This is a genomic window from Mesorhizobium sp. P160219, assembly GCF_057786095.1.
This window is the reverse complement of the sequence record NZ_JBYNWG010000001.1, coordinates 2719887-2773708: the sequence shown is the minus strand read 5'-3', so window position 1 is coordinate 2773708 and position 53822 is coordinate 2719887. Positions and strand designations below refer to the sequence as shown.

At 63.6% G+C, this 53822-nt stretch carries 62 protein-coding genes (2 of these 62 cut by a window edge); 20 read left to right on the top strand and 42 right to left on the bottom strand.

The window, feature by feature from the left end; all coding sequences use genetic code 11:
- From AC3EMP_RS13330 to AC3EMP_RS13315, 4 genes are all read right to left on the bottom strand, one after another.
- Positions 1-372 carry the 5' portion of a VOC family protein gene (locus tag AC3EMP_RS13330; RefSeq protein ID WP_023668397.1) on the bottom strand. 21 nt of this gene lie to the left of the window's left edge, so only the first 372 of its 393 coding nucleotides appear in the window; its start codon is at positions 370-372; the stop codon falls past the left edge of the window.
- A 57-nt stretch (positions 373-429) separates the two neighbouring features.
- On the bottom strand, positions 430-855 hold the full coding sequence (locus AC3EMP_RS13325) for an SRPBCC family protein (RefSeq protein ID WP_352597352.1): 426 nt from the start codon (positions 853-855) through the stop codon (positions 430-432).
- The gene (locus AC3EMP_RS13320; RefSeq protein WP_023668399.1) at positions 852-1175 is read right to left on the bottom strand and encodes an ArsR/SmtB family transcription factor; all 324 of its coding nucleotides are present in this window, start codon (positions 1173-1175) and stop codon (positions 852-854) included. Before AC3EMP_RS13320 ends, AC3EMP_RS13325 begins: the two co-directional genes overlap by 4 nt.
- Before the next feature lie 199 nt (positions 1176-1374).
- Positions 1375-2106 carry a hypothetical protein gene (locus tag AC3EMP_RS13315; protein ID WP_023692064.1) on the bottom strand — a complete coding sequence of 244 codons (732 nt, stop codon included), beginning with the start codon at positions 2104-2106 and terminating at the stop codon, positions 1375-1377.
- Positions 2107-2234: 128 nt separating this feature from the next.
- Between AC3EMP_RS13315 and thrC the strand changes: the two genes are divergently transcribed.
- Genes thrC through AC3EMP_RS13295 form a run of 4 tightly spaced genes read left to right on the top strand, consistent with a single transcriptional unit; the run spans position 2235 to position 8442 of the window.
- Entirely contained in the window at positions 2235-3632 is a 1398-nt protein-coding gene (thrC, locus tag AC3EMP_RS13310) for a threonine synthase (RefSeq protein ID WP_023754850.1), read from the top strand.
- A 14-nt stretch (positions 3633-3646) separates the two neighbouring features.
- The gene (locus AC3EMP_RS13305) at positions 3647-4939 is read left to right on the top strand and encodes a M16 family metallopeptidase (RefSeq protein WP_023668402.1); all 1293 of its coding nucleotides are present in this window, start codon (positions 3647-3649) and stop codon (positions 4937-4939) included.
- 14 nt (positions 4940-4953) lie between these two features.
- Positions 4954-5550, top strand: a complete 597-nt coding sequence (locus tag AC3EMP_RS13300) for a GNAT family N-acetyltransferase (protein WP_352711133.1) — start codon at positions 4954-4956, stop codon at positions 5548-5550.
- A gap of 3 nt (positions 5551-5553) precedes the next feature.
- A complete protein-coding gene (locus AC3EMP_RS13295) occupies positions 5554-8442 on the top strand; it encodes an EAL domain-containing protein (RefSeq protein ID WP_031203549.1) in 2889 nt (962 codons plus the stop codon).
- Between the two features lie 196 nt (positions 8443-8638).
- Here AC3EMP_RS13295 and AC3EMP_RS13290 read toward each other — a convergent pair whose 3' ends face one another.
- Entirely contained in the window at positions 8639-9247 is a 609-nt protein-coding gene (locus AC3EMP_RS13290; RefSeq protein WP_023668405.1) for a YqgE/AlgH family protein, read from the bottom strand.
- Between the two features lie 215 nt (positions 9248-9462).
- Between AC3EMP_RS13290 and AC3EMP_RS13285 the strand changes: the two genes are divergently transcribed.
- The 3 genes from AC3EMP_RS13285 to AC3EMP_RS13275 all read left to right on the top strand — a co-directional run bounded on the left by AC3EMP_RS13285 (position 9463) and on the right by AC3EMP_RS13275 (position 11427).
- A complete protein-coding gene (locus AC3EMP_RS13285) occupies positions 9463-10269 on the top strand; it encodes a protein-disulfide reductase DsbD domain-containing protein (RefSeq protein ID WP_352711131.1) in 807 nt (268 codons plus the stop codon).
- A gap of 111 nt (positions 10270-10380) precedes the next feature.
- On the top strand, positions 10381-10863 hold the full coding sequence (locus AC3EMP_RS13280; RefSeq protein ID WP_023668407.1) for a peroxiredoxin: 483 nt from the start codon (positions 10381-10383) through the stop codon (positions 10861-10863).
- Between the two features lie 84 nt (positions 10864-10947).
- Positions 10948-11427, top strand: coding sequence for a DUF2938 domain-containing protein (locus AC3EMP_RS13275; RefSeq protein WP_352545015.1), 480 nt, complete (start codon positions 10948-10950; stop codon positions 11425-11427).
- A gap of 63 nt (positions 11428-11490) precedes the next feature.
- Here AC3EMP_RS13275 and AC3EMP_RS13270 read toward each other — a convergent pair whose 3' ends face one another.
- From AC3EMP_RS13270 to coxB, 13 genes are all read right to left on the bottom strand, one after another.
- Positions 11491-12075 (bottom strand): histidine phosphatase family protein, encoded by a 585-nt coding sequence (locus AC3EMP_RS13270; protein WP_023727480.1) that lies wholly within the window; start codon positions 12073-12075, stop codon positions 11491-11493.
- A 29-nt stretch (positions 12076-12104) separates the two neighbouring features.
- Positions 12105-12644 carry a ribonuclease HI gene (rnhA, locus tag AC3EMP_RS13265; RefSeq protein ID WP_023727481.1) on the bottom strand — a complete coding sequence of 180 codons (540 nt, stop codon included), beginning with the start codon at positions 12642-12644 and terminating at the stop codon, positions 12105-12107.
- Positions 12641-13603 (bottom strand): homoserine kinase, encoded by a 963-nt coding sequence (locus AC3EMP_RS13260; RefSeq protein WP_023727482.1) that lies wholly within the window; start codon positions 13601-13603, stop codon positions 12641-12643. Before AC3EMP_RS13260 ends, rnhA begins: the two co-directional genes overlap by 4 nt.
- A 7-nt stretch (positions 13604-13610) precedes the next feature.
- Complete coding sequence (gene ispH / locus AC3EMP_RS13255) at positions 13611-14621, bottom strand: 4-hydroxy-3-methylbut-2-enyl diphosphate reductase (RefSeq protein ID WP_023692071.1); 1011 nt, start codon at positions 14619-14621, stop codon at positions 13611-13613.
- 163 nt (positions 14622-14784) lie between these two features.
- On the bottom strand, positions 14785-15540 hold the full coding sequence (locus tag AC3EMP_RS13250; protein ID WP_352711127.1) for an SURF1 family protein: 756 nt from the start codon (positions 15538-15540) through the stop codon (positions 14785-14787).
- Positions 15537-15923 (bottom strand): DUF983 domain-containing protein, encoded by a 387-nt coding sequence (locus tag AC3EMP_RS13245; RefSeq protein WP_023727484.1) that lies wholly within the window; start codon positions 15921-15923, stop codon positions 15537-15539. Before AC3EMP_RS13245 ends, AC3EMP_RS13250 begins: the two co-directional genes overlap by 4 nt.
- Positions 15924-15936: 13 nt before the next feature.
- On the bottom strand, positions 15937-16077 hold the full coding sequence (locus AC3EMP_RS13240) for a hypothetical protein (RefSeq protein ID WP_023727485.1): 141 nt from the start codon (positions 16075-16077) through the stop codon (positions 15937-15939).
- 76 nt (positions 16078-16153) lie between these two features.
- Positions 16154-17035: a cytochrome c oxidase subunit 3 gene (locus tag AC3EMP_RS13235; protein ID WP_023668416.1), complete on the bottom strand. Its 882-nt coding sequence runs from the start codon at positions 17033-17035 to the stop codon at positions 16154-16156.
- Between the two features lies 1 nt (position 17036).
- A complete protein-coding gene (locus tag AC3EMP_RS13230; RefSeq protein WP_023727487.1) occupies positions 17037-17663 on the bottom strand; it encodes a cytochrome c oxidase assembly protein in 627 nt (208 codons plus the stop codon).
- Positions 17664-17671: 8 nt separating this feature from the next.
- Entirely contained in the window at positions 17672-17827 is a 156-nt protein-coding gene (locus tag AC3EMP_RS13225) for a hypothetical protein (protein ID WP_023668418.1), read from the bottom strand.
- Entirely contained in the window at positions 17824-18768 is a 945-nt protein-coding gene (locus AC3EMP_RS13220) for a heme o synthase (protein ID WP_023827469.1), read from the bottom strand. The genes AC3EMP_RS13225 and AC3EMP_RS13220 overlap by 4 nt, the downstream gene beginning before the upstream one ends.
- A 71-nt stretch (positions 18769-18839) precedes the next feature.
- Positions 18840-20492, bottom strand: a complete 1653-nt coding sequence (gene ctaD, locus AC3EMP_RS13215) for a cytochrome c oxidase subunit I (RefSeq protein WP_023668420.1) — start codon at positions 20490-20492, stop codon at positions 18840-18842.
- Between the two features lie 38 nt (positions 20493-20530).
- Positions 20531-21427: a cytochrome c oxidase subunit II gene (gene coxB, locus AC3EMP_RS13210; RefSeq protein WP_050485823.1), complete on the bottom strand. Its 897-nt coding sequence runs from the start codon at positions 21425-21427 to the stop codon at positions 20531-20533.
- 363 nt (positions 21428-21790) lie between these two features.
- Here coxB and AC3EMP_RS13205 point away from each other — a divergent pair, with 363 nt between their 5' ends.
- The 5 genes from AC3EMP_RS13205 to AC3EMP_RS13185 all read left to right on the top strand — a co-directional run bounded on the left by AC3EMP_RS13205 (position 21791) and on the right by AC3EMP_RS13185 (position 25072).
- On the top strand, positions 21791-22375 hold the full coding sequence (locus AC3EMP_RS13205) for an invasion associated locus B family protein (RefSeq protein WP_023749721.1): 585 nt from the start codon (positions 21791-21793) through the stop codon (positions 22373-22375).
- 71 nt (positions 22376-22446) lie between these two features.
- Complete coding sequence (locus AC3EMP_RS13200; protein WP_023749722.1) at positions 22447-22644, top strand: hypothetical protein; 198 nt, start codon at positions 22447-22449, stop codon at positions 22642-22644.
- Positions 22641-24344 carry a metalloprotease TldD gene (gene tldD, locus AC3EMP_RS13195; RefSeq protein WP_352711122.1) on the top strand — a complete coding sequence of 568 codons (1704 nt, stop codon included), beginning with the start codon at positions 22641-22643 and terminating at the stop codon, positions 24342-24344. The genes AC3EMP_RS13200 and tldD overlap by 4 nt, the downstream gene beginning before the upstream one ends.
- Positions 24345-24420: 76 nt before the next feature.
- The gene (locus tag AC3EMP_RS13190; RefSeq protein WP_081732289.1) at positions 24421-24696 is read left to right on the top strand and encodes an AbrB/MazE/SpoVT family DNA-binding domain-containing protein; all 276 of its coding nucleotides are present in this window, start codon (positions 24421-24423) and stop codon (positions 24694-24696) included.
- Complete coding sequence (locus tag AC3EMP_RS13185) at positions 24683-25072, top strand: type II toxin-antitoxin system VapC family toxin (protein ID WP_023692077.1); 390 nt, start codon at positions 24683-24685, stop codon at positions 25070-25072. The genes AC3EMP_RS13190 and AC3EMP_RS13185 overlap by 14 nt, the downstream gene beginning before the upstream one ends.
- 66 nt (positions 25073-25138) lie before the next feature.
- Here the strand turns inward: AC3EMP_RS13185 and AC3EMP_RS13180 are convergent, their stop codons facing one another.
- The gene (locus tag AC3EMP_RS13180) at positions 25139-26374 is read right to left on the bottom strand and encodes a class I SAM-dependent RNA methyltransferase (RefSeq protein WP_352711119.1); all 1236 of its coding nucleotides are present in this window, start codon (positions 26372-26374) and stop codon (positions 25139-25141) included.
- Positions 26371-27150: a TlyA family RNA methyltransferase gene (locus AC3EMP_RS13175; RefSeq protein ID WP_352711116.1), complete on the bottom strand. Its 780-nt coding sequence runs from the start codon at positions 27148-27150 to the stop codon at positions 26371-26373. The genes AC3EMP_RS13180 and AC3EMP_RS13175 overlap by 4 nt, the downstream gene beginning before the upstream one ends.
- Before the next feature lie 146 nt (positions 27151-27296).
- On the opposite strand from AC3EMP_RS13175, the gene AC3EMP_RS13170 reads away from it, so the two are divergent.
- Positions 27297-27698, top strand: a complete 402-nt coding sequence (locus AC3EMP_RS13170; RefSeq protein WP_023692079.1) for a GFA family protein — start codon at positions 27297-27299, stop codon at positions 27696-27698.
- Here AC3EMP_RS13170 and AC3EMP_RS13165 read toward each other — a convergent pair.
- The 8 genes from AC3EMP_RS13165 to AC3EMP_RS13130 all read right to left on the bottom strand — a co-directional run bounded on the left by AC3EMP_RS13165 (position 27695) and on the right by AC3EMP_RS13130 (position 34315).
- Positions 27695-27979 carry a hypothetical protein gene (locus AC3EMP_RS13165; RefSeq protein WP_023668429.1) on the bottom strand — a complete coding sequence of 95 codons (285 nt, stop codon included), beginning with the start codon at positions 27977-27979 and terminating at the stop codon, positions 27695-27697. The genes AC3EMP_RS13170 and AC3EMP_RS13165 overlap by 4 nt on opposite strands.
- A 145-nt stretch (positions 27980-28124) precedes the next feature.
- Positions 28125-30038: a 1-deoxy-D-xylulose-5-phosphate synthase gene (dxs, locus tag AC3EMP_RS13160; RefSeq protein ID WP_352711113.1), complete on the bottom strand. Its 1914-nt coding sequence runs from the start codon at positions 30036-30038 to the stop codon at positions 28125-28127.
- A gap of 101 nt (positions 30039-30139) precedes the next feature.
- Entirely contained in the window at positions 30140-31060 is a 921-nt protein-coding gene (locus AC3EMP_RS13155; protein ID WP_460221949.1) for a pirin family protein, read from the bottom strand.
- 10 nt (positions 31061-31070) lie between these two features.
- On the bottom strand, positions 31071-31337 hold the full coding sequence (locus AC3EMP_RS13150) for a DUF2277 domain-containing protein (RefSeq protein ID WP_023668432.1): 267 nt from the start codon (positions 31335-31337) through the stop codon (positions 31071-31073).
- Between the two features lie 38 nt (positions 31338-31375).
- Positions 31376-31627 (bottom strand): exodeoxyribonuclease VII small subunit, encoded by a 252-nt coding sequence (locus AC3EMP_RS13145; protein ID WP_023668433.1) that lies wholly within the window; start codon positions 31625-31627, stop codon positions 31376-31378.
- A 3-nt stretch (positions 31628-31630) separates the two neighbouring features.
- Positions 31631-32557, bottom strand: coding sequence for a histone deacetylase family protein (locus AC3EMP_RS13140; RefSeq protein ID WP_023685412.1), 927 nt, complete (start codon positions 32555-32557; stop codon positions 31631-31633).
- A 71-nt stretch (positions 32558-32628) separates the two neighbouring features.
- Positions 32629-33612: a hypothetical protein gene (locus tag AC3EMP_RS13135; RefSeq protein ID WP_352711111.1), complete on the bottom strand. Its 984-nt coding sequence runs from the start codon at positions 33610-33612 to the stop codon at positions 32629-32631.
- 94 nt (positions 33613-33706) lie between these two features.
- A complete protein-coding gene (locus AC3EMP_RS13130; protein ID WP_352711108.1) occupies positions 33707-34315 on the bottom strand; it encodes a TetR/AcrR family transcriptional regulator in 609 nt (202 codons plus the stop codon).
- A gap of 118 nt (positions 34316-34433) precedes the next feature.
- Here AC3EMP_RS13130 and AC3EMP_RS13125 point away from each other — a divergent pair, with 118 nt between their 5' ends.
- Complete coding sequence (locus AC3EMP_RS13125; RefSeq protein ID WP_352711107.1) at positions 34434-35657, top strand: MFS transporter; 1224 nt, start codon at positions 34434-34436, stop codon at positions 35655-35657.
- Between the two features lie 62 nt (positions 35658-35719).
- Here the strand turns inward: AC3EMP_RS13125 and AC3EMP_RS13120 are convergent, their stop codons facing one another.
- From AC3EMP_RS13120 to aroC, 3 genes are all read right to left on the bottom strand, one after another.
- Positions 35720-36142, bottom strand: a complete 423-nt coding sequence (locus AC3EMP_RS13120) for a hypothetical protein (RefSeq protein WP_023685408.1) — start codon at positions 36140-36142, stop codon at positions 35720-35722.
- 18 nt (positions 36143-36160) lie between these two features.
- Positions 36161-37261, bottom strand: a complete 1101-nt coding sequence (gene ribB, locus AC3EMP_RS13115; RefSeq protein ID WP_023685407.1) for a 3,4-dihydroxy-2-butanone-4-phosphate synthase — start codon at positions 37259-37261, stop codon at positions 36161-36163.
- Between the two features lie 74 nt (positions 37262-37335).
- Positions 37336-38451 (bottom strand): chorismate synthase, encoded by a 1116-nt coding sequence (gene aroC / locus AC3EMP_RS13110; protein WP_352711105.1) that lies wholly within the window; start codon positions 38449-38451, stop codon positions 37336-37338.
- Positions 38452-38635: 184 nt separating this feature from the next.
- Here aroC and AC3EMP_RS13105 point away from each other — a divergent pair, with 184 nt between their 5' ends.
- Positions 38636-38890 carry a DUF1344 domain-containing protein gene (locus tag AC3EMP_RS13105; RefSeq protein ID WP_023685405.1) on the top strand — a complete coding sequence of 85 codons (255 nt, stop codon included), beginning with the start codon at positions 38636-38638 and terminating at the stop codon, positions 38888-38890.
- Between the two features lie 84 nt (positions 38891-38974).
- On the opposite strand, the gene AC3EMP_RS13100 is transcribed toward AC3EMP_RS13105, so the two are convergent.
- From AC3EMP_RS13100 to mddA, 3 genes are all read right to left on the bottom strand, one after another.
- Positions 38975-39562 carry a histidine phosphatase family protein gene (locus tag AC3EMP_RS13100; protein WP_023685404.1) on the bottom strand — a complete coding sequence of 196 codons (588 nt, stop codon included), beginning with the start codon at positions 39560-39562 and terminating at the stop codon, positions 38975-38977.
- A gap of 46 nt (positions 39563-39608) precedes the next feature.
- The gene (gene fabI, locus AC3EMP_RS13095) at positions 39609-40430 is read right to left on the bottom strand and encodes an enoyl-ACP reductase FabI (protein ID WP_023727494.1); all 822 of its coding nucleotides are present in this window, start codon (positions 40428-40430) and stop codon (positions 39609-39611) included.
- A 219-nt stretch (positions 40431-40649) separates the two neighbouring features.
- Positions 40650-41384: a methanethiol S-methyltransferase gene (gene mddA, locus AC3EMP_RS13090; RefSeq protein WP_023740700.1), complete on the bottom strand. Its 735-nt coding sequence runs from the start codon at positions 41382-41384 to the stop codon at positions 40650-40652.
- A 187-nt stretch (positions 41385-41571) separates the two neighbouring features.
- Here mddA and AC3EMP_RS13085 point away from each other — a divergent pair, with 187 nt between their 5' ends.
- On the top strand, positions 41572-42207 hold the full coding sequence (locus AC3EMP_RS13085; protein ID WP_023740699.1) for a TetR/AcrR family transcriptional regulator: 636 nt from the start codon (positions 41572-41574) through the stop codon (positions 42205-42207).
- Positions 42208-42226: 19 nt separating this feature from the next.
- Here the strand turns inward: AC3EMP_RS13085 and AC3EMP_RS13080 are convergent, their stop codons facing one another.
- Together AC3EMP_RS13080 and AC3EMP_RS13075 are read right to left on the bottom strand one after the other, a co-directional pair.
- Positions 42227-43156, bottom strand: coding sequence for a DnaJ C-terminal domain-containing protein (locus AC3EMP_RS13080; protein ID WP_023692090.1), 930 nt, complete (start codon positions 43154-43156; stop codon positions 42227-42229).
- Between the two features lie 124 nt (positions 43157-43280).
- Complete coding sequence (locus tag AC3EMP_RS13075) at positions 43281-43742, bottom strand: RT0821/Lpp0805 family surface protein (protein WP_023818973.1); 462 nt, start codon at positions 43740-43742, stop codon at positions 43281-43283.
- A gap of 28 nt (positions 43743-43770) precedes the next feature.
- Between AC3EMP_RS13075 and pdxH the strand changes: the two genes are divergently transcribed.
- Positions 43771-44400, top strand: a complete 630-nt coding sequence (pdxH, locus tag AC3EMP_RS13070) for a pyridoxamine 5'-phosphate oxidase (RefSeq protein WP_081725434.1) — start codon at positions 43771-43773, stop codon at positions 44398-44400.
- A gap of 8 nt (positions 44401-44408) precedes the next feature.
- Here the strand turns inward: pdxH and AC3EMP_RS13065 are convergent, their stop codons facing one another.
- Both AC3EMP_RS13065 and AC3EMP_RS13060 read right to left on the bottom strand, forming a co-directional pair.
- Entirely contained in the window at positions 44409-45161 is a 753-nt protein-coding gene (locus AC3EMP_RS13065; RefSeq protein ID WP_031193421.1) for a crotonase/enoyl-CoA hydratase family protein, read from the bottom strand.
- A 31-nt stretch (positions 45162-45192) separates the two neighbouring features.
- The gene (locus tag AC3EMP_RS13060; protein WP_352711103.1) at positions 45193-46962 is read right to left on the bottom strand and encodes an acyl-CoA dehydrogenase family protein; all 1770 of its coding nucleotides are present in this window, start codon (positions 46960-46962) and stop codon (positions 45193-45195) included.
- A gap of 448 nt (positions 46963-47410) precedes the next feature.
- Between AC3EMP_RS13060 and AC3EMP_RS13055 the strand changes: the two genes are divergently transcribed.
- The gene (locus AC3EMP_RS13055; protein ID WP_352711169.1) at positions 47411-48523 is read left to right on the top strand and encodes a glycoside hydrolase family 25 protein; all 1113 of its coding nucleotides are present in this window, start codon (positions 47411-47413) and stop codon (positions 48521-48523) included.
- A gap of 1 nt (position 48524) precedes the next feature.
- On the opposite strand, the gene purD is transcribed toward AC3EMP_RS13055, so the two are convergent.
- Positions 48525-49811 (bottom strand): phosphoribosylamine--glycine ligase, encoded by a 1287-nt coding sequence (gene purD, locus AC3EMP_RS13050; protein WP_352711100.1) that lies wholly within the window; start codon positions 49809-49811, stop codon positions 48525-48527.
- Positions 49812-49921: 110 nt separating this feature from the next.
- Positions 49922-50716 (bottom strand): phytanoyl-CoA dioxygenase family protein, encoded by a 795-nt coding sequence (locus AC3EMP_RS13045; protein ID WP_352711098.1) that lies wholly within the window; start codon positions 50714-50716, stop codon positions 49922-49924.
- A 92-nt stretch (positions 50717-50808) separates the two neighbouring features.
- Between AC3EMP_RS13045 and AC3EMP_RS13040 the strand changes: the two genes are divergently transcribed.
- Both AC3EMP_RS13040 and ubiA read left to right on the top strand, forming a co-directional pair.
- Complete coding sequence (locus AC3EMP_RS13040; RefSeq protein WP_352711096.1) at positions 50809-51720, top strand: LysR family transcriptional regulator; 912 nt, start codon at positions 50809-50811, stop codon at positions 51718-51720.
- 51 nt (positions 51721-51771) lie between these two features.
- Positions 51772-52755 carry a 4-hydroxybenzoate octaprenyltransferase gene (gene ubiA, locus AC3EMP_RS13035; protein WP_031209624.1) on the top strand — a complete coding sequence of 328 codons (984 nt, stop codon included), beginning with the start codon at positions 51772-51774 and terminating at the stop codon, positions 52753-52755.
- A gap of 173 nt (positions 52756-52928) precedes the next feature.
- Here ubiA and AC3EMP_RS13030 read toward each other — a convergent pair whose 3' ends face one another.
- Complete coding sequence (locus tag AC3EMP_RS13030) at positions 52929-53495, bottom strand: DUF6101 family protein (RefSeq protein WP_023668457.1); 567 nt, start codon at positions 53493-53495, stop codon at positions 52929-52931.
- A 184-nt stretch (positions 53496-53679) separates the two neighbouring features.
- On the bottom strand, positions 53680-53822 hold the end of the coding sequence (locus AC3EMP_RS13025) for an FAD-binding oxidoreductase (RefSeq protein WP_023702043.1). It continues 1288 nt past the right edge of the window; only the last 143 of its 1431 coding nucleotides appear in the window; its start codon lies off the right edge, out of view; its stop codon occupies positions 53680-53682.

Sequence of the window (53822 nt, the reverse complement as noted above, 5' to 3'; positions counted from 1 at the left end):
GATCTGGATGAGATTGCCGCAGCTGTCGTTGAGCTGGGCGATAGTCGAGCCGGTCACTTCTGTCGGCGCCATGGCGAACGCACCGCCGCGTCCCTTGATGCGCTCGTAATCACCCTTGACGTCGTCGGTGAACAGCATGAGCGCGGGCTGCCCCTGCTTGAAGATGGCCTGCTGGTAGGCCTTGGCGGCCGGGTTGTCGTTGAGCGCCAGCTGTAGCTCGGCTCCCTCGGGCTCATCGGGTGAGATGACGGTCAGCCAACGAAAAGGCCCATTGCTGAAGTCGGCCTTCACGGCAAAGCCCAGCACGTCGGTGTAGAAGCGCAGTGCGTTGTCCTGGTTGTCCACATAGACGCTGGTCAGCTTGATCTTCATCGATTTACTCCTTTTTGCATTCGGTGCCCCGCGATCAGGGCATGGTACCGGCAGGCTTCAATCCGGCTTCGCCAGGACCTGCTCCAGCTTGGTGAGGAATTGCTGCCACCCGGCCCTGGCGCCGCCATAGGCCTGCTTCTGGCTCGGATGGAAGCCCGACTGCTCGACGCGCAGATGGGTTCCCGAGCTCGTGGGCGTGAGCGTGAACGTCACCACGCTCGTCAGATTGTAGGCGGCATCCTCATGCGCAAAATCCCAGCTGTAGGACAGCGTCCTGTTTTGCTCGACGGCGAGAACCTCGCAGTCGAGCACGCCGCCCCAGTCGCCGCGAAGATTGAAGCTGTGGCCGACGACAGGCTTGAAATCGTTCTTCATGAGCCATTCCTCAATCAGATGCGGCTGCGTCAACGCGCGCCAGATCTTCTCCGCCGGCCAGGATATTTCACGTTCGACGACGACGGTGCGCAGCTCGGGATTGCTCACTGGTCCATCCTTTTCAGCAGGCTCTCGAGATCATCGAAGCGGCTCTCCCAGAATCCAGTCATTTGAACTGTCCAGTCGGTCAGCGGGCCAAGTGCCGCGGGCTGGGCGCTGTAGTGGGTCTGGCGTCCGGCGTGGCGGTCACGCACCAGGCCGGCCAGCTTCAGGACGCCGAGATGCTTCGACACCGCCGGTTGCGAGACCCCGGACTGCGCCGTCAGCGCCCCCACGGTCTGCTCACCTTGGCGGCACAAGCGCTCGAAGATGGCCCGCCGGGTCGGGTCGGCAAGCGTTCTGAACAAAGTATCGTGGGCGTCCGGCATCGGGATCAATAACCTGCGAGCTATTGATTGACGTATAACCGCCGGGATATGGATGAGTCAAGTGCGCTGGCGGAATGGATCGAGATTAAAGCGCAGACGCGACCTGCCGCAGGCGCACGCCTGCAGGATTACGATCGGATCGTTTGGATCTTTCAAAGAGTTGACCGGCACCGTCGCAGCAGCGACGGTGCCCAGGCGCTTAGTTCGTCGCGGGAGCGCGCTTCTTTTTCTTGCCGGACTTCTTGTCCGCCGCCGCCGGCGCGGTGTCGTCATAGCCGGCATAGACAGTGTAATCCCGGGCGGAGGGTTCGGGCACGACGACGTTGGGATCGGTGAACACGAATTGGGTGGCGGTCGAGGGATCGCTGACCTGGATCTGATAGGGGTGAATTTGCGAATAAAGCACGTCGGGGCCGTGCATGACGGCAATGCGGATCGGCATGGTGATGGTGCCGGGGGCGAACAGCGGTCCCGGCACGATCTTGCCGGCAACGCCAACCTTCATCGTCAACTGGCCGTTGGCACGGCTGCAATCGCGGCTCACATCGCTGATCGAGGCCTGGTAGATGATCTTGGCCGGATCCTTGTTCGGATCGACGATGGAGCCGTCAGGCGCCGTCTGCGCGGCGGCAGCGGCCTCGGCATCCTGTGTTGCATCAGCCTTTTTCTTTTTCGGCTGCGGCGCGCCCTTGGCGTAGGTATTGAAGTATGCGGTGCCGTCACGCACCGTCACTTTCGGGCAGTAGGCCTGCAACTGGCTGGCGAGAACCTTGGGATCCTGAGGCGGTATTGGCGCATTCGGGTCGGTCTTCTTGCCGAAACCGAGATTGAGGATGCCATTGTCGCTCGATTGGCAACCGGCGGCGGCAAGCATAAAGCCGGTGAGCGCCAGACCCGCGACAAAGCGACGGTTGAACTTATGAAACGCCATGAAACTGCACTTCCCTCTCGCAAAGTTGGTGACGTATAGCAACGCCACGGCAAAAATGCGACTGAGGCGGCTCGGAAAATTAACCAATTGCCGTGGATGAACCCGGCGGCAGCAATGGACCTTTGACGATGCGCTATGTGAGTACCCGCGGGGATGCGCCCGTGCTTGGATTTGCCGACGCGGTGCTGGCGGGGCTGGCCCGCGACGGCGGGCTTTATGTGCCGCAGACATGGCCGCAGTTTTCGGCAGCCGAGATCCGCGCCATGCGCGGCCTGCCCTATGCGGACCTCGCCATCCGCGTGCTGACGCCCTTCCTCGGCGGCGAGATCGCCGCACCCGTCTTCGAGCGCCTGGTGCGAGAAGCCTATGCCACCTTCCGCCACCGGGCCGTCTGCCCGCTGGTGCAGACCGGCGCCAACACGTTCATCCTCGAGCTCTTCCACGGTCCGACGCTGGCCTTCAAGGACGTTGCCATGCAGCTGCTTGCCCGGCTGATGGACCATGTACTGACTGAGCGTGGCCAGCGCGCCACCATCGTCGGCGCGACCTCGGGTGACACTGGCGGCGCCGCCATCGATGCCTTCGCCGGCCGCGACCGAACTGACATTTTCGTGATGTTCCCGCATGGCCGCGTCTCGCCGGTGCAGCAGCGGCAGATGACGACATCGACTGCCGCCAACGTCCAGGCGCTGGCGATCGAAGGCAATTTCGACGATTGCCAGGGCCTGCTGAAGGATATGTTCAACGATCATCGTTTTCGTGATCGCGTGTCGCTGTCGGGCGTCAATTCGATCAACTGGGCCCGCATCATGGCCCAGATCGTCTATTATTTTTCCTCGGCGCTTTCGCTCGGCGCGCCGGACAGGCCGGTCTCCTTTACCGTGCCGACCGGCAATTTCGGCGATATTTTCGCCGGTTACGCCGCCAAGAAGATGGGCCTGCCGATCGAGCGGCTGATCGTCGCCACCAACGACAACGACATATTGGCGCGCACTTTCGCGACCGGTGAATACCGCACCAAGGGTGTGTTTGCGACGACGTCGCCATCGATGGACATCCAGGTATCGTCGAACTTCGAGCGACTGCTGTTCGAGGCCTGCGACCGTAACGCAGAGACGGTGCGGCGTTACATGGCCGGCCTCAAGCAATCCGGCGCCTTCACCATCGAGACCGCAGAAATCGACCGGATGCGGTCCGAATTCGACGCCGGACGCGCTGATATGGACGAGGTTGCCGCCACCATCCGTTCAACGCTCGAATCCAGCAATTATCTGCTCGATCCGCACACGGCCGCGGCCGTGCATGTCGCCGCCGGCAAGGCTGACGGTGCAGTGCCGATGGTGGTGCTGGGCACGGCGCACCCGGCCAAGTTCCCGGCCGCGGTCGAAGCCGCCTGCGGCGTGTCGCCGGCCCTGCCCGCATGGCTGGGGTCCTTGATGTCAGCCGACGAAAAGTACACGGTACTTCCATCCGACCTGAAAATGGTGGAAGATTACGTGAGCCGCCACTCAAGGGCAGCGCGTTAGGGAGTACTTGCCATATGGGTGTTGAGGTAAGCCGTCTGTCGAACGGCCTGACAGTCGCCACCGAAACCCTTCCAAGCCTCGAATCCGTTGCCCTTGGCGCCTGGGTCAAGTCCGGCGCCCGCAATGAGCGTGACGACGAGCACGGAATGGCCCATCTGCTCGAGCATATGGCCTTCAAGGGTACGAAAAGGCGGACGGCCTTCGAGATCGCCTCGGAAATCGAGGATGTCGGCGGCGAGATCAATGCCGCCACATCAGTCGAGACGACGTCCTATTACGCCAGGGTGCTGTCCGACGATGTGCCGCTGGCGGTGGATATCCTTGCCGATATCCTGCAGGAGTCCGAATTCGACCCGGAGGAACTGGAGCGCGAGCAGCATGTGATCCTGCAGGAGATCGGCGCCGCGCACGACACGCCCGACGACATCGTCTTCGACCGTTTCACCGAGACCGCCTTCCGCCACCAGACGATCGGCCGCTCGATCCTCGGCACGCCGGAAACCGTCAAATCCTTCACCTCCAAACAGCTGCATGATTTCATCGAGCGCCAATATGGCGCCGAGAAGATGGTGATCGTGGCGGCAGGCGACATCAAGCACGACAATTTCGTGCGCGAGGTCGAAAAGCAGCTCGGCGGTTTCCGCAGCAAGTCCGACAGCACGATGCCGCAATATGCGCAGTATGTCGGCGGCGATTTCCGCGAGGATCGCGACCTGATGGACGCGCAGATCGTGCTCGGCTTCGAAGGCCGAGCCTATCATGTGCGCGATTTCTACGCTTCGCAGGTGCTGTCGATGATCCTCGGCGGCGGCATGTCGTCCCGGCTGTTCCAGGAGGTCCGCGAAAAGCGTGGCCTGTGCTATTCGGTCTATGCCTTCCACTGGGGTTTTTCCGATACCGGCATCTTCGGCGTTCATGCCGCGACCGGGCAGAGCGACATTGCCGAACTGGTTCCGGTCATTATCGACGAGCTGCAGAAGGCCGGCGAGAATATCCTTCAGGAAGAGCTCGACCGCGCCCGCGCGCAATACCGCGCCGGCCTGATCATGTCGGCTGAAAGCCCGGCCAGCCGCGCCTCGCAGATCGCCAGGCAGCTGCTTCTGTTCGGCCGGCCGATCGCCAAGGAGGAGTTGATGGAACGGCTGTCGGCGCTGACCGTCGAGCGGCTGACCGACCTTTCGTCCCGGCTGTTTTCGACCAAGCCGACGCTGACCGCGGTTGGACCGGTGGGTACGCTCGCGCCCTATGAGGCGATTCTCGATTCGCTTGCGGGCACGCACACCACGGCCCGCAAGCTCGCCGTCTAAGCCTTCAAGCGCCGGTGTTCGCGCTCCCTTTCTTTCGCCGTGACCTGCCGGCACTGAAAGGCGACCGGGTCATGCTGCGCGTGCCCTACACCAACGACTATCGCGAATGGTCAGCGGTGCGCGGCGAAAGCCGTGCCTTCCTCGAACCGTGGGAGCCGCGCTGGACGCCCGATGAACTCGACCGCACCGCCTGGCGGCTGCGCATCGGCCGCTACCGCGAAGACTATGCGCAGGGGACAGCCATCGCCTTCTTCATCTTCGAGAAGGCGAGCGGCAAGCTTGCCGGCGGCATTACGCTCGGCAATATCCGCCACGGCGTCTCGCAAAGCGGCCATGTCGGGTACTGGATCGGGGAGCGGTTTGGCGGCCGCGGCCTGATGACCGACGCGGTCAAGGTGGTCTGCCGCTTCGCCTTCGATACGCTGAGGTTGCACCGGATCGAAGCTGCCTGTATTCCCGACAATATCCGGTCGATCCGCGTGCTTGAAAAAGCCGGATTCCGGCGCGAAGGACTTCTGCGATCCTACCTCAGGATCAACGGCATCTGGCAGGACCACTACCTCTACGCCCAGATCGCGGACGATCCGCCGGGCGCTGGAACGAAGGACTGATTTTTGACGAATTTCCTGCGAAACGGGTCGCTGTTGGCCTTTGTTCTGGCGGCTGTCGTCACGCTTTGCGCGGCGCTCCCGGCCTTCGCCGTCGAACCGATCAAGATTGCCCGCGACGACGTAGCGCTCGACCTGTCGCGCGCCGTCGAGATCTACCGCAACCAGGGCGAAAACTTCCAGGTGTCGACCGCGCCCGGCCCCGACGGCATCGTGCGGCGCATCGAGGTCGAGGCCAATGACGCGCGATCGAGCGGTGACTGGGCGGTGTTTGCGCTCGCCAACACCACCGACCAGCAGCTCGACCGGCTGATCGTGGCGCCGCATTTCCGGTTGGTGAACTCCGGCATCTTCTGGCCCGATCTTGGCGCCACCCGCATCGCCGCGATCACACCCAGCGAGGGCTTTGCGCTCGACCGCCAGTCAAGCTCCGACGCCGACGTGTTCCGGGTGACGCTGAACCCGGGAACGGTGATCACCTTCATCGCCGAACTCGCCTCGCCGAAGCTGCCGCAGGTCTATCTATGGGAGCCGGAAGCCTACAAGGACTCGGTCAATTCCTATACGCTGTTCCGCGGCATCGTCATCGGTATCGCCGGGCTGCTGGCGCTCTTCCTGACCATCCTTTTCGTCGTCAAGGGAACCTCGATGTTTCCGGCGACAGCCGCACTTGCGTGGGCGGTACTTGCCTATATCTGCGTCGATTTCGGCTTTCTAAACAAGATCATAGAGATATCGCCCGGCAACGAGCAGATGTGGCGGGCGGGAACGGAGGTGGCGCTTGCGGCGACCTTCGTGGTGTTCCTGTTCGCCTATCTCAACCTCAACCGGTGGCACGGCCATTTCAGCTATGGCGCGCTGGTCTGGATCCTCGGCCTGGTGCTGATTGCGGGTGTGGCCATCATCGATCCGGCCGTCGCCGCCGGTATTGCCCGGCTGTCCTTCGCCGCCACCGCGCTGACCGGGCTCGGCCTGATCATCCTGCTGGGTCTTCGTGGTTACGACCGTGCGATCATGCTGGTGCCCAGTTGGGTGATGGTGCTGCTATGGCTGTGCGGGTCGTGGATGGCGATCACCGGCATGCTCGACAACGACATCGCCCAGCCGGCATTGGGCGGCGGGCTGATCCTGATCATCCTTTTGATCGGCTTCACCGTCATGCAGCATGCCTTTGCCGGCGGCGCGCTGCATCAGGGCCTGTTCTCCGATCTCGAGCGCCAGGCGCTGGCCGTGGCCGGCTCCGGCGACACGGTGTGGGACTGGGACGTGCTGCGCGACCGCGTCGTCACCAAGCCCGACGTCAGCATCCAGCTTGGCCTGGCGCCCAACAGCCTGGGGGGTGCGGCCCGCAACTGGCTGCCGGTGCTGCATGCCGACGACCGCGACACGTTCCGCACCACCCTCGACGTGGTGCTCGAACATCGGCGCGGCCGGGTCTCGCAGAATTTCCGCCTGCGCGGCGCCGACGGGCACTACCACTGGTTTTTGCTTCGGGCGCGGCCGGTGATCGGCTCGGACGGCGAAGTGATTCGCTGCGTCGGCACCATGGTCGACGTCACCGAGCAGAAAAAGTCCGAGGAAAGGCTGCTGCACGATGCCGTTCACGACAATCTGACCGGCCTGCCCAACCGCGAACTTCTGATGAACCGGCTGGAAGCCATCATCTCGATCGCGCGCACCGAAGAGAAGGTGCGCCCGACCGTCTTCGTCATCGACATCGACCGTTTCAAGCAGGTCAATGACGGGCTTGGCATCTCGGCCGGCGACACCATCCTGCTCACCATTGCGCGCCGTTTGCACCGGCTGTTGAAACCGAAGGATTCGCTGTCGCGCTTTGCCGGTGACCAGTTCGCCCTGATGCTGCTCTCCGAACAGGAACCCTCCCGCATCGCGGCGGTGGCAGACGCCATCAAGCACGCCATCAACAACCCGATCACCTTCGCCAAGCGCGAGATCGTGCTGACTGCCTCGATCGGCCTGATCACCTGGACCTCGGCGCAGACTTCGGCAGAAGACATGGTCAAGGACGCCGAGCTTGCCATGCACCAGGCCAAGCGCTTCGGCGGTGACAGGATCGAGCCGTTCCGGCCGGCCTTCCGCACCGTCGGCACCGACCGGCTGCAATTCGAATCCGATCTGCGCCGCGCCATCGAGCGGCGTGAGTTCACCCTTGCCTACCAGCCGATCGTACGGCTGGAGGACGGCAGCATTGCCGGCTTCGAGGCGCTGCTGAGGTGGGACCATCCGCGCCGCGGCATGATCCCGCCGGGCGATTTCATCCCGGTCGCCGAAAGCTGTGGCCTGATCGTGCAGCTTGGGCTGTTTGCCATGCAGCAGGCGGCCGAAGACCTCGCCGGTTGGCAAAAGCAGATCGGCGACACGCCGCTGTCGGTGTCGGTCAATCTGTCCAGCCGCCAGCTGATCCGCCGCGACCTGGTCAGCGATGTCCGCTCGGTCATCGCCCGCGCCAATCTGAAGCCGCGCTGCTTCCGGCTCGAACTTACCGAATCGCTGGTCATGGACAATCCAGAGCAAACCTCGCATGTGCTGACCAAGCTCAAGCAGCTCGGCATCGGCCTGTCGCTGGACGATTTCGGCACCGGCTATTCCTCGCTCGCCTATCTGACCCGCTTCCCCTTCGACACCATCAAGATCGACAAGAGCTTCGTCGACGACGCGACGCCGAAGCGGGCGGTGCTGCTCAAATCCATGGTCAACATGGCGCATGAACTCGGCCTGTCGGTGGTGGCCGAGGGCATTTCCGACGAAAGCGATGCGCTGGAATTGCGCCAGATGGGCTGCGAATATGTGCAAAGCTTCATGTTCGGCGCGCCGATGCCAGGCGACCAGGTGCTGAAGGCGTTGAAAGAGCAGTACCCGATGACGCAGGCGTGATGGGTGAGGCATGCGTCGTGCAGGCGCGTGGTTACATTGGAATGAACCCCGAAAATTAGCTGAAGCGACCGCGCCTTCGTCATCCTAGGGCGAAGCAAGGAGCGCAGCGACGCGGCGCAGACCCTAGGATGACGAAAGTGGCGGGCGGCTTCGGCTAGTCGCGAAGGTTCGGCGGAACGTCGGCGAAGGCGAGGCTTCAGGCGTGCCCCGCGGCCAGGCTCAAATGCGCCAGATCAATCCCGATCGATGCCAGGATGCGGTCGTACTTCCGCTCGATGTCGGCGTCGAACAGCAGCTCCGGCGTGGCCGGACAGGTCAGCCAGCCATTCTCGGCGATCTCGGTTTCCAGCTGGCCGGCGCCCCAGCCGGAATAGCCGAGCGCCATCAATGCGCGCCGCGGGCCGCGGCCGGACGAGATGGCGCGCAATATGTCGACCGTCGCGGTCAGGCAGATATCGTCGGAGACGGTGAGCGAGGATTCCACCCGGTAGTCGCCCGAGTGCAGGACGAAGCCGCGGCTACGGTCGACGGGGCCGCCATTGCGCACGACGAAGTCGCGAGCCTGCGCCGGCAGCCTGATCGCCTCCTGCTCGTTCATGATGCCGAGCTGCACCAGAAGATCGGGAAACAGCATCTGTTGCGTCTGGTTGATGATCAGGCCCATGGCGCCTTCATCGCTGTGCGCACAGATGTAGATGACCGAGCGCGTGAAGCGATCGTCCTTCATGCCGGGCATGGCAATCAGAAACTGGTCGTCAAGAAAGCCGCGTCCACCGGCCGTCTTTTTGTGGCGCAACAAGTCCATGGACGGGAGCGTAACGCGTTTCCGGTACGCCGAAAAGATGCGCCGCGTGGGATTCGGCCAAAGCCCAATGGTTGGAACAACTGGATCTTGAGTGCGAACTTCGCTCGGCCGATTGCTTGAACCCAACTGTTCCTTGCCCGAAGGTCACGCAAATATGATACGCAGAGCGCCATGAAAACATTGCGCGGCCATGAACTGACGATCAAATCAACGCCATGCAAAGCTTGAAAATCCTGCTGCTCGGCGCCGCCATCGGATGCGGAGCAGCCCTTCCCGCCGCCGCCTCGTCTTCCGACTGGTACAACAGCGAAGGCGGCAAGGTGCGGCTGGTGACAACAGGCAAGGCCGACGAGGCCGGTCGCATACAGGGCGTGCTCGACATCGCGCTCAAGCCCGGCTGGAAGACTTATTGGCGCGATCCGGGCGACGCCGGCGTGCCGCCGCAGATCGACGTTTCGGCCAGCACCAACATCACCGATGCGGCGTTTTCCTTCCCGCCGCCGCAGCGCCATGACGACGGCTACGGCAAATGGGCCGGCTACAGCCATCCGGTCTCGCTGCCGGTGACATTCACTTTGTCGTCGCCTGGGGATGCGGCCGTCATCGATGCCGACATCTTTCTTGGCATCTGCGAGACGATCTGTATTCCGGTGCAGACGCGGCTGAGCGTCGATCCCGCCGCCGATCCCGACAATGCCGAGGATGCGGCGCTGGTGAAGGCTGCACTCGCCACCTTGCCCGCGCCTGCCAAGCCCGATTTCGGGATCAAGGTGCTGCCGGGCGACCATGAGACGCTGATCGTCGAGGCGACTTTTCCCGGAGATCCGGAGGCGGCGGATTTATTCGTCGCCGGGGGACGCGATTATATGTTCGGGGCGCCTGCACGCAGCGAAAAGGACGGCCGGCTGGTATTTACCATTCCGATCCTCGACCGGCCGTCGACGACACCGACCGATGGCGGGTTGTATTACACCCTGACAAGTGCCGAAGGCGCGGTCGAGGGCGTTCTGCCGTTCCCCTGATACCGAACCCGATCAGGGCTTTCCCTTGATCCAGGCCTTGTCGGCGGTTGCGGGAGATGCCCGATTTCGCTATCGCAAGAAACCTTCCCTGCTTTTCACACGAGGACCATCATGACGATTGCCGTTGGCGACAAACTGCCCGATGCGACCTTCAAGGAAATGACCGCCGACGGCGCCAAGGTGATCACCTCGGCCGAGATTTTCGCGGGCAAGAAGGTCGTGCTGTTCGGCGTTCCAGGCGCCTTCACGCCGACCTGCAGCAACAATCATCTGCCGGGCTATCTCGAGAACCACGATGCCATCCTGGCCCGCGGCGTCGACACCATCGCCGTCGTGTCCGTCAACGATGTCCATGTCATGGGCGCCTGGGCGAATTTCACCGGCGGTCAAGGCAAGATCCTCTATCTCGCCGACGGCAATGGCGACTTCGCCAAGTCGATCGGCCTCGACTCCGACTATTCCAGCGGCGGCATGGGATTGCGCTCGAAGCGCTTCTCGATGATCGTCGACAACGGCAAGGTCACGGCGCTCAATGTCGAGACCAAGCCAGGAGTCGACACGTCGGGTGCCGCTCACATTCTGAGCCAGCTCTAAACCGCGGCCGCCTCGGCTCATGAGCGCCATGGCCTGACGACCACGCGCTTCCGGCCGGATTGCCTGCTTTGGGGGACATCGACGATGTTTGACATCATCTGGCGCAGCATTGCGATCGGCATCGGCGCCACCGTGCTGATGGATCTTTGGGCGCTGTTCCTGCATCTGGCGCTCAGTCAGCCGCGACCGAACTGGGGGCCGCCCGGCCGCTGGGTCTGGCACCTTAGGGAAGGCAAGGTTTTCCACGACGATATCGCCCAAGCAGCACCCTATGCGCATGAGCAGGCGCTGGGCTGGGCTTTCCACTATGTCACCGGCATCGTCTACGGCTTCATCCTGGTGGCGCTGGTGGGCACGGCATGGCTGGACGCACCGACCTTTCTGCCGGCCTTCATCCTCGGCATGGTCACCATCAGCGCCGGCTGGTTCCTGCTAGCGCCGGGCATGGGCGCCGGCTGGGCTGCCTCAAAGCGCCCCAACGCGATGCAGATCCGCGCCTTCAACGTGATCTCGCACACGGTGTTCGCGCTCGGCCTCTACGGCACGGCCCTGCTGATCCGCTGAGGACAGGTTCTATTCGCGCGGCTTCATCGCGGCAACGGTATCGATGATCTCCTGACATCCGCTTTAGCGCGGCGCCAGACTAGCTATCGGCCGCCAGCCGTGGACGACGCGGCGCGTGCCGACATCATAGGCGAAGTAATTACCACCGCCGGCCGGCTGATCCGCCTCGCGGCTGATTGCGCGGCCGCTGAGCGAGAGCAGCAAGAGCGTTCCTACGCCGCCATGGCCGACGAAGGCAATGTCGCCGCCATCCGCAGCACCCAGCACCGTTTCGACCTCGCTGACAATGCGTTGTTGGGCATCGATGGCCCGCTCCCAGCCGCGGATGCTTTTGTGCGGGTTGGCGAAGAACTGGTCGGCGACCGCCTCGAACTCCGGCGGCGGCAGGAAGCCGGTTGCCGACCGATCGTTCTCGTGCATGCGCTCCCGCACCTCGACCGCGAGGCCGAGGTGTTTGCCAAGGATCTCGGCGGTTTCGATCGCCTTGCGTTCGGCCGACGAGACGACCCGCCGGATCGACCCGACCCATGGCTGCTCGAGCATGGCTGATGCTCGAGCCCGTCCGATCTCGGACAGCCCCCAGTGCGGCACGGGAACGTTGGCATCGATCTGAACCTGGGGATGGGCGATGTAGTATACGATCGGCATGAGTGAGGTCTCCTGCCGGTAGCTTGAGCTCAATAGCTCTGGGTCGAGCGCCGTGCCCGTGGCGCCGCAGGCTGCTTCTCGGATGCCGCCGGCTTCAGCGCCGCTTTCGGCGCCGCAGGTTTGGCTGAGCCCCTCTTGAACGGCGCCATGCCTTCCCTTGCGAGTTCGTCGGCGCGTTCGTTCTCGGTGTGGCCGGCATGGCCCTTGACCCAGTTCCAGGTCACCTTGTGGCGCCGATTGGCCTCATCCAGCGCCTGCCACAGTTCACCGTTCTTGACCGGCTTCTTGTCAGCGGTCTTCCAGCCGTTTTTCTTCCAGCCGTGGATCCATTTGGAGATACCGTCCATGACATATTTGCTGTCGGTGTGAAGCTCGACGGCGCACGGCTCCTTCAGCGCATTCAGCGCCGAGATGGCGGCCAGCAGCTCCATGCGGTTATTGGTCGTCTCGGCCTCGCCGCCCGACAATTCCCTGGTCTTGCCGTTGAAGCGCAGGATGGCGCCCCAGCCGCCGGGACCGGGATTGCCCGAGCAGGCACCGTCGGTGAAGATTTCAACCTGCTTGGTCATGTCAGTCCGTATTCCGAAGGCGACTTGATCGCGCGGTGGAAGCGCATGCGGCGGATATATTCGGTCGGATCGCGCTTCATGACCAGCCCGCCCTCGGGAACGGTCAGCCAGTCATAGAGCCGAGTCAGCATAAAGCGCAGCGCCGAGCCGCGCGAAAGCATCGGCAGCGCTGCTTTCTCGCCATCGCTCAAAGGCCGCACGCTCTGATAGCCGGCCAGCAGCGCCGTGCCTTTGGTCAGGTTGAAGGAGAAATCCTTCTCGAAACACCAGGCGTTGAGACAGGTGGCGACGTCATAGGCGTAGAGGTCGTGGCAGGCGAAATAGAAGTCGATGAGGCCGGACAGTTTCTCGCCGAGGAAGAAGACATTGTCGGGAAACAGATCGGCATGGATGATGCCTGCCGGCAGGCCCTGCGGCCAATGGCGTTCGAAATCCGCGAAATCCGCGTCGACCTCGGCCGCCAGTCCCGGCTCGACCTCGTCGGCTCGGTCGCGCGAGGCATTCCAGAGTTTGCGCCAGCCCTCGATGGCCAGTGCGTTGTCACGCGTCATCGCAAAATCCTGCCCGGCCAAATGCAGTGCGGCGAGGGACTTGCCGACCTCCGCGCAATGCGCCGCTGTCGGCCGCCGCAGCGACAGGCCTTCGAGGAAGGTGATGATGACCGCGGGCCGGCCGGCCAGCGTGCCGATGACGGTGCCGTCATGCGCGGTCACCGGCAGCGGACAGGAAATGCCTTTGCGGGCGAGATGGCCCATCAGGCCGAGGAAGAACGGCAGGTCGGCCTTGTCGACGCGCTTCTCGTAGAGCGTCAGTATGTAAGAGCCGCTTGAGGTGTGCAGCAGGAAATTCGAATTCTCCGTGCCTTCGGCGATACCCTTGTAGGACAAGAGTTCGCCGACTGGATATGCCCTCAGGAACGCGCCGAGTTCGCCCTCATTGACGTCGGTGTAGACCGCCATGGCCTGTTCACGCGGCTCCGTTGACGAAGGCCATGTCGGCCCGCGTCAGTTCTACATCGCGCAGAACCCGCATGACTGGAAAATCCTCCGTTTCGGTGGCCGTGATCGCCAGGTCGATGTTCACCTCGAAGCGCTGGCGGAAGGCGTCGATGATCTCGTCGACGATGATCTCCGGCGCCGACGCGCCGGCAGACAGGCCGAGCGTCGAGATATTTGTGATGTCATTCCACGGAATTTCGGCGGCGCGCTGTACGAGAAGCGACATGGTGGCGCCGGCGCGCTCCGCCACTTCGACAAGACGGCGCGAATTGGAGGAATTGGGCGCACCGACGATCAGATAGAGATCGGCGCCGGCGGCGGTTTCCTTGACCGCTTCCTGGCGGTTGGTGGTGGCGTAGCAGATCGATTCGGCGGCCGGTGCATGCAGTTGCGGGAAGCGCTCCTGCAGCACCCGCAATATGCCGGCAGTGTCTTCGACCGACAACGTTGTCTGGCTTACGAAGCCGAGCGCTTCCGGGTCGGCGGGGGCAAAGGTCCCAGCGTCGGCTTCGGTCTCGATCAGCGTGACGGCGCCTTCAGCCAGTTGGCCCATGGTGCCGATCACTTCGGGATGGCCGGCATGGCCGATCAGAAGCACATGGCGGCCGAGCCGCTGATGGCGCATCGCCTGCTTGTGCACCTTGGACACCAGCGGGCAGGTGGCGTCGAGATAGAAGAGCTCGCGTGCCTTGGCGTCGGCCGGCACCGATTTCGGCACGCCGTGGGCCGAGAAGACAACCGGCGACTTGCGGTGCTCGGCCGGGATTTCCGAGAGTTCCTCGATGAAAACCGCGCCAAGGCTTTGCAGGCCCTCGACGACATAGCGGTTGTGCACGATCTCGTGGCGGACATAGACCGGCGCGCCGTATTTCTTCAACGCCAGCACGACGATCTGGATCGCGCGGTCGACACCGGCGCAAAAGCCGCGCGGCTGGCAGAGCCGGATCGTCAGCGGTGGTTTTGTGGCGGTCTGCAGCATGATTCCAGATCGGTTGATCGTATCGTGACGCGAAATGAGGTGTGCACCCCTGCCCTGTCAAGGGCAGTTGAGATCAGGTTGAATGGTCAACCTGATCTAACTCTTTGTTGGAGCATGATCTTGTCCGAAAACCGGTTCCCACTTTTCGGGATGATGCTCTGGATCATTCAGTCTTTGCCGGGCGGCGCAGCCTGATGATCAGAACCGCGGCAAGAGCCGCCGCCAGGCCATACCAGATGAAGGCATATTGCAGATGAGAGTTCGGCAGGTCGATGATGGTGACGCCGCCGACCGGCAGCCCGCCCGGGTTCGGCGTCTTGTCGGCGTCGATGAAGATCGGCACCAGCACGGCGCCGGCCGGCAGGCCGGCACTCGCCGCCATGACATCACGTTCCTTCCAGTAGAAGATGTTCTTGGCCACGTCATTGTCGGGCAGCATCATCGACGGCTTGCCCGGCAGCGGGTTGCGCGCCAGGCCGGTGACCGTGACCTTGCCGGTCACCTGCCCTTGCGGCCGCTTGGCGGCATCCTTGAGATCATAGGGAACGAAGCCGCGGTTGATCAGGATATAGCGGCCATCGTCGAGGGCCAGCGGGGTGTAGACGTTGAAGCCGGCGTCGCCGTCCCAGGTGGCGTAGAAATGCCGCTCGCCGGAGTGCAGGAACGTCCCGCTGACGGTGACCGGCGTGTAGTCGACATCACCGGTTGCGGCGAATTCCTTCTCGACGTCCGCCAGCGGCTGCGGCGCTGAATGGGTGCGCTGGTCGATGGTCTGCAGAAGGGCTTCCTTCCAGTACAGGCGCTGCACCTGCCATGTGCCAAGCCCGAGCAGGATGACGAACACCACCAGGCCGAGGCCGAGCAGCAATGCCGTCTTCGGCCGCGAGCGGCCGGCGGGCTTGGTCAGTGCCTCGTTCATTGCCCCTGGTCCAGGCGGCCTTCGGCCGCCTTGTTGGCGTATTGAAGCGTCAGCAGCACCCCCTTGATCAGCCTCAGCGCCGTCAGGCACAGCGCCACGGCCAGCGGTATCCAGATGATGAAATGCAGCCACAGCGGCGGGCTCAGCTTCACCTCCACCCACAGCGCCAGCCCAACGACGATGAAGCCGATGATCAGGATGACGAACACCGCCGGGCCGTCGCCGGCATCGGCGTAGGAATAGTCGAGGCCGCAATTGTTGCAGCGCTTGCCGACGGCGAGGAAGCCGGAAAACAGCCGTCCTTCGCCGCAGCGCGGGCAGCGTCCGTGCAGGCCGGCCGAGATCGGCTCGATGGGTGGCCAGATCGCCCTGTCTTCACTCATGGATAGTCATGCTTTATGGCTCGATTTCGATCAGCGTTCCATCCGGCACCATAGTCCAGATTTCGTCCATGTCGCAGTCGGTAACCCCAATGCAGCCATCGGCCCAGTCGACCAATTGAAGCAGCCAGCCCGACCAGCCGAATCCGTTGGCCATTGATGGGCGCCGAAAAGAAGAAAGGCGACCGCGTTGCCGCGACCGCCCTTCTGATTTGTCGGTTCGGTGAAAGCCGTCAGTGGCCTTCGATCACCGCGCCGACCGATCCCCAGACGTAGATCGATGCGAACAGGAACAGCCAGACCACGTCGACGAAGTGCCAGTACCAGGCAGCCGCCTCGAAGCCGAAATGCTGCTTGGGCGTGAAGTCGCCTTTCCAGGCGCGGATCAGGCAGACCAGCAGGAAGATGGTGCCGATGATGACGTGGAAGCCATGGAAGCCGGTCGCCATGAAGAAGGTGGCGCCGTAGATGGAATCCTTGAAGCCGAACGGAGCGTGCATGTACTCGTAGGCCTGCACCATGGTGAACAGCATGCCGAGGCCGACGGTCAGCACCAGGCCGTTGATCAGGCCCTTGCGGTCGCCATGGATGAGCGAATGGTGCGCCCATGTCACCGTGGTGCCCGACAGAAGCAGGATGATGGTGTTGTAGAGCGGCAGATGGAACGGATCGAGGACTTCGAGACCCTTCGGCGGCCAGACGCCGCCAGTGAAAGCGGTGCGGGCGTAATTCTGCACTTCGCTCGGAAACAGGCTGGCATCGAAATAGGCCCAGAACCAGGCAACGAAGAACATCACTTCCGAAGCGATGAACATGATCATGCCGTAGCGCAGATGCAGCGACACGACGCGCGTATGGTGGCCCTCATGCGCTTCCTTGATGGTGTCCGACCACCAGGCAAACATCGTGTAGAGGACGATGACCAGGCCGATGAAGAACAGCCACGGATTGGCGATGTTGTGGCCGAAAATTGGAAAATCGCCGTTCTTGAGATACTGCATCAGGGCGACGCCGCCGACTGCAGTCACCAGCGCGCCGATCGACCCCAGGAAGGGCCACGGGCTCGGGTTGACGAGATGGTAGTCGTGTTGTGGTTTTGCGTGCGCGTCTGCCATATCAACCCCCGAGATTTGCTTCGGTATCTGAAACTTTGCTGCTGCTGTTCGGCGTCGATGACGCCACCGGCTTGTTCTTTTGGACCGGGAACATGGTGTAGGACAGGGTGATCGTCTTCAAGTCCTTCAGTTCCGGCACGTTGACGATATCGGGATCCACATAGAACACGACCGGCATGTCCAGCGTCTCGCCGGGCTTCAGCGTCGTGTCGGTGAAGCAGAAACACTCGACCTTGTTGAAGTAGGGGCCCGCCAGTTCCGGCTGCACGTTGAAGGTGGCGCGGCCGGTAACGGCGCGGTCGAACTTGTTGGTGGCGCTGTAATGCGCCTGCGTGGTCTCGCCGATCTTGATGGTGACCGAGCGGGCGACCGGCTGGAACTGCCAGGGAATGCCGTTGGTGTTGGCGTCGAAGCGCACGGTGATGTCGCGGTCGAGGATGCGGCCGGCATATTGCTTTTCGGCGCGCTGCGTCGTGCCGCCATAGCCGGTGGCCTGGCAGAACATCTTGTAGAGCGGCACCGCGGCGTAGGCCATCCCGATCATGCCGCCGAAAAAGGCGACGCAGACGGCGGCGACGACGCGGTTGGTGTTCTTCTTCCTGGGATCGGTCACGGTCTGGCGGGTCATCATCGGCCTCATCCGGTATGGCCGAATTTCACGATGGTCGCGACGTAGAAGATGACGACCAGAATCGCCAGCGCGACGCCGATCGCCGCCGAACGGTTGCGCCGCGCCTTCTTCTGGCTTTCGGTCAGCGTGACCAGTTCAAGCTTCTTGTCGATCATGGTCATGCTCCACCGATGGCCAAAGCGCGACCGACGACACAGTCGGCAAGATAGATGGCGAAGATGGCGAAGAGGTAGAGCAGCGAATAGGCGAACAGAGCCTTGGCCGGCTTCATGACGCGGTCGCTATCGGTCATGCACAGCACTTTCCAGGCATACCAGACGAAGCCGGCGCCGAGAGCCACTGATGCGACGCCATAGAAGGCGGTGGCGAAACCGAGCACCCAGGGCAGCACGCCGATCGGCGCCAGGATCAGGGCGTAGGCAAAGATCTGCCGGCGGGTCGAGGCCTGGCCGGCAACGTTCGGCATCATCGGGATGCCGGCCTTGGCGTAGTCGTCGGACTTGAACAGCGCCAGCGCCCAGAAGTGCGGCGGCGTCCACAGGAAGATGATCAGGAACAGGACGAGGCTTTCCAGGCTCACCGTTCCGGTCACCGCGGCCCAGCCGATGACCGGCGGGATGGCGCCGGCGGCGCCGCCGATGACGATATTCTGCGGCGTCGAGCGCTTCAGCCACATCGTGTAGACGACGGCGTAGAAGAAGATGGTGAAGGCAAGCAGCGCCGCCGACAGCCAGTTGACCAGCACGCCCAGCGTCATCACCGACAGCACCGAAAGCACAAGGCCGAAGCTCAGGGCTTCGCCGGGCAGGATACGGCCGGACGGTACCGGGCGGCCGGCGGTCCGGCTCATCACCGCGTCGATGTCGGCGTCGTACCACATGTTGAGCGCACCCGAGGCGCCGGCGCCGATGGCAATGGCCAGGATGGCGATCACCGCCAGCAGCGGGTTGATGGTCACGGGCGCAGCGACCATGCCGACAAAGGCCGTGAACACCACCAGCGACATGACGCGCGGCTTCAGCAGGGCGAAGAAATCGCCCGACGTGGCTTCCGACATGCGAAAGCCCGCTTCGTCAATCATTGGGTCGTCGACAAGGGCCATGCGTACATAAGTCCAATCATTCCGTTGGCCGAAAACCGCCGGCGGGCCGGCGGTTTCGTATTCGGGCTGCCTTACTTGATCTTCGGCAGCTGTTCCCACTGGTGGAAAGGCGGCGGCGAAGGCAGCTGCCATTCGAGCGTCGTTGCACCCTCGCCCCACGGGTTGGCGCCGGCGACGCGCTTCTTCTGGAAGGCCTCGAACACGCCATAGAGGAAGATCACCACGCCGACGGCCGATATATAGGAGCCGTAGGACGACACCATGTTCCAGCCGGCGAACGCGTCGGGATAGTCGATGGTGCGGCGCGGCATGCCGGCCAGGCCGAGGAAATGCTGCGGGAAGAAGATCAAATTGACGCCGACGAAGGTGACCCAAAAGTGGGTGTTGGCGATCACCGGCGAGTACATGTAGCCGGTCATCTTGGGGAACCAGTAGTACCAGCCGGCGAAGATGGCGAAGACCGCACCCAGCGACAGCACATAGTGGAAGTGGGCAATGACGAAATAGGTGTCATGCAGCGAGCGGTCGAGGCCGGCGTTGGCGAGCTGGACGCCGGTGACGCCGCCGACCGTGAACAGGAAGATGAAGCCCAGCGCCCACAGCATCGGCGTCTTGAACGAGATCGAGCCGCCCCACATCGTCGCGATCCAGGAGAAGATCTTCACGCCTGTCGGCACGGCGATGACCATGGTGGCGAAGACGAAGTAGCGCTGCGTGTCGAGCGACAGGCCGGTCGTGTACATGTGGTGCGCCCAGACGATGAAGCCGACGGCGCCGATCGCGACCATGGCGTAGGCCATGCCGAGATAGCCGAACACCGGCTTCTTCGAGAAGGTCGAGACGATGTGGCTGATGATGCCGAAGCCCGGCAGGATCAGGATGTACACTTCGGGGTGACCAAAGAACCAGAACAGATGCTGGAACAGGATCGGATCGCCGCCGCCATCCGGGGCGAAGAAGGTGGTGCCGAAATTGCGGTCGGTAAGCAGCATGGTGATGCCACCGGCCAGAACCGGAAGCGACAAGAGCAGCAGGAAGGCGGTGATCAGAACCGACCAGGCAAATAGCGGCATTTTGTGCAGCGTCATGCCCGGCGCGCGCATGTTGAAAATGGTGGTGATGAAGTTGATGGCGCCGAGGATCGAGGACGCGCCGGCAATGTGGATCGACAGGATCGCCAGATCCATGGCCGGCCCGGGCTGGCCGGAGGTCGACAGCGGCGGATAGAGCGTCCAGCCGCCGCCAACGCCATAGGCGCCGGGCGCGCTCGGCATGAAAGCCGAAGCGATGAGCAGCAGGAAGGCCGGCGGCAGCAGCCAGAACGAGATGTTGTTCATGCGCGGGAAGGCCATGTCAGGCGCGCCGATCATGATCGGCACCATCCAGTTGGCGAAGCCGCCGATCAGCGCCGGCATGACCATGAAGAAGATCATGATCAGCGCGTGCGCGGTGCCGAAGGCGTTGTACATGCTCTTGCCGCCGTCGATGGCGGCATCGCCGTTCATGCCATAGACCATCTGCGCCAGACCGGTGAAGATCTGGATGCCCGGCTCCTGCAGCTCCATGCGGATGACGACCGAAAGCGCGCCGCCGACGATGCCCGCGAAGATCGCGAAGATCAGGTAGAGCGTGCCGATGTCCTTGTGGTTGGTGGAGTACACCCACCGGACCCAGCCATGATAGGGCTTGTGGTCGTGGTCGTCGTGAGCTGCAGCTTCTGCCATGGTCGGCTCCGTTCCCTAATTCTTGCTAACCCGCGGCATCAATTGCCGGCGGCCGCTACCTTGTTGGTACCGTCGACCTCGGCCATCAGCGCCTTGTTGGCGCCGGGGAGGTCGGTCTTGGCTGCTGCCAGCCAGGTCTTGTACTGCGCATCGGATACGACGCGGACGGCGATCGGCATGAAGGCATGGTCCTTGCCGCAGAGCTGCGAGCACTGGCCGTAATAGATGCCTTCCTTTTCCGCCTTGAACCACGTCTCGTTGGTGCGGCCGGGAACCGCGTCCATCTTGATGCCGAAGGCCGGAACGGCAAAGGAATGGATCACGTCGGCTGCGGTAACCAGGACGCGCGTCATGGTGTTGACCGGCACGACCAGCTCGTTGTCGACCGCCAGCAGGCGCGGATAGACCTTGCGGTCTTCCTTGCCGATCGCGGCGCGGTCGGCGTCCTGCAGGATGGCCGAGTTGAAGGAGAGCGTGTTCTCGGTCTGGTACTCATAGTCCCAGTTCCACTGATTGCCCGTTACCTTGACGGTCAGCTTGGCCTCTTCCGGCGGCGTGTACTGCGCCGTCAGCAGCTGGAACGAGGGAATGGCGATGAACAGCAGGACGACGACCGGCCCGACTGTCCAGATGATCTCGATCAGCGTGTTGTGGCTGGTCTTGGACGGAACCGGGTTTTTGCTGGCGCGGAACCTGAAGATGCACCAGGCGAGAAGCGCCAGAACCAAAGCGGTGATCGGGACGACGAACCACATCGTGTAGTTCCCGAACCACTCGATCTGCCGCATCATGTCTGTCGCCGGCGGCTGAAATGTCATCTCCCACGGCTGCGGCTGGGCCGCATGGGCGGAGGCACCGGCGAAAAATGCGGCGGCGGCGCCTGCCGTTGCCATCAATTTGGCGCTTGCTGGGAATTTTCTCATCGCCCTCTTCATCTCCCGGTTCCTCGCGATCGCGACGCAAGAATATCGAACAATGCCGGGATGGGAATCCCGGACAGTCCCAAGGGTGGTTCAAACCATACTCTATTTCCCTCCGCAAGAAAGGAGCGGGCGAAACCGTGCGGCATTTTTGCGCGCAAGTGCTGCCGCGCTGTTTCGACGGCCTCGTGGCCCGCGCGGGTCGTCGACAGACAGGCTATGCGGGCTTGTGTCCGGAATGCGCCCGACGGTCGCAATTCGGGCGAATTTGCTAGGGAAAAGCGCATTATTGCGCCTGCCGGGGCTGACCGGCGGTCGCCCTATCCTTTACTTGGCCTTGGCGCGGCTTAAAGTGCCGTGATTCGCAATGGAGCCGTCATGACCTCTTGGCTTTCGAGAAACGCCTGGCATTCGAAGAGCGCCTGGCATTCGAAAAGCGCTTGGCTTTCGAGAAGCGGGGCGAAGGTCGTTTTTCTCGCCGCCCTGATCGGTGTCGGCTCGTCCGCAACCGGCGTCGCCAATGCAGCGCAGCCCAGCGGCACGGTCAAGTCGACGCATGGCGCGTGGTCGATCATCTGCGACACGCCGGCCGGCGCCACCTCGGAACAATGCGTGATGATGCAGAACGTCGTTGCCGAGGATCGCCCGGAAATGGGACTGTCCGTCGTCGTGTTGCGCACCGCCGACAACAAGGCCGAGATCCTGCGCGTGCTGGCCCCGCTCGGCGTTCTGCTGCCCAATGGCCTGGGCCTCAATGTCGACGGCAAGGATATTGGCCGCGCCTATTTCGTGCGCTGCTTCCAGGACGGCTGCTATGCCGAGGTCATTCTCGAAAAGCCGCTGCTCGATACGCTGAAGACCGGGACGTCGGCCACCTTCATCGTCTTCCAGACGCCGGAAGAAGGCATCGGCATCCCCGTCGACCTCAAGGGCTTCGCCGACGGTTTTGCCGCCCTGCCCTGAGCTTGATGCTTGCGAAACCGTTTCCTGACGCACAATTCCCACGGGTTTGATTGTTGGCTGTGGGGGTCATCATGCGTGCTTTTTCTTTGCTTTTTTCGACCGGTCTGATCCTGACCGGCGCCGTTTCCGTCGCCTTTGCCGAGGATACCGAAATCATCACGGCGCCCGATCCGGCCGTCATTTTCGAGCTTGCGAAAGGCTATGGCTCGGCCAAGATGGACAAGGACGACGGGGCGATCCGATGGTCTCGGGCCGGCTTCAGGGCATGAAATATGTCATCTACTTCTATGGCTGCGAAAACCATGAGAAGTGCAAGTCGATCCAGTTCTCCTCGGGCTATACCGACCCCTTCACGGCCGACCAGGCCAATGAATGGAACCAGAAATATCGCTGGGTGAAGGCCTTTTCGGGTGACGGGTCGAACTTCAAGATGGATGTCATGTTCAGGGGCGGGGTTACCCGCTCCTACCTGCTGCGGATCGTCATTGCGGATTGTGCAGGCGCGTCTTCGCGCCTACATCGTGGCAACACCATTCCTCCTGTGAGCGGACCTGCCATGAACAGCCTGACCGGCCAATTCGACATTTCAGATGATCGCATCAAGCGGATCGTCGCCGACACACTGAACGGCGCCGACGACGGCGAACTGTTCCTCGAATACAGCGAGAGCGAAGCGCTGATGTTCGACAATGGCAGGCTGAAGACCGCCAATTTCAACACCGACCAGGGTTTTGGCCTGCGCGCCGTGGCCGGCGAGGCCAGCGGCTACGCCCATTCCAGCGATCTTTCGGAGGCGTCGCTGCTGCGCGCCGCCGACGCGGTCTCGACCGTCAAGGGCGGCTATTCCGGCACGCTTGCCGCGGCACCCGCGCGCACCAACCGCCATCTCTATGGCGAGGAGAACCCGATCCCCTCGCCTTCCTTCGAGGTCAAGGCCAAGCTGTTGCAGGAGATCGACGCATGGCTGCGTGCCGAGGACCCGCGCGTGCGCCAGGTGACGGCCTCGCTCGCGGCGTCCTGGCAGCATGTCGAGATCGTGCGCGCCGACGGCCAGATCGTGCGCGACATCCGCCCGCTGGTCCGCATCAACGTTTCCGTCGTCGTCGGCGACGGCGACCGCCAGGAAAGCGGCTCCTATGGCATGGGCGGGCGCAAGGCGTTCGGCGAGTTCCTGGTCGAGGACGCCTGGAAGCATGCTGCCAGGGAGGCCCTCAGGCAGGCGCTGGTCAATCTCGAAGCCATTCCCGCGCCGGCCGGAACGTTCGACATCGTTTTGTCCAGCGGCTGGCCGGGCGTGATGCTGCACGAAGCCGTCGGCCACGGGCTGGAGGGCGACTTCAACCGCAAGAAGACCTCCGCCTTTGCCGGCCTGCTCGGCCAGCAGGTCGCCGCCAAGGGCGTTACCGTGGTCGATGACGGCACCATGCCCGAGCGGCGGGGTTCGCTGACCGTCGACGATGAAGGCACGCCTTCGGCCCGCAATGTGCTGATCGAGGACGGCAAGCTTGTCGGCTACATGCAGGACCGCCAGAACGCCCGGCTGATGGGCATGAAAGCCACGGGAAACGGCCGGCGCGAAGGCTATGCGCACCAGCCGATGCCGCGCATGACCAACACCTATATGACGGCAGGCGACATGGAGCCGGACGAGATCATCGCCTCGGTCAAGAACGGCATCTATGCCGTATCCTTCGGCGGCGGCCAGGTCGACATCACCTCGGGCAAGTTCGTGTTCGGCTGCACCGAGGCCTACATGATCGAAAATGGCAAGGTGACGCAGCCGATCAAGGGCGCCATGCTGATCGGCAACGGACCGGACGCCATGCACCGCGTTTCGATGATCGGCAACGACATGAAACTCGACACCGGCATCGGCATGTGCGGCAAGGCCGGACAAGGCGTGCCGGTCGGCGTCGGCCAGCCGCATCTCAGGATGAACCAGATGACCGTCGGCGGCACCAAGGTTTGAGGATACGAATCCGGTCGGCTTGAATACCTTCCGCGATAGGGCTATCTTACGTTCGTCTTACGCAAAGGGTCCTTCGATGGCCGCGACCGAAAAACTTATAACGACCGTCTCGACCAAGGGACAAGTCATCCTGCCCAGCGCTATCCGCAAACGGAGGGACTGGGGCGCGGGCACGCGCCTGCAGGTCGAAGACACACCGGACGGTGTACTTTTGAGACCGGCGCCTGCCTTTGCCCCGACACGACCAGAAGATGTCTTTGGTGTCCTGCCGCACAGTGGCAGACCGAAGACCTTGGAGGAGATGGACGCGGCCGTCCTTGCTGAAGCACGGCGGCGCCATGCTCGCGATTGATACCAACGTTGTCGTCAGGTATCTGACGAACGACGATCCCGAGCAGTCCCCGCGAGCCCGGCGGCTGATCGACGGTCAGCCCGTTTTCGTCGCCGTCACGGTGATCCTGGAGGCTGAGTGGGTGCTGCGCAGCGGCTATGGTTATGATCAGGCCTCGATCGTCAATGCACTGCGGGTGTTCGGCGGGCTTCCCACTGTCGAGATAGAGGATGCTGCGATCGTCTCGTCCGCGGTCGATCTAGCCGAGACGGGAATGGATTTCGCCGATGCGCTCCATCTGGGCAAGTCCTCGCACTGCTCAGCATTTGTGTCCTTCGACCGTAAGTTCATCAAGGCCGCACAAGCGGCCGGGTACGAAAGCGTTCGCGAAGGCTAGTTTGCCAGCCGGCTACGTCTTGCGGGGGGCGGCAAACTCAAGCACGGCCTTGTGAAAATCGGCGGATTAACGTCGCCGTTTCGGCTTCTCCAGCAGCGCCACGGCCTCGACATGCGGCGACCACAGGAACTGGTCGATGGGCGTGACGCTCTTCAAGATGTAGCCGCCGTCGATCAGGATGCGCAGGTCGCGTGCCAGCGTCACCGGATTGCAGGAGACGGCGGCGACGAACGGCACATCCGAGCGGGCGATCTGCTTCGACTGGTCCTCGGCGCCGGCGCGCGGCGGGTCGAAGACGACGCCATCGAAAGCATTCAGCTCCTTGAACGTCAGCGGCCGCCGGAACAGGTCGCGGCGTTCGCCGGTTACCCGCTTCAGGCCGGTGGCGAAGCGCGATCCGCGGTCGAGCGCCGAAAGGGCTGCCGCGTCGCCTTCGACCGCGTGGACTTCGGATTTGGCCGCCAGCCGAAGCGCAAAGCTGCCGCAGCCGGCGAAAAGATCGGCGACTTTCCTGGCCCGTTTCAGGTGTCCGCCAACGATATCGGCCATCGTCTGCTCGGCGGCTTGCGTTGCCTGCAGGAAGGCGCCAGGCGGTATGGCGACAGCGACGGTGCCGAACATGACCACCGGCTTTTTCGGCTCGATGACAATCTCGTCGTCGATCGAAAGCCGGGCAAAGCCATTGGCCATGATGAAGTTGGAGGCGACCCGGCGCTGGTTCTCGCCCAGCTTGCCCGACTCATAGACAGCGACGTCAAGCCCCGAGCCCGTCACAGTGACCGCCATCCGGAACGATTTGGTGGTGGCGCAAACCAGGTCGGCGACTGATCGCAAGCGATCGAGCGCGGCAACGATCTCCGGCAGTGAGATCGGACATTCCTCGATGGGGATGATTTCCGGCGACAGATGGCGATGGAAGCCAAGCAGCATGCCTGTGTCGGCGCGCCTGGCGGCAAGCACGACGCGGCGGCGTGTGTGTGGCGCACACGGCACCAGGGCGCCGATGTCGCCGGCAATGCCTTTCAAGGCGTGCACGACCTTGTCGCGTTTCCATTGCTGGTAAGCGTCGGCTTGCAGATGCTGGACGGCGCAGCCGCCGCATTCGGTGAAATGCCGGCAGGCCGGATCGATACGCAGCGGCGACGTCTCCAATACCGCCATCAGCATGGCGCGATCCCTCTCGCGCGCGGCGGTGACGGTCTCGCCGGGCAGGGTGAAGGGAATGAACAGCTCGCCGGTTTCCGTCTCGGCGACGCCGTCGCCCTGCGAACCCAGTCTCTTGATGGTGAAGCCCGTGCTCATCGGTCCTTGGTCCCGGCATCCTTAATCCCGGCAAGCAGGAATTCGCGGTTGCCGTCGCCGCCTTCGATCGGCGACATGTGCAGGCCCAATGTACGCCAGCCAGGGACGCCTTCGAGCCATTCCTGCAGCAAGCCGGCCACACGGGCGGCGTCATAAGGGTCTTTCAACAGACCGCCCTTGCCGATTGCCTCGCGGCCGGCCTCGAATTGCGGCTTGACCAGAAACACCGCACGAGCGCCGTCCCGTGCCAATGCCAACGCCGGTGGCATCGCCAGTTTCAACGAGATGAAGCTTACATCGGAGACGATGAAATCGGGGATACGGCCGCCGAGATCGGCAGCCGCGAGCTCGCGAGCGTTGAGGCCCTCGATCACGGTGACGCGCGGGTCGGACGAGACACCGGGATGCATCTGGCCGTGGCCGACATCGATGGCAGTGACATGGGCCGCGCCGCGTTCGAGCAGCACCTGGGTGAAGCCGCCTGTCGAGGCGCCGATATCGAGGGCTTCACTGCCCGCGGGATCGAGACTGAAATGGTCGAGCCCGGCGATCAGCTTCAGCGCCGCGCGTGAGACATAACCCTGCGCCGGGTCGTCGATGACGATGAGACAGTGCGGCAGAACCGTCTGGCCGGGCTTGCGGGCGACCACGCCGTCGACCGTCACGGTGCCGCGCTCGACCGCGTCGCGGGCGCGCGAGCGGCTCGCAAACAGGCCGCGCTGGACGAGCAATTCGTCGAGCCGCTGGCGTGTGCTGGCTGGCAGAGGGGAGTTCATCGGCCTTCATGGCGAAAGCCGGCCGCGAAGGCAAGGACATTGGCATAGGAGGACGTCGAGACCCGGGCCGCAAGCCAGTCCGCCCGGTTGAATAGCGCAGCCAGTCCGGCAAGATGTAGAGGCTCAGGCAATGCGGAGGAAGACGAATGCTGACGGGAACCTGCCATTGCGGCGCCGCCCACTGGACCCTGGAAGGCGATCCCGGCCCGATCACGGCCTGCAATTGCACGCTTTGCCGCCGCTATGGCACACTCTGGGCCTATGACTTTGTCGACGAGCGTATCCGGCTTGTGGGGCCTGTGCAGTCCTACACCCGCGCTGGCAAGGAGACGCCGTCGCTGGAAATACTGTTTTGCCCGACATGTGCCTGTGTGCTTGCCTGGCGCGGTTTGCGCCGCAGCGACAGCGGCCGCACGCGGATCGCCGTCAATGTCAGGCTGGCACCGCCGGAGGCGGTCGCCGACCTGCCGATCGACCATTTCGACGGGCTGGACACTTATGACGACCTGCCGCGCGATGGGCGCTGCGTGCGCGATATGTGGTTTTAGAAGATCGTCCGTGAGACCTGCCGTTCAACGGCCGGCATCAGGCCGTCGCTTCCGTCATCTGAAGCCTGCTTGCGCGGGCGCTCGACAGCAACGACTGGTGCGTCCGGCACGACGACAAGCTGCGGCACCTGCTTGTAGGAAAAAGCGCCCCTGATATCGCCCATCTTGCGGGCGACGATGCCTGCCACCGCCTGTTCGAGCTTGCGGTCATAGCGCGTCTCGGCCATGGCCGGCGCGGCGATGACGGCCAAAAGGGCCGCGCCGCACAGAAGCGTTCGCATTGTTTTTAACTCCCTGCCTGGAGGCAGTTCTAGCAGGGCGGCGTTGAAAAACGGCCAAAAGAGACGGTAAGCGAAACGCCAAAGAGAAGCGTTAACAAAGTGTCAGGCTTGCACAGGCAACTGCTTCAGCTGCGTGAGGTTTGATTCAGGCGCGCTGCGCGCGCGCGGAATGGCCGAGCGCGACGAACACGGTGCGCACGATGCCGGCCGCGTCGAGCCCGGCATCGGCATACATTTTTTCCGGCTTGGCGTGGTCGGCGAACTCGTCCGGCAGCACCAGCGGCCGAACTTTCAGACCGCTTTCCAGCAAGCCTTCATGGGCGAGGCACTGCAGCACGTGGCTGGCGAAACCGCCGACAGCCCCCTCTTCCACCGTCACCAGCACTTCGTGCGAGCGGGCGAGACGGCGGATCAAATCCTCGTCCAGCGGCTTGGCGAAACGGGCGTCCGCAACCGTCGTCGAAAGCCCTGCCGCGCCGAGTTCCTCGGCCGCCAGCAGACAGTCCTGCAGTCTTGTGCCAAAGGACAGAAGCGCCACCTTGGTGCCTTCCCTGACGATGCGGCCCTTGCCAATTTCGAGCACCGAGCCGCGCTCCGGCATGTCGACGCCGACGCCATTGCCGCGCGGATAGCGGAAGGCGATCGGGCCTTCGTCATAATAGGCGGCGGTGCGCACCATGTGGCGAAGCTCCGCCTCGTCGGCGGCCGCCATCACCACGAAGCCCGGCAGCGTCGCCAGGAAGGTGGTGTCGAAGGCGCCGCAATGAGTGGCGCCGTCGGCGCCGACGAAACCGGCGCGGTCGATCGGGAAACGCACCGGCAGTTTCTGGATCGCCACATCATGGACGACCTGATCGTAGGCGCGCTGCAGGAAGGTCGAATAGATGGCGGCGAAGGGCTTGTAGCCCTCGCTGGCGAGGCCGGCGGCGAAGGTCACGGCATGTTGCTCGGCAATGCCGACATCGAAGGTCCGGGTCGGAAACGCTTCGCCGAACAAATCGAGGCCGGTGCCGTTCGGCATGGCGGCGGTGACGGCGACGATACGTTCGTCCAGGCGGGCTTCCTGGACCAGGCTTTCGGCAAACACCTTGGTGTAGGCCGGCGCATTGGCCGGGGCCTTGGTCTGCGCGCCGGTGATGACGTCGAACTTGTTCACGCCATGATATTTGTCGGCCGCAGCCTCGGCCGGCGCGTAGCCCTTGCCCTTCTGGGTCACGACATGGATCAGCACCGGACCGTCGGCATGGTCGCGGACGTTCTTCAGCACCGGGATCAGATGCTCGAGATTGTGGCCGTCGATCGGGCCGATATGGTAGAAGCCAAGCTCCTCGAACAGCGTGCCGCCGGTGACGTAGCCGCGCGCATGCTCGACCGCCCGCTTGATGGCGCGATCGGCACGCTTGCCGAGATAGGAGGTCAGTTTCTTGCCGAAGTCGCGCAGGCCAAGATAGGTCTTGCCAGAGGCAAGCCGCGCCAGATAGGCGCTCATGGCGCCGGTCGGCGGCGCGATCGACATGTCGTTGTCGTTGAGAATGACGATCAGGCGAGCATCGAGCGCGCCGGCATTGTTCATGGCTTCATAGGCCATGCCGGCAGACATGGCGCCGTCGCCAATGACGGCAATGACATTGTTGTGGCCGCCGGAGAGGTCGCGCGCCATGGCCATGCCGAGGCCAGCGGAAATGGAGGTCGAGGAGTGCGCGGCGCCGAACGGGTCGTATTCGCTCTCGGCGCGACGGGTGAAGCCGGACAGGCCGCCCTCCTGGCGCAGCGTGCGGATGCGGTCGCGGCGGCCGGTCAGGATCTTGTGCGGATAGGCCTGGTGGCCGACATCCCAGATCACGCGGTCTTCCGGCGTGTTGAAGACATAGTGCAGCGCCACCGTCAGTTCGACGACACCGAGGCCGGCGCCGAGATGCCCGCCCGTATGCGAGACGGCATCGATCAGCTCGGCGCGCAGCTCCGAGGCCAGCTGCGGCAGCTCGCTTTCGTCAAGCTTCTTCAGGTCGGCTGGAATGCGGACCTTGTCGAGAAGCGGCGTATGCAGCGTTGCGTTCACTGGTAAAGGGCCTGCTCAGCTATGATGCGCGTCGATCATGGCGAAATATGCCTGCGTCGCCGGAATGTAAATGCGTGTCAGTGACGCGGGTGATGCTGACGTTAATTGTCCGGTAACGGAATGAACTCTTCCTCGTCTCCGGGAACGATATCGAAGCGGCCCGTCTTCCATTCCTGCTTGGCCTGTTCGATGCGTTCCTTCGACGACGAGACGAAGTTCCACCAGATGTGGCGCGGGGAGCCGAGCGAAGCGCCGCCGAAGAGCATGAAATGGGCGCCGCGCTCGGACGACACGACGATCTCGTCGCCAGGCCGGAACACCAGCAGCCGTTCGGCCGGAAAACGGTCGCCCGAGATTGAGACATCGCCGTCCAGCGTGTAGATGGCGCGTTCCTCGGCGTCGGCGGGAATTTTGACGCTGGCGCCGGGCGCCAGCCTCAGATCGGCGTAGAGCGTCTCGGTGTCGGCTCTTACCGGCGAGCGCAGTCCCTGGAAATCGCCGATCACCACGCGGCCGGAAACACCTTCGGCGTCGATCTCGGGCAGAAGGAGCGCGGCCGTGTTCTCGAACACCGGCGCCACTTCCTCCTTGCCGTCGGGCAAAGCCAGCCATGTCTGCAGGCCGGAGACCGACATCGGCGCGCCGCGCAGTTCTTCGGGCGTGCGCTCGGAATGGACAATGCCGCGGCCGGCGGTCATCAAATTCACGTCGCCGGGCTGGATGACCATCTCGGTGCCGAGCGAATTGCGGTGCCTGATATTGCCGTCGAACAGATAGGTGACGGTGGAAAGCCCGATATGCGGGTGCGGGCGCACATCCATCGCCTGGCCGGCGCGCAAGATCGCCGGCCCCATGCGGTCGAAGAAGATGAAGGGACCGACCAGCCGCCGCTTTGCCGTCGGCAGAGCGCGGCGAACCTGGAAGCCGCCAATATCCTTGGCGTTTGGAATGACCATGAGCTCGATCTGGTCGCTGGCGAAGGCATCGCCAGGCTCAGGGTCCTTGCCGGGGAAGAAACTCATCTGGATGTCCTCAGGCGAAGCGGAGCGCCGATTTGGCTTTTGCCTTGGCCGCCACCTCTTCGCGATTGCGCGGATGATGCGTGGTTTCCAGCGAATGCAGCAATTCATGCGCCGATTCGGCGATCGCCTCGACGGCACGGTCGAAGGCCGCCTGGTTGCGCTGCGAGGGCCGCGTCGTTCCGCTCAGTTTGCGCACGAATTGAAGCGCGGCGTCGCGGATCTCGTCATGGGTCGCCGGCGGCTCGAAATTGAACAGGGTCTTGATGTTTCTGCACATGCTTGAACTCCTATCTGCTTTATGCCCGCCCCATTCCACTACTCCGCGTCGAGCGGCTCCGTTCCCACCGGTTTGCCATCACGCGACAGCCTGATCTTCTCGACCTTGTCTTCGGCGGCCTTCAGCAGCCGGTCGCAATGGGCCTTCAGCGCTTCGCCGCGCTCATAGATCTTGATCGACTGGTCGAGCGGCACGTCGCCGCGTTCGAGATCATCGACAATCTTTTCCAGCGCGTCGAGTGCCTGCTCGAAGCTCATCGCCTTGACGTCTTCGTTTGCTTCGCCAGCCATACTTTATCCCTTCATCAGCCGCCCGACATGGGCAGCGACCGAAAATGCCAATCCCTGCAGATCGTAGCCGCCCTCGAGCAGGCTGACGAGCCGGTTGCCGCTGTGGCGCCCGGCGCGTTCCAGCAACTGGCCGGTCGCCCAGTCGAAATCGTCCTCGCTGAGGTTGATCTCGGCCAACGGATCGCGATGGTGAGCGTCGAAGCCTGCGGAAATGATGATCAGATCGGGCGCGAAATTGTCGAGTGCCGGCAGGACGCGCGACAGCAAGGCATCGCGAAACATGTCCGAGCCGGTCTGCGGCGCCAGCGGCGCGTTGACGATGTTGCCGGCGCCGGTTTCGTTTTTAGCCCCGGTGCCGGGATAGAGCGGCATCTGGTGCGTCGAACAATAGAGCACCGAGGGATCGTCCCAGAAAATGTCCTGCGTGCCATTGCCGTGATGCACGTCCCAGTCGACGATGGCGACACGCTCGGCGCCGTGTTTCTTCTGCGCGTAGCGGGCCGCGATCGCCGCGGTGTTGAACAGGCAAAAGCCCATGGCCGTGGTCTTTTCGGCATGATGGCCGGGCGGACGCGCGGCGACGAAGGCGTTGGCGACGCTGCCCTCGAAAACATCGTCGACGGCAGCGTTGGCCGCACCGATGGCAGTGACCACCGCCTGCCAGCTTTTCGGGCTGGCGCTGGTGTCGGCGTCGATCGAGGCAATGCCGCTTTCAGGGATCGCGGCGCGGACGCGGGCGACGAAATCCTCGGGGTGGGCGTAGAGGATTGTGGCCTCGTCGCCTTGCGGCGCCGTTACCCGATCGAGTGCGGTGAAGGCCTCGTCGTCGAGCACGCGCTCGATAGCTCGCAATCGGTCCGGCCGCTCCGGATGACCGGGGGGCGTCAGATGTTCGAGGAAGATCGGATGGGTGTAGAGCCTGGTGACCATGACCCGATATAGGCGCGCCCGGCCGCTTTGACCATGGTTTGACGCCGCACCGCCCCGACGTTCAACAGGGATTACACCCCGGGCGCCGGCTGCGTCCAGCGCGAGCCGCCGAAGGAGGCCAGCGCCTTATCCCTGAGTTCCCTGAACTTGGACGACCCCTCGGCCAGCCGCTGGTCCCATTCGGCGTTCGGCACCTGGCCTTCGATGGTCTTGAAATAGACCTGCATCAGGCAGGCTATGGCGAAGGGTTCGATGAAGGCCGCCTTGAAGGCCCAGGCAAGGAGGATGGCGAGCACGAAGGCCCAGCCGCCGAGCTGCCCCGGAATGAACCACATGATGGCGGCGGCCGGCGCCAGCATCAAAAGGAAGATGACGAAGGACACAGCCCACATGATGACCGCCAGCCAGATGGCGTTCTTGACCATGGTCTTGCCGTTCTGGGCGTAGAGCACGACGCCTTGCCGGGCTGTCTCGAAGGGCGATGATGAATTGATGCGGATGTTGTAGCCGAGGATGATCTCGTCGACATAGGTCAGCGACAGGCGGATGACCGTATTGATGAAAGCGATCAGGCCGCCGAGACCCGGAATGGGCAGGAAGGCGGCGATGCCGCCGATCAGGCCGGTGATGGCGCGGATGGCGCCCTTGACCAGCTGGTCGACCACGAAAAGGATGTTGGCCTCGGCGAAACGCTCCTTCACCACGTCCTTGGCGTAGGCGATCTGGTCCTGCCCATTGGGAACGTCCCGGCCATCGATCAAATGGACCATGACGGCGATATGGCCGGCCTTGACGACGTAGAGGATGTATTCGCGGATCCAGTAGAGCGCGATCGAAACGATGCCGATGCCGACGATGCCGCCCCACAGTGCAAAGGAAAGCGGCCCGTCGGGATCGGTGGAGATATGGCCGACGCCATAGCCGACGGAGGCGCCGCTGCCGGTCGCCACGATATAGGCGAGCGTAATGCCGAAATAGACGATCATGCGAAAGACGATGAATGGCCATGTCCTGATCATGATGGACACCGACCTGCCGATTTCGAAATCCCACATGCGCCCGAATCTCCCCTCAGAGATGGACGGCGAGGATGAACCCGGGCCGGGAATTGTCAATCTCGGCAAATGCCGGGTCTGGGCCGACCAGATTTCAGGCCGGCTGCGAACCCTGTTTTTTGAGAAGCCCTTCAAGCAGTTGCTGGAAGGCTGCCACCACGGTCTTCGACGTCGCTTCGGGGTCGTTCGAATTGGCGATGCGCTGCGCCGCCTGGCTGCTGGCGCCGTTGATCAGCCGGGCGGCGGTTTCGGGGTCGACGCCGGGGACGACCACCCCCTCCTGCTGCAGAGCCGTCAGATGATCGGTCATCGAGCCGACGCAGGCATTGGCGTTCGGCCATTGCGCCGGATCGCCGAGCACAGCCGGACCGTCGCGAAACATGATGCGCTGGATTTCCGGCTCCAGCGCCATCTCGATATAGGTCGTGCATTCGTCGACGAAACGCTGCCAGCGGCTTGGCGCCCGCGACGCAATCTCATGGATGCGGACGGCCATCTCGCCATCGATTTCGGCGATGACGGCCTGCAGCAGGCCCTTCTTGTCGCCGAAATGATGATAGAGCGCACCGCGCGTCAGCCCGGCCGAGGCGGTGAAGTCGTCCATCGACGCGTCGGCATAGCCGATCGTGCCGAAAGCGTGGCGGGCCGCCGTGATCAGCTTGGCGCGCGTTTCGGCAATTATCTCCTTGCGGGGTCTGTGCATGGTTCTGGCCTTATTCACATACGCTTCGTATGCCAATTGACATACGCGGCGTATCGACTACCTATATTCATACGCATCGTATGTAATTGTCGAATTGGCCTTTGTCGAGGAACCAGCCATGCAAAACCCATACTCGGAAATCTTTCGTGCCCCTGGAGCCAAGGGGTTTGCCGCCGCGGGCTTCCTCGCGCGGCTGCCGATCGCCATGGCGCCGATCGGCATCGTGGCCATGCTCTCGCAGACGCGTGGCGAATACTGGCTGGCGGGAGCTGTCTCGGCGACGTTCGCGCTGAGCAACGCTTTCGTGGCGCCGCAGATATCACGGCTGGTCGATCGCCTCGGCCAGACGCGGATCGTGATTCCGACCACCATCCTCACCGTGCTCGCCTTCGCGGTGCTGATTGCCGCAGCCAATCAGGACTGGCCGGTGTGGACGCTGTTTGTGTCGGCACTGGCGGCCGCCGCCATGCCCAGCATGCCGGCGATGGTGCGCGCGCGCTGGACCGAGATTTTTCGCGGCCGGCCGCAGATGAACACCGCATTCGCCTTCGAATCGGCGGCGGACGAACTCGTCTACATTGCAGGCGCATCGCTGTCGGTGGGCTTGAGTGCCGCTCTGTTCCCGGAAGCCGGTGTCCTGGTCAGCACGCTATTCCTCGCCCTTGGCTCGGCAGCCTTCATCCTGCAGCGTTCGACCGAACCACAAGTGCGGCCGGTGAATCATGTCTCGAGCGGCTCGGCAATCCGGCTCAGGCCGGTGCAGATCATCACCTTCGCCCTGATCTTCGTCGGCGCCACCTTCGCGACGACGGAAGTGAGCACGGTGGCGATCACCAAGGAACTCGGCCAGCCGGGCGCCGCCAGCCTCGTCATCGGCGTCTATGCGCTGGGATCGTTCGTGCTCGGCCTCGTCGCCGGTGCGCTCAACCTGAAAGCGCCGCTGCAGCGCCAGTTGGCCCTCGCGGTCGCCCTCGTTGCGCTCGGCACATTGCTGCCGCTCACCGCCGACACGGTGCCGCTGCTGGCGCTGACCGTTTTCATCAGCGGCGTGGCGATCTCGCCAACCTTCATCACCGCCTTCGGCCTGATCGAACGCCACGTGCCGGAAGCGATGCTGACCGAAGGCATCACCTGGGTGATGACAGGCATCGGCATCGGCATGGCGCTCGGTTCGTTTGCCGCCGGTGCGGTGGTGGATGAATTCGGCGCCCGCAACGGGTTCTGGGTCTCGGTGGCGGCCGGCGTCATCGCATTGGTCACGGTGTTGCTGGGCCAGCGCAGCCTGGCCACCCACACATGCGAGCTGGACGGATGCGACGCGGCCGCCGTTCCCGCGGAATAAACGCACAAGCGTCCGGTCGGGAACGCGGATCGGACGCAGCTTCTCCAAAGGAGCGCGGCTCCCTACGACTGTTCAAGCCTCTTGCGGATCTCGTTTCCATCGAGAACGACAACAGGACTTCCCAGTGTCTCAACCATATCCGGGTTCAGATGGGGTATGGTTTCAGCGCGCCCGACCATCGGCGGACATTCTCCGGCGCAATACACGACCGAGCTGGTGACACGCAGGATTTTCCACAGCGCTTCGTAGAGGCGCGGATCGTCGGGCGGCCGCGCGACGGTGAAGCCTGAACATCGCGAGGCATCGCCGGGGTCGAAATTGAGATAGAGGTCGGCCGACGACGCATCGTCATAGGCGACGACCCAGCAGGTGAATTCAGGTTCACGCCTGGTGACGAACGGCGCGAAGGCATCCTCGACGATCGATGTGGGGAAGTAGCTCTCTTCGCCATCTTCAAAGCAATTGAGATAGGCCTCGAAGCTCATCCGACCGCCCCCTGTCCCCTAGAAAATCTCGGTCTTGGCGATATGAATGCCAAAGCCCTCAAGCCCGACATAGTGGCGTTCGCGCGAGGCGATCAAATTGATCGAGGAGATGCCGAGATCCTTGAGAATCTGCGCGCCGAGGCCGATTTCTCGCCACTCGTTCTCACGGCGGCGGGCCTCTTCGTGGTCCTCACGGTCGGCACTCATCGGCCGGTTGCGCTCCTGATGGGCGACGCCGACCGAACCCTCTCGGAGGTAAACGATGACGCCGCGCTTGCGTTCGCCCATCGCCTTCATAATGGCGTCGAGCCGGTGGCTGGTGCCGAACACGTCGGTCACCACATCCTCCGAATGCAGCCGCACCGGCACGTCCTCGCCATCACGGATGTCGCCGAAAACGACCGCGACATGGTGCATGGAATCCCAGGGCAGCGTGTAGGTGAAGACCTGTGCCTTGCCGCCGAGTGTGTCGATTTCGGAGCAGGCGACGCGTTCGACCAGCGTTTCCTTGCGCTGCCGGTAGGCGATGAGGTCGGCGACCGAAACCTGCTTGAGGCCATGTTCCTCGGCAAAGCTCGCCACCTGCGGGCCGCGCTTGACGGTGCCGTCGTCATTGACCAACTCCGAGATCACGCCAACCGGCGGCAGGCCGGCAAGCTTGCAGAGATCGACCGCGGCTTCGGTATGGCCCGAACGCATCAGCACGCCGCCTTCCCTAGCGATCAGCGGGAAGATGTGGCCGGGGCGAACGAAATCCGAACCGCCGACATTGCCGTTGGCCAGGTTGCGCACGGTCAGCGTGCGGTCCTCGGCCGAAATGCCGGTGGTGGTGCCATGCTTGAAATCGACGCTGACGGTAAAGGCCGTGGTGTGGGCGGAATCATTGTCGGCGACCATTGGCTGCAGATTGAGCCGCTTGGCCTCCTCGCGCGGCATCGGCGTGCAGACGATGCCGGAGGTGTGACGGATGATGAAGGCCATTTTCTCCGGGCTGCAATGCACGGCGGCAACGATCAGGTCGCCCTCGTTCTCACGCCCGTCATCGTCCATGACGACGACGATCTCGCCGCGCTCGAAGGCGCGGATGGCTTCGACGATTTTCTTCTGATCGTATGGCATTGGCTCGCTTCGCTCGCAGGGAATAGGGGTTGGGCAGTAGGAGTTAGGGAAGGAAGTACGGGCTGGCTTATTGCCTAATCCCTACTGCCTAATCCCCGGCCTGTCTGTCCCCGGTGCCGCAGATAATGGTCGGCGATGGCGCAGGCAACCATGGCTTCGCCGATCGGCACGGCGCGGATGCCGACGCAGGGGTCGTGGCGGCCCTTGGTCATGACGTCGACGTCGTTGCCGTCCTTGTCGATGGATTTTCGCGGCGTCAGGATCGACGAGGTCGGCTTGACGGCGAAGCGGGCGACGATCGCCTGGCCGGTCGAGATGCCGCCCAGAATGCCGCCGGCATTGTTGGACAGGAAGACCGGCTTGCCGTCATTGCCGATGCGCATCTCGTCGGCATTCTGTTCGCCGGTGATGCGCGCGGCTTCGAAACCGTTGCCGATCTCGACGCCCTTGACGGCGTTGATCGACATCAGGCCGGACGCGATGTCCTGGTCGAGCTTGGCATAGATCGGCGCGCCAACGCCGGCTGGCACGCCGTCGGCGATGATTTCAATAACCGCGCCCACCGAGGAGCCGGATTTGCGGATGCCGTCGAGATAGCTGGTGAAGACCGGAACGGAGGCCGGATCGGGGGTGAAGAACGGGTTTTCGGCGTCACCGATGAAATTCCAGTTCCAGTTGGCGCGGTCGATCGATTTCTCGCCCATAGACACCAGCGCGCCGCGCACCACCATGCCGGGCACCACCTTACGGGCGAGCGCGCCGGCGGCCACGCGCGCCGCCGTCTCGCGGGCCGAGGAGCGGCCGCCGCCGCGATGGTCGCGCAGGCCGTATTTGACGTCATAGGTGTAGTCGGCGTGGCCGGGCCGGTACTGGCGGGCAATGTCGCCATAGTCCTTGGAGCGCTGGTCGACATTCTCGATCAGCATCGAGACGGGCGTGCCGGTGGTGATCATCGTCTCGCCGTCCTCGTCGAGGATGAAGCCGGACAGCACGTTCACCTCGTCCGGTTCGCGGCGCTGGGTCACAAAACGCGACTGGCCGGGACGGCGCTTGTCGAGTTCGGCCTGGATTTCGGCCCGTGTGAAGCGGATGCCGGGCGGGCAGCCGTCGACGACACAGCCGAGCGACGGGCCATGGCTTTCGCCCCAGGTGGTGACGCGGAAGAGATGGCCGAACGTGTTGTGAGACATCAATTTTAGCCCTGCCCGGCAGCGGAACCGGATCAAGGGTGCGTTCTATTGGCGTTTTCCACAGCGGTCAAACTGTGATCCGGCGGTTTTAGTTTTGACACATTCGGTTGGTTTCTGCTCTCTTCCATCCGCCCGTTGAAAGCTCGCCGCCATCCGTGCAGGCGCAATGACAAAGAGGACGACGATGCGTACCCTGATTGGCGCTGCTGCCGCCATGTTGCTGATTTCCACCGCCGCCTATGCCGGCCAGACCGAAGGCCTGATCAAGAAGGTCGACAAGGACGCGCTGACGCTGACGCTGGAGGACGGTAAGTCCTTCAAGCTCAACGCCGAGACCGATCTCGATTCGCTAAAGCCGGGCATGGATATCGTCATTGCCTATGACGTGACGAATGGCGAGAACGTCGTCACCGACATGGAACTGCCCGACACCGAGTAACACCGACGCCGAACAGGGTCTTGCCGCTCGGCGGAGCCCTGCCCGGATAAACAGGACGGTCGTCCTGTTTTTATCTGCTCGAACCTAAAGCCAATCCAGACGCCCGTCCTGCAGCCTGAGCACCCGGTCCTGCCGCACTTCCAGGTTTGCCGCTTCATGTTCGGAAACACCTTCGACCATCCGAAACAGAGTCCGCACGACGCCACCATGCGTGACGCAGACCGTCTGGCGGTCGAGCGCCTCGAACCACGGCTTCACCCGTTCGAGCAGCATCTGGTAGCTTTCGGCGCCCTCGCCCGGCGGCTGGAAATTCCATTTGTTGCGTCGTCGCGCCTTCGCCGAGCCCGGCATTCGCGCGTCGAGTTCGGCATAGGTAAAGCCCTGCCAGTCGCCAAAGTGCACCTCGACCAGACGCGGGTCGGTGCGGTAGGCATCGGGATCGAGCTGCATCGCCAAGCGCAGCCGCTGCATCGTCTCGCGCGTCCGCTTCATCGGGCTGGCGACAAAGTCGAAATCCTCAGGGTTCTGGATCAGTTCGGCCAGCCGCCGTCCATTGCGGGTCGCCTGCTCGCGGCCGAGCGCGTTGAGATCGGTGTCGGCCTGGCCCTGCAGCCGCGACTCGGCATTCCACTGCGTCTGGCCATGGCGCACGATGTAGACGAGCGGAACCATCAGGTCTTCCGGAAATCAGGACAGGCGGGCGGAAACCGCGGCAGAACTATTCCTTGACGGTCGAAATATCCGGCGCGTCGACCGCCTTCATGCCGACGACGTGATAGCCGGAATCGACATGGTGCACCTCGCCGGTGACGCCACGCGACAGGTCCGACAGGAAATAGACGGCGGAATCGCCGACTTCTTCCTGGGTGACGGTCTGCTTCAGCGGCGAATTGTATTCGTTCCACTTGAGGATGTAGCGGAAGTCGCCGATGCCCGAAGCAGCCAAGGTCTTGATCGGCCCGGCCGAGATGGCGTTGACGCGGATCTTCTTGCCGCCGAGGTCGACGGCGAGATAGCGCACGCTGGCTTCGAGCGCGGCCTTGGCGACACCCATGACGTTGTAATGCGGCATGACCTTTTCGGCGCCGTAATAGGTCAGCGTCAGCAGCGAGCCGCCGTCGGTCATCAGCGCTTCGGCGCGCTTGGCGATGGTGGTGAAGGAATAGACCGAAATGTCCATGGTGCGCAGGAAATTGTCGCGCGTCGTCTCGACATAGCGTCCGGTCAGCTCGTCCTTGTCGGAAAAGGCGATGGCATGGACGAGGAAGTCGAGCTTGCCGCCCCAATGCTTTGCGACATTGGCAAACACCTCGTCGAGGCTCGCCGGATCAGTGACATCGCAATGACCGGCGACAAAGGCGCCCAATTCCGCAGCCAGCGGCTCGACGCGCTTCTTGAACGCCTCGCCCTGATAGGTCAGCGCGATCTCGGCGCCATGGTCGACGCAGGCCTTGGCGATGCCGTAGGCAATCGATCTGTTGTTGGCGACGCCCAGTATAAGGCCGCGCTTGCCGGCCATTAGGCCCTGTCCACCCGCCATGTCAGCGCTCTCCGAAAGGTTTTCTGCTTTGGAGTGCCTATCGCACAGGCAGAAAGGCGCATCAAGCACAGACGGGGCGCGCGTTCAATTCAGACACTCGGCGTGACAACGAATGGGGGATAATAAGGTTGTTGTGAGATTTGAACGCCTCACTGCGGCCAGCGCGCCTTGACGGCCCAGGCCGGGCAGCCGAATCGGCTGGCCGGCACCGCATCGGCCCTATCCAGCCATTTTGCGCCAGGGAATGAGCATTCCCACCTGCTTGCGGTAGAGGCGGTACTGATCGCCAAACATCGCGACGAGATCGCGTTCCTCGAGGAAGATGCCGAGCAGGATGTAGCCGGTGCTGCCCGCCGCGAACAGAAGATGGCCCCATGTCATCGACGGCGTCGCCCAGAAGGCCAGGAGAAAGCCGACATAGAGCGGGTGCCGGACCCATTTATAGAACAGCGGCGTCCTGAACACGGGCGGCGCCGGTTCGCTCTTGCGCAAAGCGGCGAGAACCTGGCGCAGGCCGAACAGTTCGAAATGGTTGATCAGAAAGGTGCTGGTCAACAATACCGCCCAGCCGAGCCAGAACACGCCATGGATGACGGCGACCCAGACCGGGTTCTCGACCGTCCAGACGAGACCGGGGATCGGCCGCCATTGCCAGTAGAGCAGCAGCAGGATGAGGCTGGCCAAAAGCACATAGGTGCTGCGTTCGGCCGCGTGCGGGACAATCCGTGTCCACCAGCGCTTGAAAACCGGCCGCGCCATGATGCTGTGCTGGGCGGCGAAAAGGCCGAGCAGCAGCGCATTGACGACGACGGCTTCGACCGGACTTCCAGCGACTCCGGAATCGATGGATTTCGGCACGACCAGGTTGCCGACGAAACCGACCGCATAGAGAAACGAACCGAGAAAAATCAGGTATGCGGCAACGCCGTAGATAAGGGTGATTACGCCCGCCATGACTGCCCCTCCATGCAAGCATCAGGATTCGGTCGGTCGACCGAATTCAGTGTCAAAAACCATAAATTCTCTGACGAGTCAACTTGATCGGTCGCTCGACCGAGATAGAGTGGAGGGACGTCCAGCCCCGGACAGGAGAAGCTATGATCCGCCCAGATTGCACAGCTACCAGCGGCAGCCACGCCGCATGACGGACGCTGCCCAAGCCGTTACCCCACCGCAGAACAAGCAAAAGCGCGACACGCGCGCCGAACTGATTTCAGCCGCCGAGTTGTGCCTCCATCGAGGCGGCTACGCCGATCTGTCGACGCGCCGCGTTGCCGAGATCGCCGGCGTTCCGCTCAGCCAGATCCATTACCATTTCGGCTCCAAGGAACGGCTGTTCCTGGCCCTGCTCGACCATCTGAACGAGGGCCTGCTGAAACGCCAGGCGGAGACTTTTGCGGCACCGATGCCGCTGTGGCAACGCTGGGAGCGCGCTTGCGATTTCCTCGACGATGATCTGGCGTCCGGCTATGTCCGGATCCTGCACGAGATGATCGCGGCAAGCCTGTCGAGCCCCGAGATCGCCAAGGCGGTGCGCCGCGACCTGCGCGGCTGGTTCGAACTGCTGGACGGACTGGCGCAAGAGGCGGAGCGTCGGTTCGGCGGCCTCGGGCCATTCTCCGCCGCCGAAGTAACCAGCCTGGTCAGCGCCGCATTCCTCGGCAGCGAGACGATGATCCTGCTTGAGATCGAGAGCCCGCATGTCCCGGTGCGGCAGGCGTTGCGCCGCTTCGGCGAAACCATCCGGCGGATGGAGGAAGCAGCGCCCGGCAGTTAGCCAGCGAAGTCGAGCCGCGTCAGCCTTTGCGGCTGCGCATCAGCGCTTCGAGTTCGCTGTCGCCGCCTTCCGGCAGCATGATGCGGACATGGGCGTAGAGATCGCCATGGCCGCCGGCCTTTTCCGGCAAGCCCCTGCCCTTCAGGCGCAGCACCTTATCGGAACTCGACCAGGCCGGAATGTTGACCGCCAGCCTGCCGGTCGGCGTGTCGACCGGCACCTTGGCGCCCAGCACCGCGTCGGCCAACGCTACCTCCAGATCGGCATGCAAGTCACGGCCCTCGATGCGGTAGCGAGGGTGCCTGCGGATACGGATCTTGACCAGCGCATCGCCCGGCTGTCCCGGCCCCTGCTCGCCCTGGCCCTTCAGCCGGATGGTCTGGCCATCCTCGACATAGACCGGCAGCTTGACCGCGATCTTGCGGCCGTCGGGGAACATCGCCGTCACCTTTTCGGCGGTCGCTATCTCCTCGATGGTGACGTCGAGTGTGACGTTCAGATCGGCGGCGGTCGCCTGCTGGCGGCGGTCGCCTGTTCCGGCGCCGCGCGCGCCGGAAAAGGCGTCGCCGAAGATCTGGCTGAAAATGTCGCTGTTGCCGTCGAACGGATCGCCGCCCGGACGCCCCGATCGGAATTCGAAGCGCGAGCCGCCGGCGCCCTGCTGGCGGCGGAAGCCACCGAACGGATCGCCGCCGCCGGCTGCGCCCTCGAAGCCCTGGAATTTCGGCTTGCCGTCGGCGTCGATCTCGCCGCGGTCGAAGGCCGCACGGTTCTTCTCGTCGCCGACGACCTCATAGGCCTGATTGGCGGCGGCAAAACGGTCCTTGGCCTTGGGATCATTCGGATTCTGGTCCGGATGATACTTCTTGGCGAGCTTGCGGTAAGCCGATTTTATGTCCTTGGCCGATGCGTTCTTGGCAACGCCCAGCACCTCATAGGGGTCGCGCATGCGTCCTGCCCTGGAAAATGAGTTAAATCCACGTTGGCCCTTATATGCGCTCCCATAGGAAGAAATTCCAGTGGCGCGCAGGCTTATCGAGGGTTGAAATTGCGATGCCCGCAAACCTCGAAAATCAGAGCGGTTTGAAGTCCTGCATGTGCCAGCCGCCGGCCGCGGCGATGCACAATTGCCCCTTGAACAAAGCGACGCCGTCGAAGCTTTCGCGCGAGGCGGTAAAGCTGCGGCAGGCCTGGCCGTTGTCCTGCACTTCGGCGAGTTCGGTGATGGAGCCACGCGAGCCGGTGTAGGCATTCGCCCACGGCACGGCCTGGCCGCGAAGCTCCTCGATGTCGGCCGAAGACACCGCATTGCCGATCGTGGTCTGGTCGGAAGCGCTGTCGGCGTCCGTCGATGTCACCCTGGCCGGCGCGCTTGAGGTGACGATGGAACGATCGACCTCGGCCTTTTCCAGGCTGAAGCCGCCGGCGCCGCAGGCGGCAAGCGGCAGTGCGATAATCACGATCACGGCTTTCGAACTGGCCGAAGCGATAACGCTCCATTGCCCGCTGTCAAAAGCTTGCGCGATACGCGACAATCGGCAACCTCCTGAAGCTCGAGACAATTTGAGAAAAACTATGAGTGACACTGAGTTAACAAGTAGTGACTTTACCGAAGCCGCCGAGCCGTTCCGGCTCTTTGCTGAGTGGCTGGAGGACGCCAAGAAAAGCGAAATCAACGACGCCAACGGCGTAGCACTTGCAACCGTCGATGCCGACGGCATGCCGGATGTGCGGATGGTGCTGCTCAAGGGCTTCGATGAAAGCGGCTTTGTCTTCTACACGAATTTCGAGAGCGCCAAGGGCCGCGAGATTCTTGGCAGCATGAAGGCGGCGATGTGCTTCCACTGGAAATCGCTGCGCCGCCAGGTGCGCATACGCGGTCCGGTGGAGATCGTCAGCGACGCTGAAGCCGACGCCTATTACGCGACGCGGCCGCGCGGCAGCCGGATCGGCGCATGGGCTTCGAAACAGTCGCGGCCGCTGGAAAGCCGCTTTGCCCTGGAGAAGGCGGTGGCCGAATACACGGCGCGCTACCCTATCGGCGAAATCCCGCGGCCAAAGCACTGGTCGGGCTTCCGCATCGTGCCGCAGGCGATCGAGTTCTGGCACGACCGGCCATTCCGGCTGCACGATCGGCTGGTCTTTTCGCGCAACGCCGAAGGCGGCTGGGACAAGACACGGCTTTATCCCTGAGGATAAGTTCAGGCCTTCTTGCGCGTCATGAAGGCCGTCAACGCGGCGCGCGCTTCGTCGGACTTCAGCCGCTCGGAGAAATGCTCGCTCTCCACCTTGATGCGGGCGACAAGCTCGTCGCGCGGGGCGCGCATCAGGTCACGAGCGATCTTCAGCGCCTGCGGCGGCTTGGCGGCGATCGCGCCGGCCGCGGCGAGTGCCGCGGCTTCTAGCCCGTCCTCCTCGACCACCTCATAGATCAGGCCGGCGGCCTTGGCGCGTTCGGCGGAAAAACCTTCGCCGAGTCCAAGCAGCGCAAAGGCGCCCTGCCTGCCGAGGATGAGCGGCGCCAGCAGGCTGGAGCCCGCCTCCGGCACCAGGCCGAGGTCGACGAAGGGTGTGCGGAACACCGTGCGCGGCGTGGCGAAAGTCAGGTCGCAATGCAAATTGAGCGTGGTGCCGATGCCGACCGCAATGCCGTCGACGCCGGAGACCATCGGCTTCTCCGTTTTGGCCAGCGCCATCAGGAAGTCCCAGACCTCGTTGCCGCCCTCACCGCCGGTGGCGATGACCAGGAAATCGGCGAGATCGTTGCCGGAAGAGAAGGCGCCAGGCACACCGAGGAAGACATGGACGCGAACCGCCGGGTCGGCATCGCCATCGGCCAGCGCCTTGGACATTGTCGCGTACATGGCGCGCGTCAGTGCGTTCTTCTTGTCGGGACGGTTCATGCGGATGATCTGGATGGCGCCCTGGCGCTCGACGAGGATATGGTCTGTCACGGTCATTCTTCCCTGGTGAGCGCTCTGGTATTCAGGCCGTTATCAGCGCCTTGCCGGCGGTAGCGAGGCTCTCGGCGCCATCGATGACGCGTTCCTTCAAGGCGCTGACTTCGCCGAGCAGGTTTTCGGCGAAAAAGCGGCAAAGGGCGATGCGGCTCTGCTGGGCAAGTCCGCCACGCGCCAGATAAGCGCCGCCGGCAGCAAGCGAGATCAGCCTGAGATAGGGGGTCGCACCGGCTTGCGCTTCGTCCAGACGGCCGTCGGCCAGCAGCTTCTGCAGGAAGCGCGTCGCCTCGGTGAGATCGTCGAACGCCTGGTCAAGCGCTTCGGCGGTGCGGCCGAAGCCCTGCAGGTTCGAGGTCCGCACCTCGTCGGCGATGGCCTTCAGTTCGGCGATATAGCCATGCACATGCTCGCCGCCGCCAAGCGGCAATTTGCGGGCTACAAGGTCGATCGCCTGGATGCCGTTGGTGCCTTCATAGATCGGCGCAATGCGGGCGTCGCGATAGAGCGCGGCCGCGCCCGTCTCCTCGATGAAGCCCATGCCGCCGTGGACCTGGACGCCGAGCGATGCGACATCGACGCCGATATCGGTGGAAAAAGCCTTGGCCAGCGGCGTCAGCAGATTGGCGCGATCGCGCCAATGCGCGGCCTCCTCGCCTGTCGACACACGCGCGAAGTCGATGGCATAGGCGCAGGAATACGAGATGGCGCGGGCGATCTGGGTCAAAGCCTTCATGGTCAAGAGATTGCGCTGCACGTCGGGGTGATGGACGATCGGCGCCATCCCGGCGCCTGAAAAGTCCGATGCCTTGCCCTGGCGGCGCTCATTGGCATAGGCGATCGCCTTCTGCGTCGCGGCTTCGGCCACTGCCACGCCCTGCATGCCGACGCAAAGCCTCGCGTTGTTCATCATGGTGAACATGCAGGCGAGCCCCTTGTTCTCCTCGCCGATCAGCCAACCGATGGCGCCGGGCGCAGCACCCTGGAACCCGTCGCCATAGATCATGGTGCAGGTCGGCGAGGCATGGATGCCGAGCTTGCGCTCGAGGCCCGAACAGAAGACGTCGTTGCGGGCGCCGAGCGAGCCGTCATCATTGACCAGGAATTTCGGCACCAAAAACAACGAAATGCCGCGCGTGCCGGCCGGCGCATCCGGCAGCCGCGCCAGCACCAGATGGATGATGTTGTCGGTGAAATCATGCTCGCCATAGGTGATGAAGATCTTCTGGCCGAAGATGCGGTAGGTGCCGTCGCCGGCAGGCTCGGCGCGGGTGCGCAGAGCGGCGAGATCGGAACCGGCCTGCGGCTCGGTCAGGTTCATCGTCCCCATCCATTCGCCGGAGACGAGCTTTGCCAGATACTTTGCCTTCAGCGCTTCGGAGGCATGCTTGTCCAGCGCCTCGACGGCGCCCATGGTCAGCGTCGGGCCGATGCCGAAGGCCATGGCGGCGGAGTTCCACATTTCGAGCGCGGCAACGCCGAGCATGGTCGGCAGGCCCTGGCCACCGAATTCTTCCGGTCCGGACAGCGCGTTCCAGCCACCGCCGATCCAGCTGCGGTAAAGCGCCCTCCAGCCGGGCGGCGTGGTCACGGCTGCATCCTTCAGCACCGCGCCGTGCTCGTCGCCGAGCTTGTAGAGCGGCGCCACTTCCTCGCTGGCGAAGCGGCCGGCCTCGGACAGGATGGCGTCGACAAGATCTTCGCCGAGGTCCCCGAACGCGCCGCTGTCGAGTGCCGGCTTGAGCCCGGCGACATGCTTGAGCGTGAACGAAATGTCGTCGACCGGGGCCTTGTACATGCCGCTTCTCCTCCGCTGCTCCGATCGCTCGATCCTAGGACCCGGGCCGATGCAAAACCATCCGCCTCTGGGCGGCCTCCGACCTTTTTTTTACGTAAACGTCAAACTTTGTCACGCGGATTTTGTAGCGAACTCCGTCGTCCACGGGTGGAGCGGGAGCGTAGCGGACGCCGAGTACCATGTCGCGACCTCGCGCCGGGGCGCAACGGTGCAGAATTCTGCGCCGTGGCAACGCTTCGAAGTCGCGGAATGCATACTATGGTCTGCGCCGCGTCGCTTCGCTCCTTGCTTCGCCATAGAATGACGAAATCGCGAGAGCGATCAGGACTCCTGCCCGAAAGCACTTCCTTAACCATACCGGTCCACCATCGGTGTTTGGTCAGCGGGGATCCCCTGTTTGAAAACGCCGGCGCATCTTCTTCGCCGCTCAGCGATCGCTCTCGTGGCGATGATGGCGCTGACGTCAGCGGCTACAGCCTCGGACTTTTCCGAGCCTTGGCGGGATGGCGACCGCGCGCTGGTGGTCGACGCCTATGAATACAATTCCATCGACTGGGCGCAGCTTGCAACCGACAAGCGCATTGTCGGCTTCATCAACAAGGCCTCCGACGGGCTGCCGCCGCCCTATTTCTGCTACGGCGACGAGCCTACGGTCAAACTCTGCAAGACATTGTGGAAACGCTTTGCGGTGACGCGCGAGCTGTTTCAGACGCGCAAGGTGGTGGCCAAGGCGCTCGGCCTGAAATGGGGCGCGTATCATCTTGCCCGCCCCGGCAATCCGCTCGAGCAGGCCAACAGTTTCATCGATTTCGCCGAGCCAGCCCCTGACGATCTGCTCGCCCTCGATCTCGAAGGCAACGACCCCTCGCAATGGATGTCGCTCGAGGATGCCGAGGAATTCGTGCGCCAGGTGCACCGGCGGCTCGGCCGTTTCCCGATCCTCTACACCAACGGCAAGACCGCCCAGTACATCGCCGACAACCGCTACCAATACCGTCTGCTGTCGCGGCTGCCGCTCTGGTATGCGCGCTACAAGCCCGACATCGACGTGCATTTTCCGATGGGCAACTGGCACGGCTATGCGCTGTGGCAGTTCTCGGCGCAGGCCAATTGCGGGCGCCTGCGCTGCCCCTACCGCGTCGCCGGCACGCCCAACGACATCGACGTCAACGTCGCGCCGATGGACGCGGCGGCACTGCGCCAGCAATGGCCCTTCGGCGGCCTGATCGACGTGCCGCCCGACTACCTCGCCTCGATACCGGTGCCGGTGTCGCGCGCGGCCGGGCTCGCCGGCAAAGTCACCATCACATACGGCGATGTGGCGACGCCACCGACGGTCGAGGAAATGGTGGCGGTGCTCGGCGCGCGCTGGCAGACATTCCGCGCCGCCTTCCGCATGCCGATGGTCAAGACGGTGCCGCGCCGCGCGCGCTTCGGCATTGCCGAGTATGTCGCCTGGAAGCGGACCACGTATCGTTCGGAGGCTCTGCTCGAGGCCGCCTTCTCGCAGGCCGCCGACCCGGTCAGCACCGCTTCGACGGAACTCGTTCGCGAGCGCTGAATTACACGGTAGCGCCGGCTTTCTCGCGCGCCACCGCTTGCCAGCCTATATCGCGACGGCAAAAGCCTTGCGGCCAGTCGATGCGGTCGAGCGCGGCATAGGCGCGGCTCTGCGCTTCGCCGACCGTCTTGCCCGGCGCGGTGACGTTGAGCACGCGGCCGCCATTGGCGACCAGCGCGCCGCCATTGATGGCGGTGCCGGCATGGAAAATCTCAACGCCGTCGCCAGCGGCTTCGTCGAGGCCACGAATAACCGAGCCCTTTTCCGGCGTGCCGGGATAGCCCCGCGCCGCCATCACCACGGTGAGCGCGGCATCGTCGCGCCAGCGCACCGAACTGTGCGCCAACTGGCCGTCGACGGCGGCGTTGAGCAACACCAGCAGATCGTCCTTCAGCCGCATCATCAGCACCTGGCATTCCGGATCGCCGAAGCGGGTGTTGTATTCGATCAGCTTCGGTCCCTTGTCGGTAATCATCAGCCCGGCGAACAGAATGCCGGCGAACGGCGCGCCAAGCTCGGCCATGCCGCGCATGGTCGGCTCGACGATTTCGCGCATGGTGCGCTCGACCATGTCAGGGCTCATCACCGGCGCCGGCGAATAGGCGCCCATGCCGCCGGTGTTGGGGCCGACATCGCCATCGCCGACGCGCTTGTGGTCCTGCGCGGTGCCGAAGGGAAGCGCTGTGGTGCCGTCGCACAGGCAGAAGAAACTCGCCTCCTCGCCGGTCATGAATTCCTCGACCACGACTTCGGCGCCGGCGTCGCCGAAGGCGCCGTCGAAACAGGCATCGAGCGCGGCCCGCGCCTCTTCCAGGGTCACGGCGATGGTGACGCCCTTGCCGGCCGCGAGCCCATCGGCCTTGATGACGATCGGCGCGCCGACCTTTTCGACATAGGCTTTGGCGGCAGTCAGATCGGTGAAGCGGCCGTAGGCGGCGGTCGGGATGTCGTATTTGGCGCAAAGGTCCTTGGTGAAACCTTTCGAGCCTTCGAGCCGCGCTGCCCGCTTCGACGGGCCGAAGACGCGGATGCCCTGATCGCGCAGATCACCGGCGATGCCGGCGACCAGCGGCCCTTCCGGGCCGACAACGACGAGGTCGATGGCGTTGTCCTTGCAGAATGCCGTGACAGCGGCATGGTCGGCGATGTCGAGCTTGACCAGCTCGGCCTCTTTGGCGATGCCGGGATTGCCGGGTGCGGCATAGAGCTTGGTCAAAAGCGGCGAGGCCGCGATCTTCCAGGCCAGGGCATGTTCGCGGCCGCCGGAGCCGATCAACAAAACGCGCATGCCGATGTCCCTTGTCATTTCACGACAGGGACTGCGCTATTGCGCCGAGCGCTACGGGTCAAGAGCTTTACCTTGCGCGATGCCGGTTGCGCACGGGAACGTCGCGCGGCTCAGCTCTGGAAGACGACAGGAAACCAGTCCTCGCGCAGTTTCTGGCCGGGCTTCATGTCATGGCGGGGATAGGGCGGCGAGGTGCGGCCGGGGCGCTCGACATAGCGCGCATCGTCGCCGACCCAGCGCAGCGACAGCGCCCGGCGCCGCGCCGCGGTCAGATTGCCGCGCGCCCCATGCGCGGTCCTGAAGTCGAACAGGATGGCGTCGCCCGGCTCCATCTCCCATTCGAGCACCTTCAGCGACGGGTCGTTGTCGGGATCGGGCACCGGCCGATAGTCACCCTCGCCGGCATAGAAATTGTCATCGTTCAGCCAGCGCACCGGCAAGACCATCTTTTCCCATTTGTGCGAGCCGGCGATCAGCCGCAGCGTCGCTTCCTTGACCGGATCGATCGGAATCCAGAAGCTGACGGTCTGGGTGCCATCGACGAAGTAATACGGGATGTCCTGGTGCCAAGGCGTCGGCTTCTGCGTGCCCGGCTCCTTGACCAGCACATGGTCGTGGAAGAACTGGGCGCTGCGCGACTGCATCACTGCTGCCGCCAGTTCGGCGGCCGGTGAATTGCGCACGACGTCGACGAATTCGGGAATGCGCTCCCAGTTGCAGTAATCGTCGAAGAAGCTGCCCTTGCCATTGGCGATATCGGACGCCGTGGCGCTGCGGTTCTGCATGTTGCGCTCGATGCCCGCGGCAATGGTGCCGACCCAGTCCTTGAACACGCCGCGCACGCAGACCGCGCCATCGCGCTGGTAACCGGCAATCGCTGCGGCGTCGATGTGTCTGGCGGCCATCTCATGTCTCCCCTTGTTTCGATGACCGACTATCGCAGCCGCCGCACATCGTGTAAAATAATAACTTCTCATCTCTCTTATAGCTTTGGCCTATGAACCTGACCCTCACCCAGTTGCGCTATCTCGTGGCTGTCGCCCGTCACGGCAGCGTCACCGCGGCCGCCCGGATGCTGAACGTCTCGCAGCCGTCGATCTCGGTGGCGATCGACAATGTCGAAGCGACGCTTGGCCAGAAACTGTTCGTGCGCCAGCGCGGCAGCGGCATCGCGCTGACCTCGTTCGGCCGCAGCGCGGTGGCCAAGGCAAAGCAGGTGCTAGCCGAAGCGGACGAACTGGTAGGGCTCGGCACGCGTGACGCCGATGTCGGCGGCGAACTTGTGCTCGGCTGTTTCGAGGATCTGGCGCCTTATTTCGCGCCGGCGCTGATCCGCGCTTTTTCGCAACGCTGCCCGGCGGTCACCGTGGTGGTCCGCGACGAGACCTTCGAGACGCTCGGCCGGCGGCTCGGCGATGCGGCAATCGATCTCGGCCTGACCTACGATCTCGGCCTGCCCTCGCACTTCGCCCGCACCCTGCTGCATGAGCTGCGGCCACACGCGCTTCTGCCGCAAGGCCACGCGCTGGCCAGCCAGGCCAGCGTCAGCCTGGCGGAGCTGGCGACCCATCCCTTGATCACCACCGACCAGCCGCATAGCTGGCAGCATATGCTGGACCTGTTCCTCAGCCGCGGCCTGTCGCCGGTCTCGCAATCGACGGCGAGTTCGTTCGAACTGCAGCGCAGCATGGTCGCCAACGGCTTCGGCGTCGCGGTGAGCTACACCAGGCCTTATGGCGACAGGAGTTATGACGGGCTGCCGCTGGTCTGCAAGCCGCTGTCCGATCCGCTGCCGATGCAGTGCATCATCCTCACCCATGACACAAGGCAAAGGCTGTCGAAGGCGGCGCTGGCCTTCACGGAGGTGGCGAAGGAATGGTTTGCCAGCCACGATATTTTCACCGCCTGAGCGACAATGCGGCCGCTTGACGGCGCACGCCGCTGCTGCCACTCCAGCACGATGGAAACCATCCAGTCGAAAGCCGCACAGGGCCGCGTCGCCGACGCGCCGAGCGGCCATTGGGTCTACAAGATATTGCCGCGCTGGCTGTGGCCTTACGCGCAGCTTGCGCGCTGGGACCGGCCGATCGGCTGGCAATTGCTGCTGTGGCCCTGCTGGTGGTCGGCAGCGCTTGCGGCCAGCGCCTATCCGCGCGCAAGCGACCCGCTGCTCACATTGCTCCCGTCGCCATGGTTCCTGTTCCTGTTCTTCGTCGGCGCCGTCGCCATGCGCGGCGCCGGCTGCACCTATAACGACATTGTCGACCAGGACATCGACAACAAGGTCGAGCGCACCCGTTCGCGGCCGCTGCCGGCCGGCAAGGTGACGCGCCGCCAGGCCTGGATATTCCTGGTCATCCAGGCCTTGCTGAGCCTCGTCGTGCTGTTGCAGTTCAACGACTTCGCCATTCCGCTCGGCATCGCCTCGCTGGTGATCGTGGCCGTCTATCCCTTCATGAAGCGCTTCACCAACTGGCCGCAATTGGTGCTCGGGCTCGCCTTCTCCTGGGGTGCACTGATGGGCTGGGCGGTCGAGTTCGGCGATCTCGATGGCCCGGCCATCATGCTCTATATCGGCTCGATCCTGTGGGTGATCGGCTACGACACCATCTATGCACATCAGGACAAGGAAGACGACGCCATCGTCGGCGTGCGCTCGACGGCGCGGCTGTTCGGCGACAACACCAAGACCTGGCTGGTCGGGCTTTATGGCGGCACGCTGGTCTGCTTCGCCATCGCCTTCGCCTCGGCGCAGGCGCCGGTGGTGGCGCTGGCCGGGCTGATCGCCGCCGGCGCCCATATGGCGCGGCAGATAGCGGTTCTGGATATCGACGATCCCGATCAATGCCTGCGGCTGTTCAAATCCAACAACCAGGTCGGCTGGTTGATCTTCATCGGCCTGATCGGCGGTGCGCTGTGGGTGGCGCTAAAGCCGCTGGTGTAGGCTCCCTCTTCCTTCTCCCTTTGTGGGAGAAGGTGGATCGACGCGCAGCGGCAAGACGGATGAGGGGTGCTCCAGCGGAGTGAGGCGTTGGCGTTCCCTGGAACACCCCTCATCCGTCTTGCCGCTTCGCGGCAATCCACCTTCCCCCACAAGGGGGGAAGGAGAAGAGCGCTCTACTCTCTCGAAATAATCTCCTGGCCGTCGATCACCAGTCTCAGCCCGAGATTGCCGGCCCTGCGGCGGGCGAGGAAGCGCGGGCGGCGCGTGGTCGAGACCCGGCCCTTGCGGCGATCCTTGGCCGGCAGCGCCTTGATGGCGGCGCCGAGCGATTCCTCAAGCGTGCGGGCAATGCCGTCGGATTCGATCAGCAGCATCTGCAGCCGGTAAGCATCGGCCCAGGCGCGCCAGTCGGCGGCGACGTCGTCGAGATCGTCGGCCACCAGCAGCGGCACCGACAGCATCGGGTCGTTGTGCAGGAGTTCGAGGGTTACCGTGACATTGCCTTGCGCATCCTCCATCGCGCGGGCGGCGACGCCGCGAAACGCGTTGGCGGGCAGCGCGATGATCGCCGGCACGCCGCTCATCTCGAGCGTGCGGCGGATGACGGCGCCGCGCTGGTCGATGGTGAAGGTAACGTCGCCATAGTCGTCGCGCGTGGCATAGCTCACCACTTGCGGCAGGCGGAATGGGTCGAGGCGCATGTTGCGCCCGGCCCAGACGGGCTTCAATACACTGTTCATCTGCTGCCTTCCTGTGTTTCTCCTGAGAGCCGCTTTCACGGATCCCACCGGGCCAGTTTTCCCGGCCTCGTTGTGTGAAACATTAGCGCGAGCTTCTGCCGCCCGGCTTAAGAAAGTCAGTTAAATTTTGCTGATCTCAGGCGATGGTTATCGGAATGAGACCAGCCACAAAATGTTGAAAGGATCAGATAACCTTACCGGGATTCATGATGCCGGCCGGATCGAAGACGGCCTTCACCCGGCGCATCAGTTCGATCGCCATTGGCGGCGCGGTGGCGATCAGTTCGTCGCGCTTCAACTGGCCGATGCCATGCTCGGCCGAGATCG

Coding starts and splice junctions, on each gene's coding strand:
- AC3EMP_RS13120 (WP_023685408.1), bottom strand. CDS start 36,142: ATGAGCTTCGAGGCCTATCTCAATTGCTTTGAAGATGGCGAAGAGAGC.
- AC3EMP_RS13055 (WP_352711169.1), top strand. CDS start 47,411: ATGATGGCGCTGACGTCAGCGGCTACAGCCTCGGACTTTTCCGAGCCT.
- AC3EMP_RS13060 (WP_352711103.1), bottom strand. CDS start 46,962: ATGTACAAGGCCCCGGTCGACGACATTTCGTTCACGCTCAAGCATGTC.
- AC3EMP_RS13280 (WP_023668407.1), top strand. CDS start 10,381: ATGACGATTGCCGTTGGCGACAAACTGCCCGATGCGACCTTCAAGGAA.
- AC3EMP_RS13140 (WP_023685412.1), bottom strand. CDS start 32,557: ATGGTCACCAGGCTCTACACCCATCCGATCTTCCTCGAACATCTGACG.
- AC3EMP_RS13170 (WP_023692079.1), top strand. CDS start 27,297: ATGCTGACGGGAACCTGCCATTGCGGCGCCGCCCACTGGACCCTGGAA.
- AC3EMP_RS13320 (WP_023668399.1), bottom strand. CDS start 1,175: ATGCCGGACGCCCACGATACTTTGTTCAGAACGCTTGCCGACCCGACC.
- AC3EMP_RS13180 (WP_352711119.1), bottom strand. CDS start 26,374: ATGAGCACGGGCTTCACCATCAAGAGACTGGGTTCGCAGGGCGACGGC.
- AC3EMP_RS13135 (WP_352711111.1), bottom strand. CDS start 33,612: ATGTGGGATTTCGAAATCGGCAGGTCGGTGTCCATCATGATCAGGACA.
- fabI (WP_023727494.1), bottom strand. CDS start 40,430: ATGGCGGGTGGACAGGGCCTAATGGCCGGCAAGCGCGGCCTTATACTG.
- AC3EMP_RS13225 (WP_023668418.1), bottom strand. CDS start 17,827: ATGACCATGATCGACAAGAAGCTTGAACTGGTCACGCTGACCGAAAGC.
- ispH (WP_023692071.1), bottom strand. CDS start 14,621: ATGCTGCAGACCGCCACAAAACCACCGCTGACGATCCGGCTCTGCCAG.
- AC3EMP_RS13250 (WP_352711127.1), bottom strand. CDS start 15,540: ATGAACGAGGCACTGACCAAGCCCGCCGGCCGCTCGCGGCCGAAGACG.
- AC3EMP_RS13220 (WP_023827469.1), bottom strand. CDS start 18,768: ATGGCCCTTGTCGACGACCCAATGATTGACGAAGCGGGCTTTCGCATG.
- AC3EMP_RS13285 (WP_352711131.1), top strand. CDS start 9,463: ATGCAAAGCTTGAAAATCCTGCTGCTCGGCGCCGCCATCGGATGCGGA.
- AC3EMP_RS13145 (WP_023668433.1), bottom strand. CDS start 31,627: ATGGCTGGCGAAGCAAACGAAGACGTCAAGGCGATGAGCTTCGAGCAG.
- AC3EMP_RS13245 (WP_023727484.1), bottom strand. CDS start 15,923: ATGAGTGAAGACAGGGCGATCTGGCCACCCATCGAGCCGATCTCGGCC.
- AC3EMP_RS13175 (WP_352711116.1), bottom strand. CDS start 27,150: ATGAACTCCCCTCTGCCAGCCAGCACACGCCAGCGGCTCGACGAATTG.
- thrC (WP_023754850.1), top strand. CDS start 2,235: ATGCGCTATGTGAGTACCCGCGGGGATGCGCCCGTGCTTGGATTTGCC.
- AC3EMP_RS13085 (WP_023740699.1), top strand. CDS start 41,572: ATGACGGACGCTGCCCAAGCCGTTACCCCACCGCAGAACAAGCAAAAG.
- AC3EMP_RS13080 (WP_023692090.1), bottom strand. CDS start 43,156: ATGCGCGACCCCTATGAGGTGCTGGGCGTTGCCAAGAACGCATCGGCC.
- AC3EMP_RS13305 (WP_023668402.1), top strand. CDS start 3,647: ATGGGTGTTGAGGTAAGCCGTCTGTCGAACGGCCTGACAGTCGCCACC.
- AC3EMP_RS13190 (WP_081732289.1), top strand. CDS start 24,421: ATGGCCGCGACCGAAAAACTTATAACGACCGTCTCGACCAAGGGACAA.
- tldD (WP_352711122.1), top strand. CDS start 22,641: ATGAAATATGTCATCTACTTCTATGGCTGCGAAAACCATGAGAAGTGC.
- AC3EMP_RS13040 (WP_352711096.1), top strand. CDS start 50,809: ATGAACCTGACCCTCACCCAGTTGCGCTATCTCGTGGCTGTCGCCCGT.
- AC3EMP_RS13200 (WP_023749722.1), top strand. CDS start 22,447: ATGCGTGCTTTTTCTTTGCTTTTTTCGACCGGTCTGATCCTGACCGGC.
- ribB (WP_023685407.1), bottom strand. CDS start 37,261: ATGCCATACGATCAGAAGAAAATCGTCGAAGCCATCCGCGCCTTCGAG.
- AC3EMP_RS13105 (WP_023685405.1), top strand. CDS start 38,636: ATGCGTACCCTGATTGGCGCTGCTGCCGCCATGTTGCTGATTTCCACC.
- AC3EMP_RS13290 (WP_023668405.1), bottom strand. CDS start 9,247: ATGGACTTGTTGCGCCACAAAAAGACGGCCGGTGGACGCGGCTTTCTT.
- AC3EMP_RS13185 (WP_023692077.1), top strand. CDS start 24,683: ATGCTCGCGATTGATACCAACGTTGTCGTCAGGTATCTGACGAACGAC.
- aroC (WP_352711105.1), bottom strand. CDS start 38,451: ATGTCTCACAACACGTTCGGCCATCTCTTCCGCGTCACCACCTGGGGC.
- AC3EMP_RS13030 (WP_023668457.1), bottom strand. CDS start 53,495: ATGAACAGTGTATTGAAGCCCGTCTGGGCCGGGCGCAACATGCGCCTC.
- AC3EMP_RS13125 (WP_352711107.1), top strand. CDS start 34,434: ATGCAAAACCCATACTCGGAAATCTTTCGTGCCCCTGGAGCCAAGGGG.
- rnhA (WP_023727481.1), bottom strand. CDS start 12,644: ATGACCAAGCAGGTTGAAATCTTCACCGACGGTGCCTGCTCGGGCAAT.
- ubiA (WP_031209624.1), top strand. CDS start 51,772: ATGGAAACCATCCAGTCGAAAGCCGCACAGGGCCGCGTCGCCGACGCG.
- AC3EMP_RS13205 (WP_023749721.1), top strand. CDS start 21,791: ATGACCTCTTGGCTTTCGAGAAACGCCTGGCATTCGAAGAGCGCCTGG.
- AC3EMP_RS13270 (WP_023727480.1), bottom strand. CDS start 12,075: ATGCCGATCGTATACTACATCGCCCATCCCCAGGTTCAGATCGATGCC.
- AC3EMP_RS13275 (WP_352545015.1), top strand. CDS start 10,948: ATGTTTGACATCATCTGGCGCAGCATTGCGATCGGCATCGGCGCCACC.
- AC3EMP_RS13315 (WP_023692064.1), bottom strand. CDS start 2,106: ATGGCGTTTCATAAGTTCAACCGTCGCTTTGTCGCGGGTCTGGCGCTC.
- AC3EMP_RS13045 (WP_352711098.1), bottom strand. CDS start 50,716: ATGGCCGCCAGACACATCGACGCCGCAGCGATTGCCGGTTACCAGCGC.
- AC3EMP_RS13150 (WP_023668432.1), bottom strand. CDS start 31,337: ATGTGCAGAAACATCAAGACCCTGTTCAATTTCGAGCCGCCGGCGACC.
- AC3EMP_RS13130 (WP_352711108.1), bottom strand. CDS start 34,315: ATGCACAGACCCCGCAAGGAGATAATTGCCGAAACGCGCGCCAAGCTG.
- ctaD (WP_023668420.1), bottom strand. CDS start 20,492: ATGGCAGAAGCTGCAGCTCACGACGACCACGACCACAAGCCCTATCAT.
- AC3EMP_RS13155 (WP_460221949.1), bottom strand. CDS start 31,060: ATGAGTTTCTTCCCCGGCAAGGACCCTGAGCCTGGCGATGCCTTCGCC.
- AC3EMP_RS13260 (WP_023727482.1), bottom strand. CDS start 13,603: ATGGCGGTCTACACCGACGTCAATGAGGGCGAACTCGGCGCGTTCCTG.
- AC3EMP_RS13230 (WP_023727487.1), bottom strand. CDS start 17,663: ATGACCCGCCAGACCGTGACCGATCCCAGGAAGAAGAACACCAACCGC.
- mddA (WP_023740700.1), bottom strand. CDS start 41,384: ATGGCGGGCGTAATCACCCTTATCTACGGCGTTGCCGCATACCTGATT.
- AC3EMP_RS13165 (WP_023668429.1), bottom strand. CDS start 27,979: ATGCGAACGCTTCTGTGCGGCGCGGCCCTTTTGGCCGTCATCGCCGCG.
- purD (WP_352711100.1), bottom strand. CDS start 49,811: ATGCGCGTTTTGTTGATCGGCTCCGGCGGCCGCGAACATGCCCTGGCC.
- AC3EMP_RS13235 (WP_023668416.1), bottom strand. CDS start 17,035: ATGGCAGACGCGCACGCAAAACCACAACACGACTACCATCTCGTCAAC.
- coxB (WP_050485823.1), bottom strand. CDS start 21,427: ATGAAGAGGGCGATGAGAAAATTCCCAGCAAGCGCCAAATTGATGGCA.
- AC3EMP_RS13240 (WP_023727485.1), bottom strand. CDS start 16,077: ATGGCCAACGGATTCGGCTGGTCGGGCTGGCTGCTTCAATTGGTCGAC.
- AC3EMP_RS13100 (WP_023685404.1), bottom strand. CDS start 39,562: ATGGTTCCGCTCGTCTACATCGTGCGCCATGGCCAGACGCAGTGGAAT.